This window comes from Ktedonobacteraceae bacterium, assembly GCA_035653615.1.
Lineage (GTDB): Bacteria > Chloroflexota > Ktedonobacteria > Ktedonobacterales > Ktedonobacteraceae > DASRBN01.
The window spans coordinates 1-57,671 of record DASRBN010000009.1; the positions used below are offsets into that span (position 1 = coordinate 1).

Below are 57,671 nucleotides of genomic sequence, written 5' to 3' on the forward strand. Positions count from 1 at the left end.
CAATCTCGCGATCACTTTGATCCACCGCTCTGGTTCCTGCCACATTCGGCAGACCCGGCGCCATTTCGCCTCCTGTCCTCAACAAGCGCTTGCTCTCCTCACTTCTCTCAAAGGAGGCCAGCAATCATTCACAAGCCCTGCGCAATCGGTACCGTAACCACTAGACACAGCCATGCCTTTCTGGTAATATGTAGCAAAGAGCAGAAAATGTAGAAGGATTAGCAGGGAAATTTGCAAAATCCTGGCTTTTAAACAACGCTGAAGTTATTACTGGGGTGCATCTAGATGAAGATGCGAGAAAAAAGTTTTTCTTCTTCTATTGGGTCATCAGGTTAGTAGCCTTTGAATATATATTTACTGTAAAAGGTAGTCCTATCCAGGGGAGAAGCGCTCATAAGATGGAACCGATAAAAGAAGCTGCCGGGAACATCCCACATGCAGCATCCTTTCCGGTCTACCTGACACGCTTTGTGGGGCGGGAGGACGAGCTTGCCACGCTCACCTCTTTGCTCACAAACAAACGCCTGCTGACCCTCGTAGGAGCTGGCGGAGTAGGTAAAACGCGCCTGGCGTTGCAGGTTGCGACGAAATTGAGCGGCTCCTTCGATGATGGTATGTATTTGATTGAATTAGCCCCGCTCTCTGATCCGCAACTGGCTCCACAGGCCATCGCTTCCGCCCTCAATATGCGAACTGATCGCGATAGCTCGCTGATCGCATTGCTCAAATCCGAACTGGCGGAGCGGAATGTTTTGTTGCTGCTGGACAACTGCGAGCATGTTGTAAGTGAATGCGCTACACTGGTGGAGGCCCTATTGCAAGCCTGCCCCAGGCTGCATGTCCTCGCAACAAGCCGGGAGCCGCTAAGAGTCGCTGGAGAAGTGACCTGGCGGGTAACGCCGCTGTCAATACCCGACCCCAACCAGCATCTTGCTATCGAAAAGTTGATGTGTTACGAAGCTGTACAGCTTTTCTACGAGCGGGCAATGGAGAGCAATCCGCGTTTTCTGCTCACGCCACAGAATGCCGCGCCGGTGGCGCGTATCTGCGCGCACCTGGATGGGCTGCCATTGGCGCTGGAGCTGGCAGCGGCGCTGCTGCCGATGTATTCGGTGGATCAACTGGCAGCGCGGGTGGACGAGCGTTTTAAGCTATTAAGGTATGGCAAAAGAACCGCGGAGGCGAGACACCATTCGCTGGAGGCAGCGCTGGACTGGAGCTTTGCGCTGCTTACTCCCAACGAGCAAGCCCTGTTCCTTCGCCTGGCAGTCTTTGCGGGTAGCTGGAATGTTGAGGCGATGGAGCATGTCTGCGCCTCGAATGACCTGGCACCGTCGCTGATCGTTGAAACGCTGGTCTATCTCGTGAATAAGTCGCTGATCGTAGCAGAGGAACAAGAGGGAGCGGAGAAAGATACGGTAGAAGTTCGCTACCGGCTGCTTGATACGATGCGACAGTATGCGTTGGAAAAGTTACGACAGGGTGATGATTTCCAGCAAATGATGGAGCAGCACTATGCCTGGTACCTGCATCTCGCGAAAGAGGCGAATACGCACATCTACGGTATGGAGCAGGCACAGTGGCTCCAACGCCTTGAGATGGAAACGCCTGATCTGCGAGCTGCGCTGTCACGCGCGCTGGCAGGCAGGCGGCTCGATGCAGCAGTACGCCTTGCCGACGCGCTGCGCCGTTTCTGGATCATACACAATTATTTTAGCGAAGGGCGATACTGGTTCGATGCGCTGCTGGCGGCAGATAACCAGGAAGCGAGCAGGCTCAAAGGTACGGCGGGCGAGCATCAGGGGATAGAGGACAGGCACAATGGTATGGCGGGCGACCACCGGGGTACGCCCCTACAGGCGGGGTTGAAGGCGCGGGCGCTGTTTGGGGCAGCAGAATTTGCGCGCTACCAGGGAGCATATGATCGCACATGCGCGCTGCTCATAGAGGAGATTGCGCTGCTGGAGAAGCTGGAAGATAGACCGGCACAGGCGGAAGCTCAGGTCTACCTGGGCTTGACAATGGGTTTGCAAGGCAAGTATGAGCAGGGTATGGCGCTCTGCAAGACTGGACTCAGTTTCTATCGCAGCATTGGAGAGCAGCAGGGAACAGGGATTGCCCTGGCAACCCTGGCATTTATTACCCTCGCACAAGGGGACGCTCGGGAGGCAATGGCTTTGAGCGAAGAAGCTTGCCAATTGCTGCGCGAAAGCGGAAATCATGTTCACCTGCTGTATGCATTGTTCACGCAGGCGCAGGCGGCCCTGTTTTTGAAAGCGATAAAAGAGGCTCGCGACGCCTGCCGGAAAGCACTGCGGCTGGCACAAGCTCAACGGCAATCCTACGGCATCGCCGCAAGCCTGGGACTGATCGGAGGCATGGCGGGAATAGAAGAACGCTATGCACAGGCAGCGCGATTGTTCGGCGCGGCACAGGCGTTACAAGAGCGCATCCAGGCTCCTCACCCTCCGGCGGGGCGTGCTCTGCTGGAACGTATGGTACTCTCTATTATTACCAGCTTTGGTCAGGAAAATTTTTTGCGCCACTTTGCGGAGGGAAAGTCCAGTTCACTCGAAGACATCCTGATCGAGGCAGAGGCAATACTTGAAACGCCTCCCGCCTCACGTACAGGGGGGTCGCCGGCTGCCGCAACTGAAGTGGCCGGATTGAGTCCGCGGGAGCTTGAGGTTCTTGTGCTGGTAGCGAAAGGCCTGACAGATGCTCAAGTTGCCAGATACCTGTTTCTCAGTACGCGAACAGTGAGCAAGCACTTGCAGTCCATCTATGCCAGGCTCGGCGTCAATTCACGCAGCGCTGCCACTCGTTTCGCATTTGAGCATGGCCTGGTTTAAGTAACAGTAGAGCAATTACGTAGTCTGATTACGCAATTTTTACCTTGTGTATTGCTCACGTTACCTGTATATTACTCATCAAGACATATTGGAGGAGCAGAGATGTGGGGGGGACCGGCATCACTGTAATTTTTAAGGGTGCTGGACGAAACATCCTGTCACCTCCATATAGATGTCTTGTGCGAGCAGTTTCCCTCTAAAGAAAGGGAAAGGAAAGGTTGAAGGTATGTCGTCATCCCTGACACCCGACCAGCGCAAAGCACTGGTACGGGAGTATCTTGAACATGCCTGGAATACTCAAGAAGGCGATGAAAGGGACTATGCGGCGGAGAGTAGGAAACGGCAGGATGTGACCGGGGATACGGATGCTAAGTATTCACCCGCCACCGTCTATCTCGGTGGTGAGCGGCTGTGTATACCCCTGGCCCAATTGCGCAATGTTGTTCGCGCTACCTTTCCTGATATACGCCTGACGGTCAGCGATCTCGTCGTTGATGGGGAAAAAGTGGTGGTGCGCTGGACCTTGCAGGGAACTGATCTGGGTGGATATGAGGGACACGCGCCAACCGGCAGGCCCATGCAAATGACAGGCATTACTATCATACGCATGGAACAAGAAACTATCGTAGAGGAGTGGAATGAGGTCGATATCGCAGGGATGCTGCGTCAACTTGGATTCGTTTATGTGCCTCAACCCCCCAGGATTACCATGAGACGACCAGGGCCGGCAAAAACATCTCTATCATGAAGACTCGCTCTACTCCTTATCAGCATGCTTGCAAGGGTCTTGCAAGCATTGCACAACCTTTTTAGGAGGCCCCCTTATGGCAAATCAACTGGCAAATCAAGTTGAAGAATTATTGACGGTGCAGGAGGTCGCCAGCATTCTGCGAGTAGATCAGACGACGGTACGGCGCTGGATCAAAGAGGGTACGTTGCCCTCGATCAGGCTTCCCCATCGCGGGAAACGCGAGATATACCGCGTTCGCCGGTCCACTTTGAATGAGATACTCAGCTAGCCTGGTCTGATCGCAGGTTGCGGGATACATACGAATCTAGTGGTGGCAGGCGACCACAAGGCTGGAGTGCGCTCTGCTCTCACCGGTTGCTACACAACTTCCCCCAGTAGCAATCCCACTCCTTATTTCCCGTCCCTGGAACAGGGTAGCGGTTAATCTTGCTCTACGTTCTATCCTACAAGCAAGGTGCGCAGTATCATCCTGGCATATCGAGAGATAACGTGAGTATAATGTGTGCAGTCAACATCATTTGAGATGGAGGAGCGACTGTAGAAACAGGGTAATCGCACGGGTAGCCATGGATGAGGCTTGCCAGGTACGCGACGGCCCGCGTCAACTTGCCAGGAAATAGTATCATGCTAATGGAGAGAAGTATTTCGGTCCTCGCGGGCCTCTGTGCTATATTATTGATTTTCTTTGTGTTGTGGGATGTCTTCGAAGTAATAATTCTGCCGCGCCGCGTGTCGCGGCGCCTGCGTTTGACGGTGCTGATCTATCTGATTACCTGGAAGCCCTGGTCGGCGCTAGCGCGGCGCATGCATAACGATGGCAGGCGAGAAGTATTCCTGAGCTTTTATGGGCCGCTTTCGTTGATACTGCTGCTGGTTGTATGGATGGTGGGTCTGATTGTCGGCTACGCCCTGTTGCAATGGTCGCTGGGGTCGGCGGTATCAGGAATAGGGGAAGCAAGTGGCTTCCCTACTGATCTCTATATGAGCGGCACGACATTTATTACGCTGGGACTGGGAGATGTGATACCTCGCACCGGCCTGGCGCGGCTGGTGACGGTGATAGAAGCTGCCACGGGTTTCGGCCTGCTGGCGGTGGTAATTGGCTATTTACCCGTGCTGTACCAGGCATTTTCGCGGCGCGAGGCCGATATCACGCTGCTGGACGCGCGCGCCGGTTCTCCGCCGAGCGCGATAGAGATGCTGCGCCGCTACGCGCAGGACCGGGACATCAATGCGCTCAACACGTTCTTGCGGGAGTGGGAACGCTGGGGAGCCGAACTATTGGAAAGCCACCTGTCCTATCCCTCGCTGGCCTATTTTCGCTCGCAGCACGATAACCAATCCTGGCTGGCAGCGCTCACCGTGATCCTGGACGTGTGCGCGCTTGTACTGGTAGGTATCGATGACCTGCCAACGCACCAGGCTCGCCTGACCTTCGCTATCGCGCGTCACGCGGCAGTTGATCTGAGCCAGGTCCTCAACTTGCCCCCACCCAGGTATGAGACCAGATTAACGCGCAGGTATAATCTGGCGAAAATACGCAGGCTGCTCAAAGAGGCCGGTATACCGATGCGCGAAGGTGAGGCGGCCGATGAACAATTATCTAAGATGCGGGGCATGTATGAATCGTATGTCAACACGTTATCCGACCGCCTGCTGATGCCGCTGCCGCCCTGGATTCCACCGGAGGACTCTCAAGACGACTGGCTCTCCACCGCTTAGCCTCCGCGCCATAAGCAATCGGTATGCAATAAACTAAATCTATACTCGTCTATTCTTTAGGAGATCTCTCGCATCCGTTGGGGGGGTGCTGGAAAGACCCTGTTCCTGCAGCATTTTTGAAGTGTCTTCGTAAGCTACCTCGTATTCAGTTCTCTGTATGGCCACAAATCCACGCAGGCCGCCTGTTACTTACTGCTTTTTCCAGGATGAGTTTGAACAAATAAGTCCAACTACCCCATGGGCCGATCAATCGGCCCACGACGAAGCCGTAGGGCCGATTGCTGGACTATTTTGTGAAAGTTCATGACAGAATATATAAGGAGGACGAGGCATGCAACGCCGTCTCTTTTCCCGGCTGGTAGGCGTTTTTCTTGTCGTGATGGTCGCGCAGTTGCTTCAATTGAGCATGAACATGACGATACAGGCCGCGAATGCTCAGTCAAGCAACACTGCGCTTATCCAGGCACAATTAACGCCTAGTAGTTACACATTTTACGGCTCAAATCACTCCTGGATGCTTACTGCTACCAGTGATTGGTACCAGCATCAAGGCAACTGGTGCGGTATAGCGAATATCCGTGCCATTCAGGTCTACGATTGGCTCTATTATGATGGTAAGGCCCCTGGCTGGGATAACTCACAGGAGGCCATCCACAACCGGCTCAACTCGTATAGCAGTCCCTGGGGATACGGATCGGGAGGCTACGTCTACTCGGATATCGCAGCCGACGGTGGAACTGACCCCCATTCGATTGCCTATGGGGCCTGGTACGATACGCCTCCCAGCAGCCAGAATCAACCCTACTGGTTCCACAACTGGATTTACCGCACCAGCAGCACGACCGCGACCTACGACTTCGGCACCGACTTCGGCAAGAATACCGTCTCGCATAATGACCCGATCAGTGTAACCATCGATGGCGGCTATCACTCCTTCGTCGTTGATGGAGTTTGGGCGACCAGCGATCCATCCTATCCTGGAACGACGATTGGCTCAATCGATACCTGGGACCCCTGGCTCAACCACGCCAACCAGTCGATGGATGGCACCCACCCATTTAATCAGACCGAGAACCAGGTATGGTCGCTGACGGACTGGACAACGAATCGTGTGATGTGGGGGCAGGGCTACAACACGCACAACGGCTACGATCCCGACCCTGATACGTCCAATCACTATTACGTCCCACCGTTCAATAGCTATGGCGTTCCCTATCACTGGAACACCTACTTTATCACTATTGAACAGGATCGCATCAACAACGATTACACCTCGTTTGATTATGCCATTGATCAGAATGGCCATTTAGCTCCACATAATTGATGAGCTGGATAACGCCGTTCTTTCGTTATTAGAAACTCCGGTCAATGCATGTAGCTCTGACCGGATGAGCAGAGAGAGGAAAAAATCATGGCGCGCACGAAAAGGCGGGTCGCTCGCAGGAGTACTTCTCAAAGATATCCCGTCACGAAATATAGGAGTAGGCAGATAAAAGGTGAACAATCCAGGCTGCCCGGTGGTACGATCATCGCTTTAGGCGCTGCCTTTGGGATGGTCGCACTATGCGTACTCGGTTTTGCGCTGCTGGTCACCGTTGGACGCGGAAGTAGTGTTGCCAGCGCATCAGGCGGGCCGGTTTCGCACGTGCCCGCCGGTTACGGCTCCCTGAATCACGCTAAAGGGCAGTGTGGCAACGCGGGACAGGTAGCCTGCCCCACCGAGCCTGGTTGGTTTGCCGTGCCGTCCGCTTCGCCGGCCAGTATTGCGGCAGCGATTGCCGGTAGTCCCGATTATGCAGCCATGCAGGGTCACTATGGCTATGTTGCGCTCGATACGCCGGCCCTTGTGCATGCCTACGACGCGCATACCGGTTATGACTATTACGATGACGATCACTGGGTCGTCTCTGTTCGCAATGCCGCCGGATTGCGCTGTGGCATCTTCGATTTCGTCTACGACCGGGCGCGCGGGCGGATGCGCTTCTCCTCGTATGGCGTAATAACTCCCCAGGATGTCCATACGAGGCAGGCGTTTCCCTACATCTCACCGGCGACAGCCATCACGCAATTGCAACACCAGCGCGGCCTCACTCTACTGCCAGGCACACAGCCGGAATTGATCTTTTTTCCCATCGACCCCAGCTTTCCCTACCTTACTTCGCCGGTGCATAACTGGCGAGGAGGAGGAAACTCCGCTATGAACCCCATGTGGCACATCATTGGGTCGGATGGGCATGATTACTTCGTAGGCGCTGACCTGAATGTGCATGTAGCAACGGACCTGCCAGTTGCTAAAGGGCAACCATAGAAAAAAGACCAGAAAAACATCCCCATGACACTGGCGCAGGGATGTTTTTCTGGTCTTTTTTAGTTGGGAATAGAATGAGCAGGATAACTTGTTAGAGTGATATAAATATGGTACTGTTATGCTAAGTCCTGGTATTTGTGCCAATCCGACCGGTCAGCGCTCCATTGATATTTTTAGTAAGGAGATGCGCCCATGGAAACTCCTTTGACCGCCCCAGCTACTTCGCCGCGCGTCGATACGCACCTTGGCAAGTTTTCGCAGGCAGGCACTGTTGTGCTGGCCGCTCTAGCCTTTCTTCTCAGCCAGCCAATCATTGTGTTGATCACCGCGCTTATCCTGGCGATTTCCGCGCTCGCGCCCTCGGTAAGCCCTTACCGGCTGCTCTATCGCTACGTTGTGTTGCCCCTGCACTTGTGGCGACCGCGTATCGTAGAGGATGACCCGAATCCACATCGTTTCGCGCAGGGAGTTGGCGCAATATTCCTCATCGCGTCAAGCATTTTGCTGTTCCTGACACCAGCAACTGTGGCCGGTTGGACGCTCGATCTTATCGTTTTCGCGCTGGCCGCCATCAATTTGACGGTTGGCTTCTGTGCCGGTTGCTTTGTTTACTATCACCTTGGGCGATGGGGCCTGCTACCCCGCGTGCGTTACCAGGGTGGTTTCCATTGGCGTGGAGTGTAAGCGATGTCCGATGGTATGGTGCGACTCGTTGTATTTATCCTGATCGTCGTGCTGCTGTGGATAGTTACATGGGCGGGGCGCCGCTTCGTCGAGATGCGCCGCCGGCAAGCTCTGACGGCGGCTCCATTGGACGTTATGGCAAATGGTCACAGCCCTGAAGCCAGCAGCATTTTCGGCACGAATTCAGGCGCAACACAGGTACGTATTCTGGCCTTTCAAAGCGATGACTGCCACCAGTGCCACACATTACAGGCTCCCGCCCTGCAACGGGTACTTGAGGCATGCGGCGATAGCGTATCTGTGATGGAGATCGACGCTCCTGGCACGCCAGAATTAACGCAGCGTTACCGCGTGCTGACGCTGCCAACTACTGTCGTACTTGACGCCAACGGTAACGCGCGGGCCGTCAATTATGGCTTCGCGCCCACGCAGCGCCTGTTAGAGCAGGTGCAGGCGATACTGGCGCAGTAGGTGTTTGCGGTCGCACTTTACGCTTTTGCAGGCACTGCCTGTACTGCCAGCGCATCCTCGCCTTCCGTCTGCACTTTCATGGCGGTCGAGAGCTTCAAGCCCAGGGCGCTGAGGCAGACCATACCTGAAACGGTCATCAACAGCGCCGCCCAGGGATGCGAGAAGACAAACATGGCCGTAACCTGTTCTTTTTGCAGGTGCAGCAGGCCATAGAAGACCAGCAGGCCCACGGCTTCATTGCTGCCAACCTGTCCAGGGGGTGTGGGCAGGATGTAGAACATATTGTAGACGGTATAGCCGAAAATAGCGGTGCCAAAAGAGATGTAGTAGCCAATCGTCCAGAAGGCGAGCATGGCGAAGAGGCCATCGAAGATGATCGCTACACAGGTGAGCAGCACAGCCGGAATGAAGATCTTCGGCTGGCTGGCGGCCGCGAGCAGCGAATCGACAAAGCCGGTCGCGAATCCTTCGATCTTGCTGCCGATAGCCTTAGGCAACAGACCCGTCATTTTTTGCAGCAGGTTGATGGCGGCGGCGCGTTTCCAGGCAGCAAGCGCTACGAAGAAGATCAGACAGATGAGCAGCCCACCAACGGTCGCCAGCACGAGCCACAGCTTGATATCCATTGAGATGCCCAGAAACGGTACGATTGCCATGATGAAGAGCGCGGGCAGCAAGTCCAGGGCCTTATCCATGGCCACGGTTGGCAGCGATTTGCTGATCGGAATATTGGCAGTGCGTTTGAGCATCAGACTTTTGGCGACCTCACCACCACGGATCGGCAGCAGGAAGTTCAGGAAGATACCGACAAGGAAGAGCTGGATGGCTTTGAAGGTGCTGACTTTACCAATAGGATTGAGGAAGAGCTTCCAACGCATGCCGCGAATAGAGAAGGCCATCAAGAAGGCGACGCCTGATAGCAGGGCAAACAGGATGCCGCGCGGCGTCGTCAGATGTTGTCTCAACACCTGAATAGTGGTTGGCAAATCGACGAAACGCGAGACGAGAAATAACAGGCCGCCGCCTACCAGCAGGCCAAGCGCCACTTTTACTGCCGGAGTATTAAGCAACTGCTTCCATTTCGGCATCTGCTTCTCCTCTGCTGGCGCGACCGGCGTCGCGACGGCCGCGAGTGGCAGCGTGCGCCCAAAAGGCTCGCTTCCATAGAGGTTTACCACCGGAAATGGCCCGGTTTGCTGGATTCCATGGGGCCAGTATCCCTCCTCAAGGTCTGCGACAGGCGCCTGCACCTGATTTCCATTTGCGCCTTTCTGGCGAACGCGAACCGCCGGCATCATGCCACTAAGTCGCATCAGATGCAACGTACTCTGTGTGCTTATATCGTCCTCTGGAATGCCTGGGTAACTATGTGGATGAGGCGGAACATGAGCAAGTTGCGGGGACTGAAATTGCGAATGGCTATTCTGCCTGGCAGGTGCTGAGGGACGCGCGTCGCCCTGTGCCGGCCTGGAGTAGCCACTCCCCTGGCTTTCCAGGTATGTCGGCGTATCCGGTGAAGCTACAGATTGCATAGTGACCGTAGGCTGCATGGCAATATCATTACCAGGCGCATGATTCGCGTTTATCTGCTCTTGTTTATCATGATGTCCATGCGCCATACCTACCAGCCTTGTCCTATTTGGACGCTGGCGCATTGATAGCATCGGCGGTATAGATGGCAAAGAATTTGGATCGTTTTGCATGCAAACCTCGGAAATTTTATAAAGATGGAGCCGCAGACCCCTACATATCAATCAACGCATTGACATATAAACATTAACAGCGGATGAGAAAATTTCTGCTACAAATACTTATGCTTGCGATACCACTCGGCTGTCCGCCTCATACCTTCCTCTAACTGTACCCGCGGCGAGAAGCCAAGTTCATTTCTCGCCCGGCTGGTATCATACACGCGGCTACGCGTGAGGAATTTGACGCGACTGCGCGTCAGCGGTGCTTTTTCGCCCTGCATGCCCGGCACCAGAGCAAAGATATCCGATGCCAGGTTTGCCAGCCACAGCGGGATACTGCCCCCCGGCAATTCCTTGTCCAGCGCGTGGGCAATGGCCGTCGCAAGTTCGCGAATGGTCACCGGATGATCATCGGCAAAATTATAGCTACGTCCGATGGCTTCCGGCCTTCCGGCGCAGAGCAGGAAAGCCGCCGTCATATCATCGATATAAATAGGATGCAGGAGAGCCTTTCCGCCGTCAATGACGCGAAAGAGACCCTTATTGATCGATGAGAAGAAGCCAAGCAAATGCAGGTCGCCGGGGCCATAGACAAGTCCTGGCCGGGCGACGCTGACCGGCAGCCCATCTTCCTTCCAGGCGCGCAGGGCCAGCACTTCTGCTTCTAGCTTGGTCACTTCATAGGGATTGGTAGGCGCGAACGGGGCATCTTCGGCGGCAGGCGTTTTACCCGTTTCGCCATGCACGCCCGTCGTACTACAATGTACGATGCGCCGCAACTGGCTCTGCCCCTTGCAGGCATTAAGCAGCGTGCGCGTGCCTTCGACGTGCGTGCGGTAGTACAATTCGGCGGGCGTACTGGGATGATAGAGCCGCCCAACCAGGTGGTAGATGATGTTCGTGCCATCCACAGCGCGCCGTACCTGCTCTTCATCATTGATATCACCCACAATGATATCTACCGCGTCGCCAAATTGAGCGCGTGCCTTCTGCGCATCACGCGCCAGGATGCGCACTGGTTGCTTTTGTCTCACCAGTTCCATAACCAGCGCCGAGCCTAGAAAGCCGGTAGCTCCCGTTACCAGATTCGTCATTTATGACCTCGCTCCTGAATAGCCCTTGACGCTGATGGCATTTTCTGGGCAGGCCTCGTAACAGAGCAGGCAGCGCTGGCAGGTCGCGTAGTTGACCTTCAGCGTTTTAAGGTCAATCACGTTTGGCAGCGGGCAGGCTTCGACACAGACACCGCAGCGCGTGCAGCTCTCTTCTTTGATCTTTGGGCGCGTGCCCACCAGGCCGGTACTATAGAGCGTGGTGCAAAGATGCTTGCCGCGCTCGGCAACCCAGGTGTAGGGATAGTCCAGCGGGTACATCAGCCAGAAGATGAAGCGATAGAGGCCTTTCTGCTGCGGCAGGCGAAACTTTTTAATCACGCTGACTTCTTCCCCGACAGTTGTCCAGGATGGCTTGCCCATCTGCTCCAGGGCCAGCTTGAGATGGGGAATATCGCGCGGTTTCACGCCGACGAGCTGGCAGCAGACCAGGTCAACTGCAAGGCTCTCGCGGCCCGCGACCAGCACCTGCAAATCGGCTTTATCGCCGTAGAGCGGCCCTTCGCCGTCCTGTCCCACGCTGCCATCAACGATGGTCAGGTCGGGTCGGATGCCCAGGTTCATGTCCACGATGGACTGGTCGATGCCAAAGGTGTGCATCGAGCGGCGGTCGGGACGCGGCAAGAGGCCCATAGGATTTTTCATGCCCAGCGTCATCATTGAAACAACATGCGTCTTGAGGACAGGCAGGTTGATTAAACGCGCCTCGTTCAGAATGCGCGGAATGCGGAAGGCGCGCAGCCGCTTTGCCCCCTTCGGGCGCAATTCAATCCAATCCTCTTCGCCGCCCTCCGGGTCTACACGCAGGATGCGGATGCCATTGTCCTCACAGAATTTTTCGACGCCCAGGATGGTATACGTGGCTTCGCGGTCAAATTCGGTACCGGGCGTTTCGCACAGCACCGGCTCCGCTCCGCAGGCACGTACCTCCTCAGCGACCGCTTTGAGTAAGGCAAAACTGGTGGTTGAACCCGTCTCGGCGTTACGGCCCGCCACGAAATTGGGCTTCAAAATAGCGATTTTAGCGCCGCGCATGACCGATTCCATGCCGCCTATCTGCTCAATCACGCGGTGCGCGGCAGCTTCAATGCCGTCGAATGTGCGCGTGATCGCAATCGTATCAGTATCGGGTCTTGTTGCTAGCATTGTATTGTATCCTTCTCAGGTTAATTTCCTTTGTTCAGCCCACACTTCCGATCCACCGGGCGGAGGGCTGGTGATACCAGGCAGTGTTGCCGGATTTACGCCCGAATCCACTACCGGTTGAGGATTTTTATGGATGACCTGGTAGACCTGTACCACGATTTGCAGGTTGTGGTCATCGCTACGAAAATCGGCCCGCAGGACGGAATGCTTCAACGCGGTTAAGATCAGGTCCATACCGCTACCGGGTTGCGCGCCATAGTTTTGTATATCGCTGAGCATCTCGGAATCGGCTACGATATAGTCGATCCGGTCCCAGTTTTTCTCCAGGGCCTGGACCTGTAGCTCCGGGTCGTAGGCCACGTTCCAGTACACCTCGGCATGAGGGAAAGGAGCGCCATCACCAACCCCGGTTCCTTGAGGCACACGCAGGTCCATGTAGAGGTAGCTGTTTACCACGATAAACGAGTTGTGGGGCACGTGGTCGCGCACCCAGACCATAGCCTCGTCCTGCGCCGACGTAGGATGCTGGTAGAAACGGAAGCCGGTCTCCTGGAGATCGTAAGGCAGGACGACCGCCAGCACAATCAAGAGCAGGACGACGCGCACCGGGTCAAAACGTACCACTTTGCCAACCCAGCCAAGTAGTGTGTTCAGGGCTACACCGGTATTGATGGCGGTCGTCGCTATCAGCGGAATAATATAGAATGACAGTACCTGGCCACCACGAATGAGGAGCAGCCAGAAGCAAATCGACAGCAAGGCCAGCATCAGGTGTTTGCGATTCCACCAGCCATAGATGAGATTAAACGCCGGAATAGCAATGCTGATCGCAATAAAGAATGGATCGTTATCGAGCCAGGTAATCCAGCTTGCGATGAAGCTGCCGCCTTCCTGACTGCGCTCGGCCTGCCCGATCAAGGTATCCAGGATGCTCAAGTGCGGTTGATTATCCCAGGGCAAATGCCAGGCGTAAGGGAATAATTCATTTTTCAATACGGCCAGCAACACAAAGGTCGAGCAGAGCGCGATAATCGCGTAGATGAAGGAGACAAGGCTAAATTTGCGCTGGAATTTCGTTGTGTACAACCAGGCCGCGTAAATCATACCCGGCAACGCTATCAGGAACACCTCTTTCGAGAGGAAGCAGAGGCCGAATGCGATGCCCGCCAGCACAATATACAACAGGCGGCTGCGACTGATTACCAGGAAGTAGATCGAGAGCAGCATCCAGAACGTCGCGATGTTATCCAGGAATATTTGCCGCTGGTAGGTGATGCTCAAAGGCGAGAAGGAGAAGATGACCAGCGCCAGCACTCCGGCTACGCGGCTGCCGGTCATGCGTCTCACTATCAGGTAGACGAGCAGCGCTGAGGCAACGGCGTAGAGCAGCATGAGAACACGGCCACTGTTGAGCGCGTTGCCAAAGGTGAAGAAGCCGCCCGTAAGTTGTATCCAACCCGCGATTTGTATCCAGCCCACCGGCGGGTGACCATAGCCATAGGGATAAGGTGAAAGCGCCCCCTGCGTAATGGCCCAGGCATTCGAAATATAAGTGCCTTCATCCAGTTCGTAGCGCGGGAAATTGAACATATTGTACGCGTGCGCCACAGATGTTGCGGCCAGGGCGACGAAAACGATGATTGCCTCTAACCACGCGGGCAAGGGAGTAGAACTCTTTTGTGGCTTGTTCTCCAGCGTGACGTTGGGCATCATGCGCGTTTCGCTTACCGCAACCTGCTGTTCCTGCTGCGGCATCACTTTTGGCGTGATCGCGGTATAGCCGGTCGGTTTGCGCAAGGGATGTACCTTTTGACCGGTCCTGTTGACAGTTCGCACAATGAAGTTAGGCGCGCGATAGATGATGATGTTGCCATTTGGAATTCCCGGCTGCGGCTGCACGGCAGGGATGGAAGCGGCCTGCGTTTGCAATCCGGCACCACTGGGAGGATTGGGCAATGGAGTATGGGAAGGGCCGGAAACGGCTCCAACCATGGCTGGCTGCCGCGCCTGCCTCGCGCTGCCGCCGGGTCCATTTGGAGACCATGCCTGAGGTGCAGGGCCATTTGTTGCGGGCGCATTGCCTGGAGGAGGCGGTAATTGGGGTCCCGGATGATTGCTTTGCGGATTATAACCGCTGGCAAGGGGCGCAGGCGTTCCTGGTTGGGAGGGCGAAAGCGGCGTCACCGGCGCTGCGTTTATGGCTCCCCCCTGCGCTCCAGGAGCAGGCACCTGACCACCCAGGTTCCAGGGCGGAGTCTGTGGCACACTTCCGGGCCGAACCGATTGCGGCAGCCTCATTGGAGAGCCGGTTGGATTTCCAGGATTTTGGCCTGGAGGGGCCGATAAATCGGCATTGGGCGCGATGAATTGGCCCCTACGGTCTTCATCTTGAGGTTCTGGTATCGAATTGCGAGAAATTGTCATAGTTTTAGATTTCTACCCTCTTACCGCATCCGGTTGCCGCCGGATGCGAAAGAATTGAAACTGGATGGCCCTGGTTGTATGGGAGTTCCTGTACGATGCTGCCCGACATGAGCAGTTTTCTCCCAGTTTGAAGCCCCCCGCATTGCACGATAGACCGCTCGCAAGGCTCCAACACTCAAGACATATTGATATGGGAAAAAGAAAATCATCAAAATGAAAGCCTCGCGCCATCTCCATTTCCGCTGGTGTGCTTTCAGAAACTCATGCAGGCCTGCCAGGTCGATGAAGATCGCCAGCATAAAGCAGTAGAGCGGCAGGAACGTGAAAAAGGTGAGCCAGAGCGGGAATTTGACAAGAAAGATCATGATGATTGCGATTGGCAGCATCACGGCAAAGAATGCCTGCATCTCTGGCAAAATGAGTACATAGAAAGCCAGCAGGCGCTGGGATAATTTCCTCATCTTGAGCCATTCGCCCTTGAGCAAGATCTGAATGAAGCCCTGATTCCAGCGCGTGCGCTGTTTGATAAACTGGCCGATGGAATTTGGCGTCTCTTCCCGCGTGACAAACTCATCCTCATAGATGATTCGGATGCGCGCATGCGCAAGACTGAGGCGAATGCCCAGGTCAGCATCTTCGGTCAGGCAATACTCATCCCAGCCGCCAAGCTGCTCCATGAGTTCGCGCCGCACGAAGACGGTATTGCCGCCGAGCGGCGTCATGCCGATGCGCGCAAAGAAATGCATCGACGATTTGAACCAGAAGAAGTATTCCAGCACGTTCATGAAACAGAACCAGCGCGTGTTGTGATTCATTAACTGCACGCCGCTCTGGATGGCGTCCACATCTTCATCGAGCATGGCCGTATTGATGATATTGAGAATATCGGGGTGTGGCTCATCCTCGGCATCGAAGATGGTCACAACATCTCCACGCGCCACCTGCAAGCCCAGGTTCAGGCTGTGCGGCTTGCTGATCGGCGTATCATTGAAAATGAGCAATTGAACGTTCGGGTCGCCCAACTCGTCGATCTTGGCCTGAGCGACGGCAATCGTGCCCGGATCATCGTCGCGGCAGATTGCAATAATTTGCATCAGTTCTTTTGGATAATTGAGATCATAGACTTTTTGTATGGTTTCACGAAACACGGCTTCTTCATGCCTGGCCGGTAAGAGAATAGAGAAAGAAAGGCACGGATCGCGGTAAACGGTGGGAGCGCGGTTCAGGAATGCATTCTCCGGCGCTTCCCAGATAAAGAGGCGCAGGCGTATATTGAAAACAGCCTGGATCGACATGATCAGGATGATAAGCATATAAAGTATTAGAAAGACGAGACCAAGAACGTTGAAAAACACAACCGCTCCTTATTTGTTTCCTCTGGATCGCTAATGAACTTAACAAATTCACCCGACCATCCTGGGGCCGATGAATCGGCGGTGCCCACGATAAATCGGGGCCTACGGGCATCTCCCTTCATCGACCTCTACGAGCATCCCCTTTCATCGGGTGGAAGATGCACAGTTACCGGCAAAAAATCGAAATACCCTTCATCAACTCCTATGGGCATCTCCCTTCATCGACCCCTACTCTCCGTCACCTTCGCTAGCAAGGCACGTTATATGCCAGGGGGTCGCCCTTATTGCCACAAGTAACGTGCTGCAAAGGACTGATGGTAGACTGGTCGATAGTTGGCACATCAAAGTACCAGGCATCTGCGCCGCCACCGTGATGTAGCGTGACCAGGACCATACTGTTGCCCGCGATGCTGATCTGCAGGCTTTGCCATGGACTGGCGCCGAAAACCGTACTGGCTGGTTCCACGGTCGCAAGTTCATTGTTGGCCGATTTATTAACGAACAGGAGGCTGACCGCCGAGTGGTCGTCATCCTGCGTGGCATAGACACTGATCGGCTCTCGCTGCACCCCCAATGGGATCAGGTTGTTCTGGAGATGCGTGAACATTTGCATGACGCGGTACATCGCCGTCTGTGAGTAGTTAGTGCTGCTGAACAGCGGATACGGTGTATCGACGCCTTCGGCAGAGAAGTACGCGGCATATTCCACCTGCTGGTTCATCATCTCGCCCAGCGTGTCGGCCCACCAGAGCGCGGCCTGCCCGCGCGAGGGACTCGCACCGGCTGATGAGGTAGTGTTGATCTCCGTCACGGCTATAGGCACATCACGCCCCAGGTCTTGCCGGATGAGCTGGCGCAAGGGCGGCAGCAGATAGTTCCATTCCTCAGTGCTGCTTAGAAGCAGTGAGGGGGATGGAGGCTGACTTGCATTGCCGAATGGATAGAAATGGAAGGAGACGCCGTCGAGCAAGGTCACATTATTTTTCTGTTCGTACTGGCCGACCCCTTTCAGGAAATCATCCATCCACAGGTAGCCCTGGGAATCTTTTGGCCCCATGCCGACACCATTGAACTGGCTGATCTCAGGTCCGAAGACCTTGATATTCGGATTGTTCTTATGCATCTGAATCGAATAGGCAATAAATGCATCGACATATTCGGCGACGGTGTAAGGCTTATTCGTATCAGGATTGATGAGCCGATCCGGCTCGTTGCCTACAGACCAGAATTTCACGGGATGTCTGGGCTGCTGCGAGTACCTGGCATCGGGTCCAGCACAGAATGTGCTTTTGGGATTGCTCATATAATCCACCCAGCGGCCTGCCAGGTTGGCGCGCTGCTGCAGGCTCGCCGGTTGACCGCTGGCATCGATGGGACTGGAAAGACGCGCCTGGATCATGCCATCGGCGCCCGTCTGGTAGAGCAACTGGCTGAAGTCATACAACTGCTGGCACGAAAGAATGTGATTCTGGCCTGTCTCATTCTCGCCCCAGCTACCGCCAGGGAAGCGTAAGAGTTCGACATCGGCATTTTTTAGCCCGCTTACAATCGACGGCCCATAGGACATGAAACCGGTAAAATTATTATTCTTCGAGTCCACTGAGAGCGTGCCCTGTTCTGGAAAGACATTGGCGCCAAAGAGATAGGGGCTGATCGGCTCGCTCTGGCGCAGATCAATCAGCGCCTGCTGCTGGCTGCCAAGTTGTAACAGTAGCTGGTCGTTGCTGTCGCTGGCAACCGCGGCTACACGGACACCGGCGAAAATCACCATGACGAGCAGGATCAGGCTGGTGATGATGATGACGCGGCGACGGCCTCTCCCTTTTGGGTTGCGCTGCGGTGGAGCATCCAGCGAAAGGTCTTTCCAACCGCCAGATGTTATGGCTTGCGAACCACCTGGTCGCCCCGAAATCATCGCTCCCCCTCTATTTACGCCGTTGCCTGAATTATTGACCGACATTATTCCCTGCTCCCTGCGTCACGGCATATCCTCATGATGCCTGATACGCTCTCTGTTCAAGTGTGTATCGATATATCTATCTTTTGGAACGCGCGAATATACGTAACTGCACAATATTGTCCTGTCCATAGGACAATTGTCACCTGTTACGCATTCTTTACTATCGGCTGATCATCTTTTTTCGTGATGGTAATTCCTCACAAAGCCGCCTGCACTGACCCACCTATGGGCAAGCAGCGACTCTGCTGCGGGAAAAAAAGATCATAAAACGCCCCCTAATGCCAGGATATAGGGTAACAAAGGAGGGATTTTTCTGGAAGGCACAATGGTATCTGTTTGGGGAGACGATGGTATCAAGCAAACTATTGACTTAAACACCTATATAAGGTACTGTACAAATGTACAAGTCTGTTTGCTTGCAAAAACGAAGAATTCCTAATAGATAGCACAAAAGCAGGAATGACCAGGAGGAGGTCAAATGCAAGAATCGAGACGCAAGCTGCCATCTCCGGCGCGAGCCGCGAATAGCCGGCCATACATTACTTCGGCGGTTGGTATGGAGGATACGGTTGGGCGCATGCGTGCCAGGCGCAGTTCTTTATTTACCCGCACCGTCATCTGGGTCACGGGCGTGATCTGCCTGGCCTTCCTGCTCGGCTCGCTGGCGCAGGCGTGGACCAACAGCCAGCTGGCGCAAAAGGTACAGCAAGCGCAGCAGCAGACGCAGCAACTACAGGCCTACCACGACCACCTGGCGCAGCTACAACAACACTATGCCAATTCCTTTGTCATCGAAAAGGAGGCCCGCGAGCAGTTCGGCTATGTGCGCGCAGGCGAGCATCCCGTTGTTATTATCAGCGCCCCTGATCAGCAACCACAGCGCTCCTCTCATCCCGCGAACCCGCCGGCGTCGCAAAATTTCTGGCAGGCATGGTGGAACATCTTCTTCGGGCAATGAAGGCTGGAACAAGTTTTACTGGGACGTTCCGGTCTTCGATGAACTCCGCAAATCCTTGGGATTGTACCAGCAATGGCTGCATTTCGTGCGAATGGCCTGTACATGACCATTGCCGGATTCCTTTTCCTGCGCGCCATTAGAGGCTTCAACCACTTCTGCCGGCATTTCCTCTTTCGTAATGGGCTGCGCGTAGAGCGGGTGGCCCTCGGAGGTCAGGCAGCGCCCGGTTGCGAGCTCAAATTGCCAGCCATGCATCGTGCAGGTCAGGATGCCATCTTCGATTCTGGCGAAGCGGGTGAGATCGGCCTTCAGGTGGGGACAGCGCTTCTGGATGCGATAGCCGTGGCTCTCCCATAGCTGGTGGACGGCAGTCTTCTCGGCGTAGTAGCCCTCGGCATATTGCAGGCGTTCCGGTGAAAGGCACTTGAAAAAATTGTAGATGTACTCGTTATAGGGTCCTTTGCGCTGAGCCTCGAAGCGGCAGGAAAGGAAAATCTGATTGATCCAGTCCTCTTCGTGATGCACGATGCAGTATTCGATCATTGCCGGATCGATGTGGAAGCGGTAATCCCATTCCTCGCCGTCCCAGGCATAGACGCGGCGCGAGTGAAAGTCAAGCACGATCTGCTGCACATCGCAGTCGATCAACACGCGCCCATTGACGCCGACGCAGGTCAGGTCGGCCTGCTCCAGAAGGGGCTCAAACCAGTCATGCAGTGAAGAGAGGATATCGACCTGCCCGCGCGGCCAGGATGCCTTGAGCGCGTCGATCAAGGGCTGCTTACGAGCTTTGTAGGCTTCCAGGTAGGCGCGCTTATCCGTAAAAATGGCCTGCACCTGCTCTTCGGGTATGGGGTGTGCCACCTCGCAAGACTGCTTCGTAAGTGTGGCTACGCTGCCAGGAATCATCAGGCGGCCATTGTCCAGCCCGTTTGCTTGCAGGTATTCGATGAATACCGCCTGGTCTGGAAAGGTATTCGTGGGGTCGCGGTCGAAATCGTTGAAGTTGAACAAGGGATCATCCAGAAAGCAGGGCGGACCGGCGGACGGAACCACGAAGGTGGCGTTGAGCTCGCGGATATAGCGCAGGGCACGCGCCATCTCATTTTCGCGCTTCTTGCGTCCTAACGCCTGCATCATCTTTTCTGGGAACTGGTAGACCATGGGATACCAGATCGCGCCCGAAAACTGCAAGAAATGGGCGTCATATGGGCCAAAACTGTTCAGCACGTCGATATCCATGGGACGCGAATCGTTCTGGTTGAAGATGCGCGTCTCGCCATCATCCACCATCAGACCGGAATCGCCAATTGGCCCATCGATGGGCGCCACCATTGCCATAATCATGAAGCGCAGCCCATCGACCTCGACGGCCTGGGCATTCTTTGTATAGATAAATTTGGTAAAGCCGAGATCACGCAAGCGGCGCTCAAGCAAATTCAACGGATAGTCGGGTAGCAGGACGGTCGCCTCTTTCCAGACATGCTCGCTCAGGAACTGTGGATCGAAGTGGTCATGATGCAGGTGCGAGACATACAGGTACGTCGGGCGACTGATTTTCTCCAGGTCCACATCCTCGTTGCTGGGGAAAGGGAACCAGGAGGCGAAATAGGCTGGATTGAACCAGGGGTCGCAGAGAATACTTCCATGGCGGGTTTCAATAAACAGGCCAGCCTGGCCGAGGAACGTAATCTCCACTAAGCATCTCCTTTATTTAAATGAGAACGAGAGAGCGAGCAACATAGGGTGAGAGGGCGCCCTCCAGTTAATTTACTCATACTCATATTTTATCACGCTAATCCCCCTGGTGCATTTGCCCTTGACATAATCGGGTTTGATCACTATACCCTCTCAACAGAGAGGCGGCAGGAACCGGACCTTTTCCCGACTTCCCGCCGGGGCTTGAAACCAGGGACGACAAAGCAAGGCTCATCACCATCTTGTAATTAGAACGAAGCAGCCTCTTTCTTTGTTACTCACATTCTCATCACATGCCAATGGGCACATTCTGGTCATATGCCAGGGCACCCCTTGTGGTCGCACTGGAAGTCTTCAGAGGGTTTTTTGATCAGCTTCTCTGTCTCTGCCACAACCAGACGCCTGCCGCCGCGGCCCCTGCCACGGCGAAACGGCGCATATTGGTGCGCCCCTGGCCCTGCCAACCGCCGCTTTCCTCTGAGCCTTCCTGCATTGGCTCGAAAAGATTGCCTGGCGTAGGCGATGCGGAGACACCTTGCTGGAAATCTGTCTTATCGACCTGGCGGGCGAGTTCCTGTACGGCTATTTCATCCGCGACATTGGTGGGAATGGCCAGCGCTTCCTGACCGCTGATCTGCTTGCATTTAGCCGCTACCTCTCGCAGTAGCGCTTCCCGGCGCGCCGCGACTACTACATTAGCACCTCGACGAGCAAATTCTAAGGCAGTAGCACGCCCAATTCCACTTGATGCACCCGTAATGACAACAACGGTATGCTCTATTCTCCTTGCCATACACGGCCTCCGGTTTCCAGATACGCAATCGTTCCAATTTTGACAGTAGAGATGAGAAGTTGAGAAAGCTAACGGCCTTTCGCAAGCTTAATGTGATTACGCAAAGCGGCGGGAGAAAGTGACAGGTATGAATTTCATGTAATGGGCGAGGGCAATTAATGCGACGAGGGCACAGGCCGATCAATCGGCGGTGTGTACGATATGCCTGTCCCCAGACAGGACTGCCCGGCCCCTACGGCTTCGCCGGACAATGCATCCCCCACGGCGAAGCCGTAGGCCCCGATTTATCGCGGGCAGCGCCGATTTATCGGCCCAACGGGAATAATTTGTTAAAACCCATTATTGGCTCGCTAGCTTCTTCGTTCTATGAATTCAAAAACTCCATCGCGGCTCGCGCCAGCACCTCTACACCAACGGACATGGCATCCTCGTCGATATTGAAGCGGGGATGGTGATGTGGGTATTTCGCGCCTTTCTCCTCATTGTGAACGCCAACGATGAAGTAGCAGCCGGGAACGGCGTTGAGGAAGTAGGCCATGTCATCGCTAAACGGCAACATGACCTCTTCACTTTCACCCACATTCTTCTCGCCTACTGCCGCGAGAGCCGCCTTGCGCACCACCGCGGTCATAGCAGGGTCGTTGATACAGGGCGGACAGCCGTCGAAAACCTCAACAGCGCAGGTGCCACCCATGGCGAGCGCGATACCGGAGGCCACTTCTCCGATGCGGCGTATCAATTTTTCGCGATGTTCGGGCGTATAAGCGCGCATGGTACCCTGCATTTCCGCAGTTTCTGGAATAATGTTGAAGGCGGTGCCGGCGGAAATTTTGCCGATAGTAATAACCGCCGGGCTGAACGGGGATGTTTCGCGGCTGATCAGCGTTTGCAGGGCCGTGATGATCTGGGCAGAGATGACGATTGGATCGACGGTCGTATCCGGCATGGCGGCGTGCCCGCCCTTGCCCTGCACGCTCAAAACGAACTTATCCGCGCTGGCAAAAACGGGGCCAGAGCGCACACCCACACGCCCCAGGGGATAGTTGCTGATGAGATGCAGGCCGATCACGCCATCCACGCCCTGCATGGCGCCCTCCTTCACCATCGGCTCCGCCCCACCGATGACCTCTTCGGCAGGTTGAAACACGAATTTGACATTGCCGGGAAGGTCCGCGCGGCGCTTCGTTAAAATATCGGCCACCGCCAGCAGCATCGAGGTATGCCCATCGTGCCCGCAGGCATGCATCTTGCCGTCAATGGTGGAGCGATACTCGATCTCGTTCAATTCATATATGGGGAGCGCGTCCATATCGGCGCGAATGGCGATGGTTTTTGCTCCTGGCCCGCTCGCACTCCCGCGCAGCAGCCCGACGACGCCTGTTTTAGCAACACCCGTTTGCACCTCCAATCCCAGGACGCGCAAGCGCTGCGCCACAATGCCGGAGGTGCGCACCTCCTCAAAGGCGAGTTCTGGATGTTCGTGCAGGTCGCGACGCATCGCCACCATATCGGGAACGAGCTCATCGATTTCGGATTTCAACTGATCGGTCTGGGACATGAAGCCTCCTGGTTACTAGCAACGCAGCAATTCTGGCAAAAAATATAATACCTCGTGGAGGGCGACCAAAAAGGTATGCCCTCCACCGGGAGCCGGACGTACTCACTTCGACAGAAAGTGCCAGGGAGAGATGATTTCTCCTGGCTTTATTGTAACATGTTCAGGGCTTCACACAATCCATCCGCCGGTCAGCCACTGTAAAACTATAAAACCTAGCAGTGGCAGGCAGATGGTCAGGTAATAGAGATTGAAGTTGCGCCTCTTTCCAATCGCGGCCGCAACGATGAAGGCAGGGAAGATTTCCAGCATGAAGCGTGACAATGAAGACAGCGCGGCAGATCCCCCTTCAGGCGCGAGAATGACGAAGAGATAGAGGGCACAGGCGTAGAAAACATAACTCCATTGCTCCCTCGCAAATTTCCATGGACCCCAGAAAGATAACACCAGCATGAGCAAAATAAAGAGAATCGCGCTAAGGTCCATTAATGTATGAATGGCAGTAAAGCTCAGGATAGGGTAGATGCGGATATTGCGATATGCCACCTGGAAAACCATCCAGGGAAAGGTGAGCTGGCGATCCCAGACCTTTTGCGCATGCATAAAGGCAAGAGCATCATGAAACTTCAGGTATCCATACAGGCAGAAGATAAGGATTCCGCCGATAATTCCTACACCGCTCAAGACGCTAAAGTCAATCCTGCGCCACTGAAAATCGCGCTGCCGCATATATTCGTAAGCAAAAGGGATAAATAAGCAGATGGCAATCGAGCGGGTCAAACTGGCGAAAAGTGCCGCCAGTCCTGCCAGCCACCAGCGCCCTTTACGCATGTAGTAGAAGCTCAGTATTGAAAAGAATATGAATAAAGACTCGTTGTAGGCGGCTGCAAAAAAAAGGGCGGTGGGAAAGATGGCCAGGTAAAGGACACTGCGCCAGGCCCGGTCAGCGCCAAAGTCCTCTACGACCAGGCGATAAAATATCATGAACATGCCGAGTGTTGCCAGATTTGAAATAATCAGTCCGGCGATGAAAGGATCGTGTACTACCAGCGCCAGGATATGCTCCAATAATGGGAAGAGCGGGAAAAAGACCATACGATACGAGGCATCATACCCATAGATGGCGATATGCGTAAATTGCGAGGTATCCCAACGATTCCAGGAAACCAGCAGCGTCTTCAACGGGAGCGAGTTGCTTGAGAAATTGGCCAGACTGAAGAGGGCAGCCAGGTAGGTCAACGCTAAGAATACGATATGGGTGGCAATATAAATCGGGGCAATCTGCTTTAATGCTTCCCACCAGCTTATAGAACCTTCAGGCCGGATGACCTCTACCTGCTCCCCAGGTTGATCGATTCGCGGAGAGGAAAGTGAACTTTCCTCCTTATCTGAAAGAGATGATTGCATAGTTACACCTCAAAAGATAGTAAAATGGAAGAATGAACCGGCGTATCCGTCTGGAATGCTAACAGAGAGCCTGAAATTTGTCAAATGATAATGACACTGGTGATTCCCCATAAGTAGGTTGGGTAATGGAAGCCCGAGCGGCTGCACGACTGCTGGCCAGAGATGCTTCGTGGCACTCAGCATGACATGCCGGGCCATGTCATGCTGAGTGCCACGAAGCATCTCTGGCACACTTCTGGGAATCCGCAAAGTAGAGTGTCCCTACCTGTGGTTTCCCCGCTGTTGTATAATACTACCAATCCCAAACCCAACCCATGCTAGAGATAAATCAGATGTCGGAACAATTTGATACACTTGCAATGGATGCTGAAAACCACAACGGCAGCGCCTCACGAAATACCCTACGCTACATCATCCTGGGATTGCTGGGCGCGCATCCTATGAGCGGCTACGATATCAAGCAGGCCTTTGATCGCGCCCTGGCCAGCTATTGGAATGCCGGCAACAGTCAAATCTATACGACGTTAAAAGGCTTGAGCGATGCGGGACTCGTCGAATCAGAAATCATCGTGCAAACGACGCGCCCCAACCGCAAGGTCTATCGTCTCACCCCGGCCGGGCAGGAAGAGCTGGAGCGCTGGCTCCAGGAAGAGGTCCCGGAGCGCTTCACCAAAGATGAATTCCTCACCAAACTCTTCTTCTGTGGCGAAATCTCTGACGAAATCGCGCTCAATCACTTGCTGGAACACCGCGCCAGCTTGCTCAAACAGCTCGAACACATGGAATGGGCACGCCAGCAATATGCCGCGCGCCCAACACGCCGCCCGCGCCTGCTCGAATACCAGATGCTCGTGCGCGAGTATAAAGAGGCAACCTTGCGCGCCGGCCTGGAAGTGACCGAACGCGCGATTGAGAAGCTGAAAGCGCGTTCAGGCTAGTCTGGTTGCCAGTTGTATTTCCTATATATTCCCAGCGTCTGCTGGTCTCCCGGAACATAGCTAACCATCGAATAGCTATTGATGCCCGTGAAAACGGTCGTCGCGGTGCGCAGTGTTACGCGGCCAAGCTCGGTGTGCTGTATCTGGAACACGAACGATGGGTCGGGGCGTCCTTCGGGATACGTTGCTGCGGCGATGCGACGAAACTCCGGCAAGGCGCGTAGTCGTTTCCATAGCGCTTTATATTCGGGCAGGTGGGTGATGGTGCGCGTATTATATTGAAAGTCGCTCACCAGGCGGCGGGCCAGGTGTTCCCAGCCTTGAAACAGGCGGCGGCGATGCGTGTCAAAGACGAGTTCCAGCAGGTGCAATTTCTCACCGCGCATCACCTCTTCTACCTCTTGCTGCACCTCGAACAGCATAATCGCCGCATCGTTCCAGGAATGCAGGAACCACAGCCGGTCAAGCGAGTGCGCGGGGTACGAGGTATTGCGCACCAGTAACTGCGCCAGTTCGCCGAAATCCAGCAAGGCGCTCTCCGGCTGCGAATCCTCAACAAACTGACCGGTCAAGCGAGTGTAGGCATCATAGAGATAGCGCCGCTCCTCGCCTTTCAACTCCAGGGCGCGCGCGATATTGAGCGCGACATGCGGCGATGGATGGGTACGCATGCCCGCTTCCAGGTGATAGATGTAGGTGCGCGAGAGGCGCGTGGCCTGCGCCAGTTGCCCTTGCGACATGCCGCGCTGCTGCCGGTACCACGCCAGCAATTGCGCAAACTCGGATTGGTTAGTGACGGTCATTTTTTATCCCTGGGAGCAAACTTTGTTAGCTACGCATCTATTATGCACCAGAATTTGTTAGCTGGCAACATGTTATTCTCAGAGATGGACGGATATAATTAAGAAAAAGGGCGGTTCTTGTCGTTTTTCTACTTTTTTACTTGCGTAAATGGGTTATGTATAGCTCAGAGAGGAGCTATTGAAGCGATGTCCGATCAATCTTCTGTAGCACATGGTTCCCAGGCGGAGCAAAATGCCGCCGGCAATCCCGCACGTCCCTGGTTACGTCATTATGAGCAAGGCGTTCCTGCCGAACTCGATATTCCTGATCGCCCATTGACCTGGCTGCTAGATCAGACGGTCAGCCATTATCCAGGCCATACTGCTTTTATCTACTATGGTACAAAGATCAGCTACGCCCAGTTTTCCTCGCTGGCGAATCGTTTTGCCACCGGCTTGCAGCGCCTGGGCGTAAAGAAAGGCGACCGTGTGGCGATTGCGCTTCCCAATATCCCGCAGTATGCCATTGCATTCTATGGAGCCTTGCGCGCCGGCGCGGTCGTTGTGCCCACTAATCCGTTGTATACTGAGCGCGAGATGCAGCATCAACTGGCGGATTCGGGGGCGCGAGCCATCGTAATGCTCGATATGTTCTATCCAGTCGTGCGAGCCATTCGCGCGAATACTCCCCTTGAGCATATCATCATCACCAGCCCGGCCGATTTTCTACCACCTGTCTTGCGCAGGCTCTATCCCCTCACGCAGCGCAAAGCGAAACATCCAGAACCCCGCCTGACCGAGAAAGAACTGCAAAGCGATAAGATGTTGCTCGCGATGAGCAGCATGCTCGCGCCACGTGCCAAAAGTGGTATCGAAGTCTTCAACCTGCCCGTGCCATCTTCCGGCGATGATCTTGCCGTTCTGCAATATACCGGTGGCACGACGGGACTCTCCAAGGGCGCCATGCTGACGCACCGCAACCTGCTGGCAAATGCGCTGCAGACGCGCAGCTGGGAACCCAATGCGCAAGATGCCCATGAAATCACGCTGTGTGTTGCTCCATTCTTCCATTCATATGGCCTGACCGTTGGCATGAACCTTTCGATTCGTGCCGCAGCCACCATGGTGCTGCTGCCAACATTCAAGGCAAAAGAGGTCGTCAAAACCATTCGCCGCTATCGTGCCACACAACTGCCCGGTATCCCGACTATGTATATCGCGATTATGCGCGAAGTCGGCAAAAATGCCGAGCAACTGCGTTCGATCAAATACTGTATCAGCGGCGCGTCCGCCCTGCCTGCTAAGGTGCGTAAAGATTTCGAGGCGATGACCGGCGGCAAGCTGGTTGAGGGCTATGGATTGAGCGAGGCCGCTCCGGTCACGCACTGCAATCCGCTCAATGGCGACATTCGTGAGGGCAGCGTGGGCCTTCCTTTGCCGGGCGTAGATGCCGCCATTATGAATCCTGAGACGGGCGAACTCCTGCCGGTGGGCGCAGAGGGCGAGATCGTGGTGAAAGGCCCGAACATCATGAAAGGCTACTGGAACCGCGAAGAGGAAACGACCGCCATTTTCAAGAATGGCTGGATGCGCACCGGTGACATCGGCAAGATGGACGAAGAGGGCTACTTCTACATTCTGGATCGCGCCAAAGACCTGATTATCGCCAGTGGCTTCAATGTCTACCCACGCGAGGTCGAGGAAGTGCTGTTCATGCATCCCGCAGTGCAGGAAGCGGCAGTTATTGGCGTTCCCGATTCCTATCGTGGCGAAACGGTAGCGGCTTTCGTCGTACTGAAGCCCGGATTCGAGCCATCCGATGCCACGAAACAGGATATCCTGGCATTCTGCAAGAAAGAACTGGCGGCATACAAAGTACCGAAAATCCTGGAATTTCGCGATAGCTTGCCAAAAACCCTGGTCGGCAAAGTATTGCGAAGAGAATTACGCGGAACCATCAACCCGTAGGGGCCGATTGATCGGCCCTGCCGGGTACAAGATTTATTCGCATTACAACCCATAATCTGGCCCCTACAAATCAATCAAACAGGAGAAGATCACCACATGTCAACAACCATGAAACCAACCGAGGCGGGGACCGCCTTTCTGACCTCGCCGGTAAGCGAGAGCGCGGACAGAATCTTTACGCTGGAGCAGCGCGACGAGGAGCAGCGCTGGATAGAAGAATCCGCCGCGACCTTCGTAGCGCGCGAAGTGATGCCAAGGATCGAGGCCATTGACCACCAGGAACCGGGCCTGATGCCCAGTCTGCTGAAGAAGGCGGGTGAGCAGGGCCTGCTGAGCATCGATGTGCCCGAAGCCTATGGTGGTGTAGAACTCGGACTGCTGGCCAGCGCGCTGGTCGGCTCGCAACTGCGCGAAGGTTCGTTCAGCACAGCCATCGGCGCGCATACGACCATCGGCACACTGCCCATCGTCTTCTATGGCACAGAGGAACAGAAGCAGCGGTATTTGCCGAAACTGGCTACGGGAGAATGGATTGCCGCCTATGCGCTAACCGAGCCGGGTGTCGGTTCCGACGCCATGCACCTCTCCACGCGGGCGGAGCTTTCCGAGGACGGTAAATATTACATCCTCAACGGCACCAAACAGTGGATCTCCAACGCCGGTTTCGCCGACGTGATGATTGCGTTCGCGCGCATCGGCAATGAGCGCCCCTCGGCTTTCATCGTCGAGACGAGCTGGCCGGGCGTCTCTACCGGGGCCGAAGAGCGTAAGATGGGCATCAAAGGCTCATCCACGCGCCAGGTCTACTTTGAGAACGCGAAGGTACCGGTAGAAAACCTGCTAGGCGAGATTCACAAGGGCTACAAGATCGCCTTCAACATCCTCAACATCGGGCGTTTGAAACTGGGAGCCGGGGCCATCGGCGGTGCGCGCGCCGCATTAGGTCTGGCCGCGGCTTATACGACCGAGCGCAAGGCCTTCGGCAAGTTCATCTCGGAATTTGGCATGATTAAGGAGAAGCTGGCGCGCGTGGCGGCACAGACCTACGCGGGCGAGAGCGAAGTCTTCCGCACGGCAGCCAACATCGAAAACGCACGCCGCAGCGCCGGTGACAGCACCGAGGCAGCCTTCAAAGCTATCGAAGAATATGCAATCGAGGCCTCGATTGCCAAGGTACATGGCAGCGAAGTGCTGGCTTTCGCCGTCGACGAGGGCGTGCAGATCTTCGGTGGCTACGGCTTCATGCAGGAATATCCCATCGAGAAGGCCTACCGTGACGCCCGTATCCAGCGCATCTACGAAGGCACCAACGAGATCAACCGCCTGGTGGCCGCCGGAACATTGTTCCGCCGCGTGCTGGCCGGCAAAATTCCCCTGATGGCGCTCTATCCAGCTATTGAGGCGCGCATTACATCGGGCCAGCCGCTCAATAGCGCAGGCGAGGATATTCCTGCCGAACTGCGCGATGCCGTCAACGCTCTCGAACGCGCCAAGGACGCCACCATTTACCTGGGCATGAAGGTTGCCATGAAGTACATGCAGGCGCTCGAGCAGGAAGAAGAGTTCATCGAATACCTGGCGAATCTGTTGATCGACCTGTATGCCACCGATAGCGCCCTGGCTCGCGCTACGCAGGCCGTGCGCCGCGGCGATGCCAACAGCGACACCCATGTGAAGCTGGCACAACTCGCCACCTGGCTGGCTTTCACGCGCATCCGCACCAACCTCGACCAGGTCATCATGACGAACCTGGATGAAGAGCAGGCGCAGCAAGAACTGACGCGCGTGCGAGCCTACGTTGGCGACTACGTGCTCAATGGTGTGAAATTGCAGCGCGAAATCGCGGACCTGGTAGTACAGAAGCAGGGGTATCCCTTATAGGCGACGGGGCGTGAGGGGCCGATTGATCGGACTGCGCCTGTTGCCGGACTCGTTTGTGAAAACTCATGACCGGCTTTCTGGGCATCGTGTGAATCCATCATCAACCCTTGTCTGTATAAAAACGGAGTGAAAACACATGCAAGTCGGAGACACTACCGCGTGGGAACGCACCTTCACCGAAGACGATGTCCTCCAGTTTGGCCGCTTGACCGGCGACCAGGGCATCCATCACGTGGAACGCGATGAGCAGGGAAGGCTGCTGGTGCAGGGACTGTTAACGGCCTCGCTGCCCACAAAATTAGGCGGCGATATGAACTACATTGCGCGCGAGATGAGCTTCGAGTTCCTGCGCCCCGTATTCACAGGTGATACAATTCGCTGTGAAGTGGTCATATCGCATCTCGAAAAGGTAGAGAGCCGCGTCAATATGGTAGCTGACGGCATATGTCGCAATCAGCACGGCAAAGAGGTGCTGAGGTTTCACACGCGGGGTATTATTCGCGGCAGCTGAATGGTTTTAATGTAAAGGACAGGGTGATCGTCATGGTCGTCAGCGTTTGTCCGGCAGATATCGTCGCCGCCCCGGTTGAGGTTGCCTGGGAATTGCTCAACCAGCCTGCTCACTATGGCGAATGGGTTGATGCCCGTGTTGAACGTGTGGAACCCGAAGGGCCGGCTACCCCCGGCCAGCGCATTTATATGACCAGTCCCGCTTTTGGCAAACGCTGGAATGTGAATGCTGAGGTCAAAGCGATTAACCCGGCCAGGCACCAGGTACAGATCGATGTAATGCTTCCCCTGGGACTTATCGATCATGCCACCATCACCTGCACAGCCATCGATGCCACATCGTGCCGCGTGCAATTTGGCTGAGACTTCACCCTCCCGCCAGGATGGTTGGGCTGGTTGATCGAAAAATTCGGAGCGCGTCCGCTCCACAAAGGCGTCGCAGACTCATTAGCACGCCTGAAACGCGCCGCAGAAGCAGCATACAAGCAGAAGCAAATTGTAAACCGGACATCATAGTAAGGGCGTACCCTTGCGGTCGCCCTCCAGCTCGATTATTGGGCCAGGTCAACCCCGACAATTCAAAGGAGAAACAAACCTATGGCAGAAGCAGTTATTGTCAGCGCGGTACGCACACCAATCGGACGCGCAAACAAGGGCGCACTCAAGGATGTGCGCGCGGATGATCTTGCAGCCATCGCCGTCAGGGGCGCGCTTGAGCGCGTTCCAAAGCTTGATCGTTCATTGATAGAAGACGTGATTATTGGCTGCGCCTTTCCAGAGGGCGAGCAGGGCATGAACGTGGCACGCCTGGTAGGGGCGCTGGCCGGCCTGCCGGAGACGGCCGCGGGTGTCACAGTCAACCGTTTCTGTGCCTCCAGCCTGCAGGCGTTCAACATGGCCGCGCAGAATATTATGCTCGGCTATGGCGATGCCTACGTCGCGGGCGGCATTGAAAGCATGTCGCGCGTGCCTATGGGCGGATTCAATCCCAGCTTCAATCCGCGCCTGGTCAAGCCGCGCGACGGTGAAGAGGAAAAGATGCCCTATCCTCCCTGCGAACTGGAATATGGCTATTCCAGCTACATTCCGATGGGCATAACAGCTGAAAATCTGGCGCGCGAGTACCACATCAGCCGCGAGGCTCAGGATGCATTCGCGCTGCGCAGCCATCGTCGAGCCATTGCGGCCACCGATAACGGTATCTTCAAACGCGAGATCGTCCCTGTACGCTTGCCCGATGGCAGGCTGATGGAGATCGACGAGGGGCCGCGCCGCGACACTTCGCTTGAGAAGCTGGCCAGCCTCGAACCCGCCTTCATCAAGGGTGGCACAGTTACCGCCGGCAATTCCAGCCCGCTCAACGATGGCGCCTCCGCGGTTATATTGATGTCGGCTGAGAAGGCGCGAGAGCTGGGCATCCAGCCGCTGGCGCGCGTGATTACAATGGCCGTTGCCGGTGTGCGACCGGATATCATGGGCATCGGCCCCGTTCCGGCGATGAAGAAGGCGTTGCAGCGCGCTGGCATGCAATTGAGCGATATCGATATCATCGAACTCAACGAGGCGTTCGCAGCGCAGTCGCTGGCCGTGGTGCAGGCGATGGGCATCGACGAGGAGAAGTTGAACCCCCATGGCGGCGCGATTGCGCTTGGTCACCCCCTGGGATGCTCCGGCGCGCGCCTGATCGCCACGCTGGTCAATGATTTGCAGACCGAGGATAAGACGACCGGGCTGGCCACGCTCTGCGTTGGCGGTGGTCAGGGCGTAGCGACCATCATTGAAAGGATAGCGTAGCCATGCCATACCAGATTCGCAGGGCGGCAGTGCTGGGCGCGGGCGTGATGGGGGCAGCGATTGCCGCTCATCTCGCCAACGTTGGCATCCCCAGCCTGCTGCTCGATATCGTGCCACGTGACGCCGGCAAAGATCGCGACAAAATAGCCCGCCTGGGTCTGGAGAGAGCCATCAACGCGCGGCCTGCCGCATTTTACAGCAAGAAAGCCGCCAGGCTCGTTACGGTTGGCAATATCGAAGACGATCTCGAGGAACTCGCCGACGTGGATTGGATCATCGAAGCCGTTGTAGAGCGCCTGGATATCAAACACAACCTCTACGTCCAGATCGAACAGGTGCTGGCTCCCGGCACCATTATCTCTTCCAATACATCCGGCCTGCCCGCTCACCTGCTGACCGAAGGGCGCAGCGAGGACTTCCGGCGCAATTTCCTGATTACGCACTTTTTCAATCCCGTGCGCTACATGCGCCTGCTGGAGCTGGTTCCCGATGTCGATACGTCCCCGGAATTGATGAAATTCATGCAGCGTTTCGGCACCGAAGTACTCGGCAAAGGCGTCGTGATCTGCAAAGATACGCCCAATTTCATCGCCAACCGCATCGGTATTTACGGCTTCATGTCCGTGCTGAAGCGCGCTTTGAACGAGGGCTATTCCGTGGGCGAGATCGATACTATTCTGGGGCCGGCGATGGGACGCCCGAAATCCGCCGTCTTCCGCACCGCCGACCTGTCGGGATTGGATACGACCGTTCACGTCGCCGACAACCTCTATCAGAACGCGCCCAATGATGATCAGCGCGATATCTTCTTGATGCCGGAAGTAGTGCGCGAAATGGTGCGGCGTGGGTGGCTCGGCGAGAAGAGCGGCCAGGGCTTCTACAAGCGTGTCAAGAATCCGGGCGGCGAATCGACGATCCTGGAATTGAACCTGAACACGTTGGAGTATGAGCCACAGCAGAAGGTGCGTTATCCATCCATCGGTGACGCCCGCAACATCGAAGACCCGGCAAAGCGCATGCTGGCCGTACTGAATGGCGATGACCGCGCCGCGCAACTGGCCCGTGAGACGACTGCCGACGCGCTGGTCTATGCTGCCAATCGCGCCCAGGAGATTGCCAATAGTATCGTCGCCATTGACGAGGCCATGCGTTGGGGCTTCAATTTCGACCTGGGCAGCTTCGAGGTCTGGGATGCGCTCCTGCATCACCCGGAGACGCTGGAGAAGGTCATGCAGGCTGGCGGTTATACAGAACTGCCCGCGCTCGTGCGCCGCGTCCAGACCGAGGGCCAGGGCACATTCTATATAGGCGCGCCTGGAAATCGCCAGTACTTCGATTTCTCCGGTACGTACAAGCCCGTTCCCACGCCGCAGGGTGCTATCTCGCTTGCCGCTGCCAGAGCCACGAATAAGGTGCTGCGCGATAATGGGTCAGCGTCGCTGATCGATCTGGGCGATAGCATCGCCTGCATCGAGTTCCACACGAAAATGAACACCATCGACGAGGGCATCATCGATATGCTGCGCTACGCGGTCGAGGAGGGTCAGAAGCAGTTCCGCGCCCTGGTGATCAACAACGATGCCCCCGACTTCTCGGCAGGCGCCAATGTCTTGCTGGTACTGATGGGAGCGCGGCAAGGCGAGTGGAAGATGCTGGAGGGCGCGATTAATGGTCTCCAACAGGCCCACCAGATGCTCAAATATAGTCCCATTCCGGTCGTGGCCGCGCCAACGGGACGCGCCCTGGGCGGCGGAGCCGAGATTGTGATGCATGCCAACCATGTCCGTGCCTGCGCCGAGACCTATATCGGCCTGGTTGAGGTCGGCGTGGGGCTGGTGCCGGCAGGCGGCGGCTGCAAGGAAATGCTGCTGCGCCATGGGGCAAGCCTGGCCGACCAGCTTGCCAAAAAGACTGGCGGGCCGTTCACGCCCTCGCGCCGCGCCTTCGAGATCATCTCCCTGGCCACCGTCTCTACCAGCGCGGCGGAGGCGCAGGAGCTGCGTTTCTTGCGCAAGAGTGATGCCATCACGGTCAACCGCGACCTGCTGCTGCGCGATGCCAAAGCGGACGCGCTGCGATTGGCGGAAGCGCGCGAAGAGGGCAAGTGGCAGCCACCGGAAGCTCCCATGCTGCTTTTGCCAGGACCGGGAGCGCGCCTGGTCTTAGAGCAGCAGATCGAAAATCTGCTTATCACAGGCAAGATCAGCGAACACGACGCGGTTATCGGCAATCACCTGGCGCGCGTCCTGACGGGAGGCGATTGCTCGCCGGTTACGCCTGTCACGGAACAATATATGCTTGACCTGGAGCGTGAGGCGTTCCTGAGCCTGGCCGGAATGGAAAAGACCCAGGAACGCATGCAGGCCATTTTGATGACCGGCAAGCCGCTCAGAAATTAATGGTAACGAAAATGATCGCAGGCGATTGAGGTCTATGCGCTTGCGATCATTTTCGTTACCATCTCAATCACCATTTTTTCTCCTCAAGTGCCTGAAAAATACCCTGAAGGATCAATCTGGATGTGAAAACTGAAAGATTCCCAAAAAAAGCCAGCAAAACACTAGACAAACAGATATATTTTCATGCATACTATATGTGTGTATAGCTTAGGGGGTTTGTCGTAACAAGTTATATACATTGTAATACATTTCGCAACGTTCTTGATTACTGAGGACAGCTCGCAACCACCAGAAACGAATAGGGAGGGAAGCTATGAACAGAGCCAACGAGCATGGAAGCGAAGTGGCACGCCTGCTCAATCAGATTAGCGCGGAGTATGAAGCAGCCCAACGGGGTCTTTCAGGCCTCGCCTACGGAATGTCGCAGCACGAGTTTATCACAGCGCGCATGGAGAACATGGGGCAACTTCATAATCAGCTGCGATCTATCGTAGGTGATGATGCCATCGCACTCGTCGCTGAGGCGCTGAACACTCTTCCATAATATTTTCTGCGATCCCTTCAGATTCGCTACAAAAACGCCGTTCTCGAATCTTTCGATCTGAGAGCGGCGTTTTTGCGTACTGTCAGGAGGTGGAGTGTTTGTTTGTTATATGGCCATGGCCTCGAGCGGCTGCGCCTGCATGTCAAAGTAGCGCAGGGAAGCGCTCCTGGATTGTTGCCAGACGCCTGTTACCACAAATTCAGTCTCTTCGCTGGTGAATGTATTTGAATCGAGGATACAGCGTTTCTCGTCAAAGAAACATTCTAGCCACCTGTTACGATCTTCTTCAGCGAGCAGCGGGCCCCCCTCTGATACGAACCACTCGGCGATGCCCTGGAGGTAGAAGCGGAAATCTGGTGAAAGTGGGAAGCGGCGCACAATGCGATAGCGTCTCTCCTGCACATTTTCATAGCCGGCGGCCCGCAGGTAGCCTGCGAGCTTTGAACCAACCCAGCTATCCTCGAAGGTATAGCCCTGTGCTACGCGCAACTGCTCCCACCGCTCGCGCGCTCGCAAGACGCGAGCCTGCAAGCCTGCATCGATATTAGAGAAGCGCATCGTGCCGAAATCGATATCCTTGACGGCAAGCCGGCCACCGGGAGCAAGGCAGCGCCCCATGGCAGCAAACGTTGAAACGGGATCGGGCAGGTACTGGCTGACATTGGCGCTGAATATCAACTGCAAACTTCCAGGCTCAAGCGGCAATTGCTCCAACGTACCTCGCTTGAGGCGTAATTGCGAGGCGTACCATTTATCCTGGCTGCGGCGATGAGCAGTGACCAGAGCCTCGATGGAAATATCGACGCCGGTAATGAGACCCTCGGGGCCGACAGCCTGTGCCAGCATCGGTGTCCAGAGGCCAGGCCCACAACCGGCATCTACCACATGGCTACCCCGTTCGATATGCAGGTCGCGAACCATACGCGTACGTTCGGGCGCTTTGCTACGATGATGAATCTCGAGCCACTCAATAGAGTTGAGAGGCAAACCACACTCATTCTCGTAGATGAGTTTGTTTACTGCCATTCTACTCCCTCGTCCTTCGTGCTTAGGTAGCAACAAAGGTATTTTTTAGTATGTTGGTAGTATAACATATGCATACATCAAGTACAACATGTGCGCACAAATGTGGTACTTTCTTCATGACAATGTATAGTAATATGTGAGAAATTGTAATAGCGAGCGCAGGGATAACAGCATCCCGATCGCATTTGCAATTGGCTTGCATCCGCTTGCCTGAATCGATATACTCTATGCAAACAAAATGTGAGATACTGTCCCAGGGGCGAGAATGCCTCTGTATAAGGGAGCTTTAAGCCAATGCAATCTTTTAATCAGCAGCCCGAAGAAGAATATAAGCAGGAAACAGGAGAGGAATTGAAAAGCAATGATGAGATGGAATCCCCTCCCCTTTACGAATTTCAAGCGGATGCCGCCTCATATGAACCATTAGAAGTCCCTTACTCTTCCCTGGAGACACAGGCTCCGACAGGTGAGCCGGAGAAACAACAGCATTCCGAGGAGGATATTCGGAACGGCCTGGTCTATCCGCCGCCGCCTTCTTACTATCAAAACATGCAAATTCCCCTGGACAGGCCTCCTTTGCCTCAAGCGCCTTTCGTCAATGGTCCCGCGCCGTTCGTGCCTGGCAGCTATGGCCCTCAACAATTTGGACCGCCCATCGCTATGCCGGTGCAGGGTACGCAGGTAACGCAAGCGCCACCATTCCCTGGCATGCTACCTCCAGCGCAGCCTCCCGTAAAGCAGTCGCGCAAGTGGCTCTGGATTCTGCTCTCGATATTCGCCGTTGTTTTTCTCGTTTCGTGCGGACTCTGTAGCTGGGCTTTTTATAACCTCTTCAACACTACCTTCCAGCAGGTATCGGGGGCTATGAATGTCGCGCAAGACTATTACAAAGATCTACAAAATCAGGATTACGTCGACGCCTATAATTACTTGCAGGTTAACAACCTGACGCTGGCCGATTTTACACAACAGGCGCAGGCCAGTGATACACAGAATGGTGCGATCCAGTCCTTCACCGTCGAGCAGCCGTCTTTTGCCAATAATCCCAGCACCGGGCCGGACCTCTCGCAATGGAGAGCAACTGTCGATGTGACGCGCGCGCATGCTTCCTACCCGGTCTTGCTCACAATTCAGCAATTCGGCAACGCGTGGAAGATCACCTACTTCGATAAGATTTAGTTGCCATCCCTCTGACATAAAAAAGCAAGACGACCACGATGTTGTGAGCCTCGCGGTCGTCTTGCCAACGATCATAAACTCTGCTGTAAATCAGAGATCAAATTATTTTATATTAGGATAGAGATAATGGCATATCATTCAAGCAGGAAAAAGTGGGCGCATCATCCTGCTGCACGGCGGCTTATCCTATGGCAACAGGCGTCTGCAGTGAATGCATAGGAGTCTCACGGCCAACGCAGGCCCGCAGGTCTTCGCGGTAGAAGCGCCAGGTGCTGCCTACTTTATGGCCAGTAAGTTGTCCGGACCACATCAGACGATAGAGAGTAGAGCGGCTCACGCGGAGGTAGCTCATCGCCTCTTTGAACGTTAGAAGAACATCATCCTGGATCATTTGCGTAACCATGTGTTGTGTTTCCCCCTCTGATGCAAGATCAGAAAACCAGACTAGAGCGTACTGAAAAAAAAGGGATGAATAATTGTATCGACTGATACAAATGTTTGTCTCATCGCATATTATAGTAACCAATGCTGACACGCTTTTGTGTTGAGGATTAGTTATGATCTGGTTAAATTTAGCTCTTCCTCGGTTAGGTATTCATCACTAGTGATCAATACAGCAGAAATAGCCCATATGATGAAAAATGATCAGAAAAATGATCCGTGGTGATCTTCTTTGATTTCTTTCCTACCATCCATTGGTAAGCAGCGTCTCCAGCGCCCTGGTTTCGCACGACACGGGGAAAATCGTCATGCCGGTAACTTCTCGTAGCCGCTCGATGGCGTGCATGTTGGAGGGGTGGGCCATAGCCACGGTCAGGCGGTTGTGATCGCGGCCAACGGGGGCGCAGCGAAGTTCTAGCGCGAGCTCATAGGGGATCAGCTGTTTCAGGCGTTGCGGCAGGCGGCTCGGCAACTGCATGAATGGGATGCCGTTCGCGCGCGCATGGTTTGCCGGAGTATGTTCGTCATCCTCAAACTGGCGGTTGTATGGCAGTTCCTCTACGACGCCGGACGGTTTAACACCGCGCAATTGCGCCGTTACGGAGGGCCGCAACCTCAACCGGCGAGCAATCAGATCAGCATGATAAAGGAACTCTTCTAATGAAGCTCCTGGCTTAGGATATGATCCCATGCCCATCAGAATATCGGTCTCGCGTTTCAACTGCGGAATAAAGGTTTCCGGCTGCAGGAGATTGATGCTGTGATAGATGCGCTCTAGAATCGAGTGCGCGCCTTCCGCGTCCACATCGGGGAAAATGATAGCGATGCCGGTGCCATCGTGGATCAGCACCTGGTCGCTATAGCGGATACAGCGGCGGACGTTCAGTAATACCTGCTCAAGAAAGCTGGCGGGCGCGTGGAAGCGATGCCGCCTGTGCAACACAGCTGATTTTGGGGCAATATGCAGGTGTTCGAGCTGCGCGATATGCAGCAGGAACAGGCTGAGGGGAGCAATGCGCGGGAAAAAATCTTGCAGTGCAGAACGAATACCGGCATTTAATTCCGCGGTGACCGGAACGACCTGCAAACTCTCTTCCAGGTCTTCTTGCTCGCTCCAGGCTACCGGATGCAACGCAGAGAGAGGCATGCAGCTGCAACGCTCAGCCGCGGGCGTATCGATATAGATGAGCGACCGGGTAGATACCCCGGTTTCTTCCTGTCTCATAGGTTATTGCCACACCCCTGAAATGTCTTGAGTTAGAGATTGTGGGCAGTATAGCGCATGATAGCCGGGGTAATGATGTAGAGTGCGTTGCGTTATGGTTAAGAATAGACAGAAGCGGTTAAGAAGAGAGGAGAAACAAAATAGGCAGGTACAGGGCTAGAGCGTGGCCTTGTGCGATTGGCGTGATAAGAGGCCACGCCCTGGTCCTGTAAGAAATAGGCCCGTTTTTGGTATATAAGTCGCAATAATCACTATCGAGGCATGACCCCGGGCAGCTTACGACTCGATAGTAATGGGTGCCGTAAAAGTATAGCCAACGCCTGGCACCGTCATGATATATTGCGGATTGTTCGGATCAGGCTCAACTTTCTGACGGAGATGGCGGATATGGGTCTTCACCAGGCCGGAGTCGCCGGCCTCATCGTAGCCCCAGACACGCTCGATAATCATATCGGTCGTCAAGACCTGTCCTGTATGGGTAATCAGCAGGTGAAGCAGGCGGCTCTCGGTGGGAGTCAATCTCACTTTGACGCCGTCGCGCGTCACCTCGTGACGCATTGCATCCAATGTAACCGGTCCAACGGTGATCGCCGATGAACCCGAAGAGCCTTTCGCGCTCGAAGAACGCCGCATAACGGCCTTGATGCGAGCAAGTAATTGCCGTGGACTGAACGGTTTGCGCAGATAATCGTCGGCCCCCATCTCCAACCCACGTATCTCATCATCTTCACGATCATGCGCGGTAAGAATTAAGACCATCGAATTGGTTTCGCTGCGCATCTGGCGACAGACCTCGAAGCCATCCAGCTTGGGCATCTGTACATCAAGAATGACAAGGTCTGGCAATGTCTCACGCCAGCGTTTGATGGCCTGTTCGCCATCAAACGCCCGAACGACATCGTATCCATGACCCTTGAGCCAATAGCTCAGCATATCAACCATGTCGCGGTCGTCATCCGCCACCATGATTTTCACTCGAAATCCTCCTACAGACCTGTATACAATTCCAGTAGTCCAGGGTACATACCTACCTTTTCTAAAAGACAGGCCCTATATTGATAAAGTTGCTCTCACTGCTACTAACGCGATGCATACAGGGCAGTAACATCATGGTACAATTTGGTCTATGAACAGTCATGCGGTCATAGATGGAAGCATCTCTTGACGTTGCCAAACTGAACAACATACACTACTGACTATAAACGTACTATCGGCCATATCTCGTCCATACAATAGGGATGAGTACTAATAGATAAGGAGCATTTCGTGATACCACGTGAGGAACTCTTAGCCCTGGCTCGCGAGACAGCCCGGCGCGCCCATTGCCGCTACTCGCATTTTCGTGTCGGCGCCGCCATAGTCGCGGGTGGAAAGACATACGTAGGCGTCAACGTCGAAATTTCCAGCTACGGCCTGACCCTCTGCGCCGAACGCGCGGCCCTGGCGGCAGCTATCACAGACGGGGCCGGTCCAATTACCCAGGTGGCAGTTGCCTGCATCGACGCCCCGCAAGAGGCTCCCTTGAATGAGCGCACACCCTGCGGCGCCTGTCGCCAGTGGCTGGCCGACCTCGCTCCCAACGCCGTCATCTATATTGATGGGTCAGCACAGGATTTCACGGTCAGAGATCTGATGCCTTATGCCTTTGGGCTACCAGAATAAGCGGAAAGTTAAAAGAGCTCTTTCTCCTTCTCTTCCTACGGCAAAAGCGCGAAAGTAGTGACATAATGCCCTGTTAGCCGAAAAGCTGGCAGGGCATTTATTTTGCCTCGCTAACCCCTTGACAAATTATCCCTCGCTTGTGTACGCTATGATTCCCAGAATATTTTTCCCGGGCAATGAAGCGCCTGATAGTGCAAAGATGCAGCATATTCACATAAAGGAGCCTTTGTGCTTGCCCTGGCTGCCACAACCTACCAAATCGTCTTGAACGAACGCGTCAAACTGATATCCGCCTCGTATTGCGCCTGTTTCCATTCCAGACACCCTGATCTTCGTCCCGTATCTGCCGTGATGTAGCGTAACCAATCCTTTTAAGTCCTGTATCACCACCATCAACGTACATCCTTGAAAAGGAGCACAAGGTATGCCGACACCGACACGTTTTACAATCGGCATTGAGGAAGAGTTTCAAATTGTAGATCAGCGCACGGGCCAGTTATCCCCTCAAATCTATACTATCCTCAACAAAGGTACTCCCATGTTAGGGGAGAAAATCAAACCAGAAATGCTGCAATCGACGATTGAAGTGACCTCCGATGTCTTACCTGATATCGCTACCGCTCGTACCGCAATGCAACAATTGCGCGCGCAGGTGGCGCAACTGGCACACGAGGAAGGGCTCGCGCTTGTCAGCGCCGGAACCCATCCTTCCGCTTTATGGGTCAATGAAAAGCGCTCGCTTTCTGAGCGTTACGAGGAGATAGAGGAGGAGTACCAGGATGTAGCGCGAGCGGTTTCTATCTTTGGCCTGCATGTGCATATCGGCATCGATGATGCCGACATGGCCATATCGCTCGTAAATCAACTACGCACCTGGATGCCACATTTGCTGGCCCTTTCGGCTAACTCGCCTTTCTGGTGCGGGCGCTTCACGGGCATCAAATCATATCGCTCAGTAGTATGGAAGTCTTTCCCGCGCAGTGGCATCTCTGACACGTTCTCTTCATGGAGCGACTTCGACCGTTACGTGCAACACCTGGTCAGGATGGGAAGTATAGACAATGGCAAGAAAATCTGGTGGGATGTTCGCCCCCATGTTTTCTTCAACACGATTGAGTTCCGCGTATGCGATATGCCGGCCACGTTTGAAGATATGATCGCGCTCGTCGCTCTTTGCCAGGCGCTGGTTGCCCGCCTCAGCTGGCTTTACAGGCATAATATGGCGACGCATGTGCTGCCGCGCCATTTCATTGAGGAGAACAAGTGGCGCGCCATGCGTTACGGGCTGGATGCCGGGGTGATTGATTTTGTACAGGGACGCCGCCTGAATATGCGCGAGGCCATCTCCGAATTGCTGGATTTCGTTGGCGAGGTCGCAGGTGACCTGGGCAGCAACCGCGAGATGGAATACCTGCGCAACCTGCTCGCGGACCCCCGCGGTACCGGTGCCGAGCGCCAGATCGAGGTCTACCAGCAAACGGGCAGCCTCTCAGCCGTAATCGAACTCTTGATGCGCCAGACAATGGAGGGAATCATGGAGGCGGATAACATCATGCGGTGAAAGCCCACAAGTCCCATAGAATTGCCCATCATGATACAACATGATATAATCCCATCGGCATATATCCTCGTTTGACAAGAGTGCCAGGGTGAAATCGACGTGCATATGGGCAGAAAAGTTATCGTGCTGATTCTCGCAATGATTGTCTTGATCGGGCTTTCCGCGGCATATATTGTGGGAGGTATACAGGCGTATTCCCGCTATCTGGTGGATAACCAGGAACATTGCGGAGGGCAGGCGCCTGTGCATATCTGCGTGCAGGCGCCCTCGTCCATATTCAGCGCTTTTTACCCATCTTATGTTTCTAGCAATGTTCCTCTCATCAGTGTCAAGTATAGCAGCGGTAGCCCGATCACTTTGATCATAAGCGCCAGCATACTTAACTTTAGCCAGCAAGAGACTGCTACTGTTAATGCCAGCGCCAACTCACAAACGGTGAGCTTCATCCCCCCATTGCTCAATAGCAACGTGCTGCGCCAGCTCACCAACAATATGAACACGTCGCTTCAGGTACGTGTCATGGATACGCACAATACGCTCTATTATGTCGATGATAGCCCGCTGCTGCTCCATTCGCGCTGGTTGATGGAGTGGGTAGCGGCGAACCGCCTGAAGATCGCGGCGTGGGTAACGCCGGATGACCCGGCCGTAGCCCAACTGGTGAAAAAGGCCATCTCTCATTTACAGGCACAGCCTCCTCCGGCTCCTACGACTATGGCCGGGTACGATTCCGCCGGTACCAGGGCGATTAAAGACCAGGTAGACGCAATCTTCGATGCCATGCGGCTCGATTACCACATTCGTTATGTGCAGGCAAGCGTTCCCTATGGCGGCCCGGGCGATACGAATGTAGCGCTGCAAGATATTCACTTGCCGTTCGAGGTTTTGCAGCAGCGGAGTGGCATGTGCGTTGAACTGACCGCGCTGCTGGCGTCCGCGGTCGAACACATCGGCCTGCATGCCGAGATTGTCGTTGTCCCCGGCCATGCATTCCTGGGGGTTGCCGTCAAATCCGATGATTCGCAATTTGAATACTGGGATGCTGTGGAAGTGAATAATAATGTCGCGGGCGATTCTGCCAATATTTTCGCGGATCACGAGTATAAGCAGCAGCACATCATCGATACTATTTTGATCAGCGATGCGCGCGATCAGGGCATCGGCCCGATGATTTAAATGAAATAATATAACGAAAGAGGATTGCAGCTACGAGCGGTATAGATTTTCCGACATGGTTTAGTTATGGCTGTTACGGTGGATTGGCGTTGTGCATGTTCGCCATCGCCATAAATGCCCTCTATACGACGGTGCGCAAGCGCGGCACCACGCGGCAACTCGCGGGTGCTATCGTCGCCTGCGTGCTTTCTGCTTTGTTGCTCATTCCCGCGATTGTCTGGTTTAATACGCGCTTTGACTCCGAGCAAGGTGCGCTTGCTGTGACGGAAATTAGCGGAGCGCTGGTATATACTACGGTGTGGGGCTGGCTGGTACCGCTGAGCTCCACGATTGCCTATTGCCTTTTTGCGCTGCCGCGCGATTCCTATACAGCGGCACGCATTCCCAGCCAGCAGAAACGCACCACACGCGCCAATACGACCGCCGGCGCGGTCGTGCCGCCTAAACGCCAGCCCGGCATGCCCGTGCCTTTTGTCTATGGCGAGGGTACGCCGTGGGGATGGCTTGAGCATCGCGCAGGACGCTTCCAGGGCCAGAAACTGGCATTGACACGCGCTATTGTCTCCATGGGGCGCGAAGTGGATAACGATATCTGGATTGACGATGATACGGCCTCGCGCTACCATGCTGAATTAGCCTGGAGCGAAGGTCAGGCCTATCTTACCGACAACAACAGCCTGAATGGTGTGCTCCTCAATGGCAGGCGCATTCGCGGCACGCTGATCGTGAAGAGCGGAGATATGCTGGAGATCGGCTCGTACCGCTTCCTGTTCGAGCTTGCCGAACCTCCCGGCACGCTGGCCGAGCAAGATGATCCGCTGCTGTATCATATCCCGCACTCCTCCTTTGACCCGGAGAATAATTTCGAGGAGCAGCGCGAGTCACCTGCGCGTCCAGGTAGAGCTTTGGAGCCGCCGAAAAGCGCCGGCGAGTTTGCTCCCCCTATAAAACCGTTAGAGCAAGAAACGCGGCAGGAGATGGGGCAGGAAAGCTTTGAAGCCCTGCAAGAGACGCTGGCCCTTGAGCCGCCACCAGCAGGTTCATCCGATCAGCCACGGGCCGGCAGCCGGGATAGTTTGCTCGTGATTTGTAATGGCGAATTGGAGGGCAAGAGCTTTCTGCTGGATCGTCCGGTGATAACGATTGGACGTGGCTCCGAAAGCGATATCATTATTCATGATGCCTCCATATCGCGCCGGCACGCGCAATTTTTACAGCAGGCCGATGGCGACTACGTGCAGGACCTGGCCAGCCGTAACGGCACGAAGGTGAATGGCGAACTGCTCTATGCTCCACGCAAGTTAGAAAAGGGGGATCGCATCTGCCTGGGAACGATCTGCCTGGAGTATACTTTTGTGCCGGAAGCGCACACGACGCCGCTGCCTCCCTTGCCTGCGCCTCCTCTTTCTCGCCCGATAAGCGGCCCTACGCCTTTGCGATTACCCAGCAAACCCAAATGATGCGAGCAATTCATTCAACCCGAATTGACCTTATAGCTTGCCTGGCCAGAATCTGCCTGCCGTGGCCGGGATAGAGGTAGTGAACTTTCAGGTCGCGTAATACCTGCAAGGTTTGTTCCTGTTGCCAGCGATTGCGGCCCGCGCGTAGCAGCATTGAAGCGCGCTCCTGAGGATTGAAACCTGCCCCGCTTCGTTCTGTAGCAATGATGGTATCCCCGCTCAGAAGCTCATAGCTGAAAGGATTGTACAGGCACAGGCTCTCGGGTGTCAAACCTGGACTGGCGATGACGCGCCAATCAAGATGATTGGGCAGGCCGGCGACATCTTCCAACCAGATATCAACCAGCTGAACCTGCCGCGCGTAAGACGCGGTGGATAGCTCAAGGGCATGGGTCATTGAAACGCGCTCTGCTTCATTGAGGGCATGAGGCGGGTAAATAAACGTTCTATTGCTCTCTTGCCACGGTTCTACCAGCTTGCGAGCCAGGATGGAAGCTGCTACGGGCGCGGAGCAGGCCTGGCGTAAGGATGTGATACCGCCTGTATGGTCAGGATGGAGAGAGGTAAGGACGATGAGGTCGATATCGGTGGCGGCGCGATGTAAGAAGTGTTGGAGATAGTCCAGTAGCAGGCGCGCGTTCAACACTGAACAGGGGTCAACCACTACGATACGCTCATCATGAATAAGATAGGTATTCACCATTGAAAAGCGATCAGTGATGGTATGCACCCTGCGTGGTTGCTGGGCAATGGGTGGAAATTGTTGTTTATCCTCTATGGCTGTTTCCAAGGCGATGCTCCTGGAATATCCCAAAAATCCTCTATCTTTTTTGACAGGTATATGTTACAATGGATACGTGGTTCAGTACAAGGTAAGTAGTCTCCCGGCCCCGGTTTCGCTCCGCCACCCGGTTTCTAGGAATTGGCTGCCGAGTAACCACCTTGAGATATTTCTTCTGTAGCGGCTATACAAAGCATATCTCCTGCGCGTTTTCCATTTTTTCTGCATTGTCTTTGGTGGAGCGAACAAATATCTAAAGAAGGGGAAAGTTTACCCATGATGTCCAATGAAGGATACGAGGATCGTATCCTCACCTGCCGCGACTGCGGCGAGGATTTCGCCTTTACTGCTGGCGAACAGGAATTTTACGCCAGCAAGGGCCTTACCAATGCCCCCGCTCGTTGTCCCTCCTGTCGTGCCGCCAGGCGTAATGGTCAGTCTGCGATGCCGCGTTCTTCTTCGCGCAGCAGCGAACACTATGAGACAACCTGCGCCACCTGCGGGCGACCAACGTCTGTGCCATTCGTCCCACGCGAAGATCGTCCCGTCTATTGTAGTGATTGCTTCCAGGCGCAACGCGCCTCCCGCGGCTCTTACCGCGATGACTCACGCAGTTATAGCGGTAGTGGCAGTAGTTACGGCGGTGGTCGTGGCCGTGATCGACGTGACCGCCGCGATAATCGCTGGTAGGGATGCCTGGCAACCCCATCAATAGGGCGACCGCAAGGATGCGCGCCTACCCTGGACGGGACCATCCGTTCGTCCAGGGTAGGCGCGCATCCTTGCGGTCGCCCTATTTTTCCCTTTTCGCTCAACCCCCCAGTTATGTTATACTACCAACAGATTAATTTTTCGGGCGATTGCGATGGTTGCCCCTATCTCGCGAACCATCGGCCTACCTACCGGTCTCATTAATAGTAGGGTCGCCTGGCTTTCCTGGAGGTTCAGATCGGATGTCACATATGTATTCAGAGCAATGGCCTTCCTATGTCTATGTGGTGCCTCAAGTCTACACACGAGCAAAGGTACGCTTGATCGGCCTCGGCAACTATGCTCCCGCGGGTATTATCACCAACGATTTTTTTGCCTACATCTCCACTCGCCTGGGCGATCCTCGCAGCGCTGAAGACCTGGAACGTGTTACGGGACTGAGCACGCGGCATGTGCGCTCCAGCACGCTTGAACTCTGTCGCCGCATGGCGGGCAAAGATGCTCCCGGCCTGATTGATGGCCCCGACCCGGCCAAAGATGAATCGCTGGTGGATATGGCGTTGATCGCGGCACAAAGGGCGCTCGCCAGCGCGGGACGCGATGCCTCGGAGATCGATACGGTGATCGGCGCGTCCTCTTCGGACAACGATGCGTTTCCGACCATAGCCAGCCTGGTACAGATGCGCCTGGGACTGGGGCCTATTCGCTCGACGATGCTGAAGGGGGCCTGTGCCTGCCAGACGGAGGCGTTCCAGATGTGCGCGGAGGTGCTGGCGGCGAGTTCGGCCCGGCTGGTGCTGATGGTAACGGCGGAGGGATTGCTGCCCAATATCATGCACGTGCTGGACTGGAAGACAAGCTCGCTGTTCGGTGAGGGCGCGTCAGCGTTTCTGCTGGAGCGCGGGGACGAGGATACCTATGTGATTAACGGTTCGGACGCGAAGCAAGGCCCGTCGCTGTATTATCAAACGCCGCTGCGCAAGGATGTGATCGAGATGGCCGAGGTGGATTTGAAGATACAGCAACTGTATGAGGCGGGCAATGGCAAGGAACTGAACAAGGTGCTGTCGCAATACCTGGTCGGCTATACGAAAATGAATGGGAAAGAGGTATACCGCGAGGCGCCGCGCGCGATGGCGGAGTGCGTAGACGCGCTCTGCCGCCATGCCGGACTGGATTATGAGGAACTGGCGCATATTGTGCCGCACCAGGCGAATTCGCGCATCACGCGGCGCATGGGGGAACTCTTGATTAATGACTACGGCTGGCCCCCTTCGACGATGGAGAAACTGGTCGACAATTTCCGCTACTACGGCAACCTGTCAAACGCGAGCATTGCGACGGCCCTGGTGGAGCTGCTGCGGCAAGGACGGCTGCACGAGGGGGACTGGATGGCGCTTCCTGCCGTTGGCGGCGGCATGAACTATGGCTGCTGGCTGCTGCGCTACCACGATCTGGAAAACCCCGACGCGGTATTGAATCCATAATCTTTTCATTCCGTTCGTAGGGCGACTATCGGATCGAGGCGCGCCGCGCGCCTGGCGGGATAGTAGCCGAAGATGATGCCGACAATGGCAGCGAAGCCGAAGGCCAGCAACACTGCTAATGGCGATAGCACGAATGAGTTTTGCGTGAAGATGGCGTAGGCCAGCGCTCCACCGATACCCAGTGCTATGCCCACGATTCCTCCCAGCGCGCTGAGCATGATGGCTTCGATCAGAAACTGCGTCAGGACATCGCGGGGGCGGGCGCCGATTGCCATACGGATGCCAATCTCACGCGTGCGTTCGGTGACCGAGACAAGCATGATGTTCATGATGCCGATTCCGCCCACGATAAGGGAGATCGAGGCCACGCCCACCAGCAAAACGGTGAGCGTCTGACTTGTTCCCTCCACGGTAGAGAGTATCGCAGACTGGTTCTGGATGGTAAAGTCGTCGTTCTGCGGGTTAGTGATGTGGTGGCGCTGCTCCAAAAGCTGTTCTACGGCAGCCTGTACATTGTTGACCTGCGCTGTGCCGGTAGCCGTGACATCGATGGAATTGACGTACTGGATATGTGAAAGACGCTGCTGGGCCGTGCTTAAGGGGACGTAGGCGACATCATCGGCATTGCCGAAGCCACCTGCCGCTCCTTTCGAGGCGAGCACGCCGACGACCGTAAACGGCACGTTGCCAATACGAATTTGCTGTCCCAGCGGGTCGACGCCCAGCGGCGTAAAGAGGTTTGTGACGGCGGTTTGACCAATCACGGCGACGGCAGCGGCATTCTGCTCATCGGCGGAGGTGAAGAAATTGCCCTCCTGCACCTGCCAGCTGCCAATCTGCTGGTAGTCGGGATAGACGCCTTGCACAGCTGTTGCCCAGTTCTGGTCGCGGAAGACGACCTGCCCATTGACATTAATGACGGGGCTGACGGCTGCAACATTGGGCACCTGAGAGGCGATGGCATCGGCGTCAGCCTGGGTCAGCGTCTGCAAAGTGCCCCCGCCCTGGCGCACACCGCCGCTGCTGGCACTGCCGGGCCGGATGATGATCTCCGTTGGATTGAGGCCGGAGAGGCGCTGGTTTATAGACGCTGCGCTGGCTTCGCCGATAGAGATCATGACGATGACGGCGCCTACGCCGATAATAATACCCAGCGATGTGAGCAGAGAACGCGTCTTGTTTGAACGCAGAGATTGCAAGGCGCTGATGCAACTCTGATAGATGCCGGATAATCCGCGCAGGCGCCGGTTGCGCCTGCGCGCGGCAGGCTTTTTGGGTGGCGCAGGAGAAGGATCAGCTACGGCTGGTACAGCGATACGAGATTCTGGCATCTTCAGAGCCTCCTTTCACTTGCCTGTTGCGAAAGTAGTTCCTGCGCTTTGAGGGGGGTAACATTGACCGTATCTTCGATCACCTTTCCATCGCGGAAGTGAATCTGCCGCCGGCAATAACTGGCGATGGTGGGATCGTGGGTGACGAGGACAATGGTAATACCCCGTTCATTGAGCTTTTGCAGGATCATCATTACTTCGAGACCTGTACGGCTATCGAGGTTGCCGGTGGGTTCGTCGGCCAGGATAATGGAGGGCCGCGTAACCAGCGCGCGGGCGATGGCCACGCGCTGCTGCTGCCCACCGGAAAGTTCCGCCGGGCGATGATTGGCTCTCGCGCTCAGGCCTACGACCGCCAATGCCTGCCGCGCCCGTTCGCGACGCTCCAGCGCCGGCGCCCCGCTGTAGACGAGCGGGAGTTCGACGTTGGCAAGGGCTGTCATGCGCGGCAAGAGGTTGAAGCCCTGAAAGATGAAGCCGATTTTTTGATTGCGAATGGCCGCTAATTCGTTCACGCTCATCTGGCTGGCGGGCACGCCATCCAGGATGTAGGTACCGGCAGTGGGGCGATCCAGGCACCCCAGCAGGTTCATTAAGGTTGACTTGCCGGAGCCTGAGGGACCCATGACGGCGACAAACTCGCCGCGAGCTATGTCTATATCGACGTTACGCAGGGCGGGTACGACGTTCTTCCCCAGGTAATAATTCTTGCTGAGCTTGCGCACCTGGATGATGAGCGGCCTTGCGGCAGTGGGATGTCGCGGCGCGGGCACTCCGGTCACACGCGCGTTCCTACCATTCTCCGCGAATTGCTGCAATTCCACCGGGCTTACCCTCCATTTCCAGTTCCGCCGCCACCTGCGCCTCCGCGACCACCACCTCCACCAAATCCCCCGCCACCAAATCCGCCGAAGCCTCCACTTCTGATTCCACCGCTTGTTCCGCTACTCGTCGTGGTAGTGCCACCCGTTTGACTGATGACGACCTTGTCGCCAGGATTGAGGCCGGAGAGAATTTCGGTATATTGCCCGTTGCTGAGGCCGGTAGTTACGAGTACGGGAACTAATTTGCCGTTCTTCAACTCTACGACGATACCGCGACTGCCCCCTGCACTGGCGGAGCCAGAAGAGGAAGCGCCCGCGACCAGGGCACGAATTTGAGCGGCGGTAAGTTCGCCGTTTTGTATGGCGGTGGTTGAGAAGGAAAGAGCTGCCGCCGGCACGAGCAGCGTTCCGATGCGCTCAGCGGTGGTAATATCGACGGTTGCGGTCATACCAGGGTAGATATGAGCGTTATTGAGGCTCTGATTATCAACTGCGAGCGTGACCGGGTAGGTGACGACGCTGGAAGTCGTCTGCCCTTGAATGTCGATGCTGGCGACACTGGCGCGAAAGGTCTGTGATGGATAAGCCGCGACGGTAAAGACGGCCGGCTGGCCAACCTGCACGCCTGCGATATCGGCCTCGTTAACCTGCACGGTGATACTGAGACTGCTCATATCCAGCAAGACGATGAAGGCCGATGAACTGCTGGAACTGCTGGAACTACCCGATCCGCCACTGCCCGCCTGTTCGCCGACCATGCCGTTGATGGCGGCAATGATACCGGCATGGGGAGCGGTGAGCGTGGCGGCCTGCAAGTTATCCTGCGCTGTTTTCAATGCTGCCTCGGCGTTGCTCACCTGGTTCTCTGCCGAAGTGACCTGGTTGGCCGCGGAAGATTCGGCGGCATAAGCTGAATACCTGGCCTGCTGGTATTGATCCTCCGCCAGCTGCTGGCAATTGGCAGGAGGGTTTTTCTCTGTCGTGCAGGTATTGAGAGCGTTCTGCTCATTGTCGTAGGCGATGGCAAGGGCTATTGATTGCTGGGCATCGGTATTGCCCTCACTTGTCTCCGCCGAACTCAGCGACGCCTCCGCTGCATTGAGAGAAGCCTGGGCCTGGCTGACGGCATCCTGCAACGAAGTGCTGCTGAGTTGCGCAAGTTTTTGCCCCTGTTTCACCTGCTCGCCGACATGGACATAGATGGCCTGTATCTGGCCGGATGCCGTGAAATTCATATTATAGATGGCGCTGGGCTGCACCTGGCCGGCGCCCGAGACGGTCTGGGCGATATTGCCGATAGTCGCTGCGGCCTGTGTGTACTGCACTGCCGGAGGGCGAGTAAATTGCAGATAGGCAAATACGCCGCTCCCTGCCAGCAAGATAATCAGGATGATGACCAGTGGTATGAGCCAGACCCGTCGACGGCGCGTTGCGGGGCCGGGCTTGAGCGGAATCTCGAAATCTTCGGTATCATCATCGATAAGCGGCGCGAAATTTATAGGTATTTCGGATGTATTCACCTCGGTATCGACTGTTTTTGGTTCTAGTGTAGACATGTCCTCGGTATCGGGCATATTCATTCCCTCCTCATAAAACGGTTCCGGCAACGATGGGGGTGATCCCTGCGATAAATCTGGTTCCTACCCCGGCGCATAGAACGTTTACAAATTGCCCGCTACTGTGTTTGCGTCGAAGCGGGCAATTTCAACAGAATAGTCACGGTACGCGCCGCAATCTCGCCATTGCTGCCCGGCGAGCCGCTTACCGTAACCGCCGCGCCGGTTTTTAAGGCCGCCGGAGTGACAGTGGTCGTCTCCAGGACCTGCGTCTGGGGAGTGATTGTGACGCTGAAGGTGCCCCCGGATGTGTCGGTGATGACCAGGGTAGAAGACGTTACCTGGCTGACGGTGCCGATCAGCCCACGAAAGTTTGTTGTCGCGGTTCCGGTTCCCGGGCCAGGAGTTCCGGTCTGCCCGCGGCTGAAGCAAGGATTATTGGCTCGCCCGGCCCCAGGAGTGCCCCTGGCCCCAGGAAACCTGCCATTACCAAAACCACCAGCGCCGCCGATGCCGGTACCACTAGTTACGGTTATTCTTGTAGCAGTGTAGGTACTGCCAGAGCTGGCAACGGCAACGGTTACGAACGTGCCTTCCTTCAGGGAGGTAACCGGGACAGTATCTTCACGCGTGAAACGCGTTGTAGTTGAGTAGGTGACGGTTACATTGCCGCTCCTCGTCGTGGCGACGACAAACGACGAGCCTTGAATGCTGCTGATCGTGCCGGTTGCCGTCTTAAAGTTGCCACGAGCTTGCGCGCAGGCTGTAGCAGTAGCAGCTGCGGATGTAGTGGAAGTATTGGAGGAGCCGGTGCTAGAAGACGAGTTACTGCCACAACCGGCGAGCAGGAATAGCGCCAGGGGTAGAAATACGCAGCCGACCAGCATTTTTCCAGGTGAGATTCTCCCCCATATTCGCGGTACATTCATAGAGCACGATCCTTTCTCGCATCATCTGTTCGTTTGCCAGGAACCCCAGACGAGGACAGGCACAAGGCGCTGTCCCTACCGGTATGCGCAAGCATTATTTCCTGGCAGCACTTGCCGGCTATAGTGTAGCAAAGCCCATATAAAGCCAGTGTTAAGTGCCGGAGCGCTTTTAAGACGATGTAGAAGTAATCAGATTCTGGGCGAGTGGCAGCAGGATGGTAAAGGTGCTGCCAACATCGGGAGTGCTTTCTACCTGGATACGGCCGCCATGATGCTGCACAATGGCCGAGACAATCGAGAGACCAAGGCCAGCTCCCCCTTTGTGACGAGAACGCGAGGAATCGGCGCGGTAAAAGCGGTCGAAAATGCGGGACTGCTTGTCGAAAGGAATGCCGATGCCTGTATCGGCGACGACGACGACGGCCCAACGATCCTTACGGTTGAAAGAGATGGTGACCTTGCCACCGGGACGGTTGTAATAAATCGCATTCTCGATCAGATTGCTGAAGGCGCGTGCCAGCAGCGGGCCATTGCCGCGCACGACGCCCTCGCCATCACTCTCAAGTTGTAGCTCTATCTGCCGCATGCTGGCGATGTACTCCAGGTCGCAGACGACCTCTTCCAACAATGAGGCCAATGTTATTAGCTCGCCGGTAGATTGTTGTTCCGCGGTTGCCAGGATGAGCAGATCGGCGACGAGGCATTCGAGACGGGTTAATGCGCGTTCCTGCGTCGCGATCATGGCGCGGAAATCTTCCAGGTTGGCCTGGGGATCGCCGGCGACCACTTCGAGGTTGGTGCGCAGGGAGGCAAGGGGAGTACGCAGTTCGTGGGCGACATCGGCGACAAAACGCTTCTGTAGCTCAAACGTGCTTTGCAAGCGTGCTAACATGGCATCAAAGGTGTCGGCCAACTCCTTGACCTCGTCGGATGGGCCATCCAGCGCCAGGCGGGTATTGAGCGTGTTTGCCTCAATGCGCCTGGCGGCGGCGCTAACTTTTCTCACCGGGCGCAAAGCCATGCCCGCGAGCCAGTAGGCGCCAATACCTCCTAGCACAGTGATGGCAGCCAGGCCGATCAGGGAGATGTTGCGCAATTCAAGCAAGAGGGCAAATTCGAGTGGATTGGCTGCTCTCCGGTAGATGTCACCGGCAGCAGGCCTGGTGAAAGAACCCGCGGGTAGCGGGCCGCTTTGCTGCGTCCTGGTAGGCGTAAGGATATGGTAGCGAATAATATTGGGGAAGCGCTCGAGGGCCGTGGTGTTTATGAAGAGCAGCAGGGCAAAGCTGAGAACGAATACCAGCGTGGCAGAGCCAAGCGCCAGTCGTATTCGTAAAGGAAGGCGTCGCTTTTTCCACAGGCGGAAAGGGTTGAGCTGCCGCATTCTCATAATGATGCCTCCACGAGTTGCTGCGTACCGGGGGAAGCAGGCGAGCCAACGCGATAGCCCTGACCGACAATGGTTTCGATGTAACGCGGGGTTTCGGCGATATCTTCGAGCTTGCGGCGCAACGAATTGATATGGACGCGCACGGTATTTGTAAGCGGGTTGGCCTGCATATCCCAGACATGCTCCAACAACATCTCCTGGCTGACGATTTCACCCTGGTGGCGCAGCAGGTATTCAAGAATGCCGAACTCCTTGGAGGTCAGTTCCAATCGCCGATTGCCCTGCCAGACGACGCGCGTTGTAGGGTCCAGCTTCAGGTCTTGATATTGCAACAAAGGAGAGCGCACACGCCTATCGCGGCGCAGCAAGGCGCGCACGCGCGCGGTGAGTTCGCCGAAATGGAAAGGCTTGACGAGGTAATCGTCGGCGCCGAGATCGAGGCCGGTGATACGTTCATCGGGTTGATCGCGGGCGGTGAGGATAAGAATGAGCAGGGAAGACCTGGCGGCCCGCAGGCAGCGGCAGACTTCGAGGCCATCCATTTCGGGCAGGTTGAGGTCGAGAATAGCGAGATCGTAGTCGTTGACCATGGCAAACTCAAGCCCCTGCATACCATCGAAGGCCAGGTCTACGGCGTACCCCTGCTGGCGCAGACCTCTAGCCAATGCATGGGCCAGGTCGGCTTCATCGTCAACGACTAGCAATCTCATAGATTCCCTCGCTTTTTGATCTCGGCCAAAGTATAGCAAGCGGTTTTCAGGAAATTTACAGGGATTTGTAAAAAGATTGTAAAGTGAGGGACAAAGGGCCGATCATGCATTTTACCAAAGCATTCCAGCAAGGGATAAAGGGCCGATCATGCATTTTACCAAAGTATTCCAACAAGGGATAAAGGGCCGATTGATCGGCCCGGTGTTGGTAATTTATTTCTTTTTGAGGATGGGGAGGGCGAAAACCCTGTCGGCGACCAGCGCGCCATTGAAATTATAAGGCTTGAGGCCCTTGATGGCGCTGGTGTCGATGCTGATCTGGATGGTTGGGATATAGCCGCCCTGCTTCTGCACGAGCAACTGGTATGGAGACTGACCAGGAGTATGCTTGACGACATGCGGAACATACCACGAGAGGGTGATGTACGAGATGCAGTTTTTGGGCGTGACGGTTAAACCACCCCACATGGCCCTTCCAGGCATATCGCTGGTAAGCTCCGTAGGAGCGCCAACGCCGTCGATAGGCCAGCTGGTGAAGCCCTTGCCGGGAACATAGGCGTTCTGACCAAGCGCGTAATCGCCATCGGGACAATAACGCTCGTTGCCGGGAAACATGGTGAGATACTGCTGGCAACCAGGCGGCACTCCACCATTGCCGTTGCCATTACCTTTTCCGGTACCGCCGTTGCCACCACCGGGCGTCCCACCAGTACCACCACCAGGAGTGCCGCCCGTACCTCCGGGAGAGCCGGGTCCGCAGAGTGGTTTGCCGGTATCAAAGCCGTCGCCATACAGCAACTGCGCGTCTTGCGGCGCGTAGACGCGGATATAGTCGGCATACGTATCGTAGCCGTAGACGGGACCGGTTTGCTGGTAGTTGAGGGTGATGGTAAGAGTATGCGTCGCTCCACCCTGCGCGTCGAGTACGACGTTGTCTTGCTCGGTGGTATGGACGTACTGGCTGGCCTTGCTGATGCTGATATTTGCCTGCACGACCATGAAGCCATCCTGCCGGGTAAAGGTAGACATGCCGCCGGCATAGCCATGGGCGACAAGCCATGCCTCGGCCTGCGGATCTGAGAAGTAGATTTCGAGGTCGTGGGATTGAATGTCCTTCACGGCCTTCTGCATAACGGTCATGAGTTGTTTGATGGAGAGGTGGCGCACTTTGTCGAGCAGGATTTTGCCGAGCAGGGATGTGAAGGCCTTGCGGGTAGCGGCATTGTTGGTGCCGGTTTTCTCTCGCTGCAACTGGATGGCCTGCTGGTTTTGCTGGTAATAGTGCAGCTTGTCCTCGAGATTCTGGGCGGTAATCGTCTCATGGTATTCCGGGACCTGGATAGGGCCGGTCACCTCGAGCACATGCGAGATGAGAGTGGGCGTGAACGAGATATCGCCATCTACGGGGCCACCGCCTTCCTCCTGGAAAACCTGCATGGCCAGTTTCGCGGAGGTGGGATAGTCGCCGGAGAGATTGGCATCGCGCAGGCCCCAGTTGCCGAAGTTCATCCAGCTGCGATATTGCGGTGGGGCGGGTCTACCCAGTTCGGTGCCGTTGCCCGCGTAGTCGAGTTCGGTGACATCTTGCAGCGTGAAAGGCGCCATGCGGCCATTGGAGATGGTGAGGATGCCATATTGGCCGGTAAAGCCTCCGCTGGGGCGCAGTTCGGCGTTATCCATGGTCTGGACCAGGAAGCGGCGTGGATGGCCTATGCCGAGCAGCCATGAGACGATGCCCGTAACTCCCTGCGCCTGGGTAATGAGGCTTTGCGCCTTCGGCATCAGGGCAAGGACAGAAGTAAGCTCTGTTTTCTGCTTATCGCTGATGGGCAGGTCCTGTATGGAGACCTGGCTCATTTGAGTCTGTATGTCATTGATGTAATACTGGGCATGCACAAGAGCGCCCTCGGCATCAGAGACATCGGCTGCTGTGATGAGCGGTGCATTGGAACCACTTGAGAGCGGCGAGCCGTGCAGGATATTGGCTCCGAGCAGGGCCACGCCCAGCAACTCGTTGCCCATATGAGAGACATCGAGACCGACCTGCACGAGATGACGAGCCATGCCGAGCTGGTTACTGTATTGAGGCGCAACGTCATCGACGAGAGAGGCGATATCGGAACGATTGACCAGTTGCTGCAATTCAAGAAAGTCGCTCCCGGCCTGTGTGAGATCTTTCTGGGCCTGGTGCAATTTAGCGGCATTGAGCGCGGCTGTGGGATCGCTTTTTGAGATGGGAAGAAGGTCCTTGACGGCAAGAAGGTTGTTCACGCCATCCAGAGCAACACCGCGAATATGCGCGTAGGTACTGTACGCGGCAAGTCCTGTGCCCACGGGTATCAAGAGAACCATCAGCATGGCAGCCGCGACGGCCCCACTGAGGATGGCGGCTTGCCGTCGTCGCACGCGCTGGAGTCGTTCGCTGCGCATCCTTCGTTTGCGTATCCTGCGATCCTTATGGACCATGCGAACAGGGGCGCGATAGAGCGAGGTTGGGCGATAGGGTTGAAGCGCCATCC

47 protein-coding genes (1 of these 47 running past the window's edge) are annotated in these 57,671 nt (G+C 55.5%); 24 read left to right on the forward strand and 23 right to left on the reverse strand.

The features are described from left to right. Positions 1–398: 398 nt before the first annotated feature. The 8 genes from VFA09_05510 to VFA09_05545 all read left to right on the forward strand — a co-directional run bounded on the left by VFA09_05510 (position 399) and on the right by VFA09_05545 (position 8,788). Positions 399–2,852 (forward strand): LuxR C-terminal-related transcriptional regulator, encoded by a 2,454-nt coding sequence (locus VFA09_05510; GenBank protein ID HZU66713.1) that lies wholly within the window; start codon positions 399–401, stop codon positions 2,850–2,852. Positions 2,853–3,078: 226 nt separating this feature from the next. Beyond that, the gene (locus tag VFA09_05515) at positions 3,079–3,600 is read left to right on the forward strand and encodes an ester cyclase (protein ID HZU66714.1); all 522 of its coding nucleotides are present in this window, start codon (positions 3,079–3,081) and stop codon (positions 3,598–3,600) included. A 76-nt stretch (positions 3,601–3,676) separates the two neighbouring features. Further along, positions 3,677–3,871: a helix-turn-helix domain-containing protein gene (locus VFA09_05520; protein HZU66715.1), complete on the forward strand. Its 195-nt coding sequence runs from the start codon at positions 3,677–3,679 to the stop codon at positions 3,869–3,871. Positions 3,872–4,227: 356 nt separating this feature from the next. Further along, positions 4,228–5,325, forward strand: coding sequence for a potassium channel family protein (locus VFA09_05525; GenBank protein HZU66716.1), 1,098 nt, complete (start codon positions 4,228–4,230; stop codon positions 5,323–5,325). 331 nt (positions 5,326–5,656) lie between these two features. Further along, positions 5,657–6,649 (forward strand): hypothetical protein, encoded by a 993-nt coding sequence (locus VFA09_05530; protein HZU66717.1) that lies wholly within the window; start codon positions 5,657–5,659, stop codon positions 6,647–6,649. A gap of 87 nt (positions 6,650–6,736) precedes the next feature. Continuing rightward, positions 6,737–7,633 carry a hypothetical protein gene (locus tag VFA09_05535; protein ID HZU66718.1) on the forward strand — a complete coding sequence of 299 codons (897 nt, stop codon included), beginning with the start codon at positions 6,737–6,739 and terminating at the stop codon, positions 7,631–7,633. Positions 7,634–7,825: 192 nt separating this feature from the next. Continuing rightward, complete coding sequence (locus tag VFA09_05540) at positions 7,826–8,317, forward strand: DUF4395 domain-containing protein (GenBank protein ID HZU66719.1); 492 nt, start codon at positions 7,826–7,828, stop codon at positions 8,315–8,317. A 3-nt stretch (positions 8,318–8,320) separates the two neighbouring features. Continuing rightward, the gene (locus VFA09_05545; GenBank protein ID HZU66720.1) at positions 8,321–8,788 is read left to right on the forward strand and encodes a thioredoxin family protein; all 468 of its coding nucleotides are present in this window, start codon (positions 8,321–8,323) and stop codon (positions 8,786–8,788) included. A gap of 17 nt (positions 8,789–8,805) precedes the next feature. Here the strand turns inward: VFA09_05545 and VFA09_05550 are convergent, their stop codons facing one another. The 6 genes from VFA09_05550 to VFA09_05575 all read right to left on the reverse strand — a co-directional run bounded on the left by VFA09_05550 (position 8,806) and on the right by VFA09_05575 (position 18,476). Continuing rightward, on the reverse strand, positions 8,806–10,407 hold the full coding sequence (locus VFA09_05550) for a lysylphosphatidylglycerol synthase transmembrane domain-containing protein (GenBank protein HZU66721.1): 1,602 nt from the start codon (positions 10,405–10,407) through the stop codon (positions 8,806–8,808). Positions 10,408–10,589: 182 nt separating this feature from the next. Further along, a complete protein-coding gene (locus VFA09_05555) occupies positions 10,590–11,573 on the reverse strand; it encodes an NAD-dependent epimerase/dehydratase family protein (protein HZU66722.1) in 984 nt (327 codons plus the stop codon). Further along, positions 11,574–12,737 carry a DUF362 domain-containing protein gene (locus tag VFA09_05560; GenBank protein ID HZU66723.1) on the reverse strand — a complete coding sequence of 388 codons (1,164 nt, stop codon included), beginning with the start codon at positions 12,735–12,737 and terminating at the stop codon, positions 11,574–11,576. 15 nt (positions 12,738–12,752) lie between these two features. Beyond that, positions 12,753–15,161, reverse strand: a complete 2,409-nt coding sequence (locus VFA09_05565; GenBank protein HZU66724.1) for a phospholipid carrier-dependent glycosyltransferase — start codon at positions 15,159–15,161, stop codon at positions 12,753–12,755. A 20-nt stretch (positions 15,162–15,181) separates the two neighbouring features. Further along, positions 15,182–16,516 (reverse strand): glycosyltransferase, encoded by a 1,335-nt coding sequence (locus VFA09_05570; protein HZU66725.1) that lies wholly within the window; start codon positions 16,514–16,516, stop codon positions 15,182–15,184. Positions 16,517–16,763: 247 nt separating this feature from the next. Further along, entirely contained in the window at positions 16,764–18,476 is a 1,713-nt protein-coding gene (locus tag VFA09_05575; GenBank protein HZU66726.1) for a glycoside hydrolase family 44 protein, read from the reverse strand. A gap of 478 nt (positions 18,477–18,954) precedes the next feature. On the opposite strand from VFA09_05575, the gene VFA09_05580 reads away from it, so the two are divergent. Then, complete coding sequence (locus VFA09_05580; protein ID HZU66727.1) at positions 18,955–19,434, forward strand: septum formation initiator family protein; 480 nt, start codon at positions 18,955–18,957, stop codon at positions 19,432–19,434. 15 nt (positions 19,435–19,449) lie between these two features. On the opposite strand, the gene VFA09_05585 is transcribed toward VFA09_05580, so the two are convergent. The 4 genes from VFA09_05585 to VFA09_05600 form a co-directional block, all read right to left on the reverse strand. Then, positions 19,450–21,132 (reverse strand): Rieske 2Fe-2S domain-containing protein, encoded by a 1,683-nt coding sequence (locus tag VFA09_05585; GenBank protein ID HZU66728.1) that lies wholly within the window; start codon positions 21,130–21,132, stop codon positions 19,450–19,452. Between the two features lie 370 nt (positions 21,133–21,502). Next, positions 21,503–21,925, reverse strand: a complete 423-nt coding sequence (locus VFA09_05590; GenBank protein ID HZU66729.1) for an SDR family NAD(P)-dependent oxidoreductase — start codon at positions 21,923–21,925, stop codon at positions 21,503–21,505. A 364-nt stretch (positions 21,926–22,289) separates the two neighbouring features. Then, positions 22,290–23,483, reverse strand: a complete 1,194-nt coding sequence (locus VFA09_05595; protein ID HZU66730.1) for an amidohydrolase — start codon at positions 23,481–23,483, stop codon at positions 22,290–22,292. Between the two features lie 168 nt (positions 23,484–23,651). Beyond that, positions 23,652–24,887: a glycosyltransferase family 39 protein gene (locus VFA09_05600; GenBank protein ID HZU66731.1), complete on the reverse strand. Its 1,236-nt coding sequence runs from the start codon at positions 24,885–24,887 to the stop codon at positions 23,652–23,654. 332 nt (positions 24,888–25,219) lie between these two features. Here VFA09_05600 and VFA09_05605 point away from each other — a divergent pair, with 332 nt between their 5' ends. Further along, complete coding sequence (locus VFA09_05605) at positions 25,220–25,825, forward strand: PadR family transcriptional regulator (GenBank protein ID HZU66732.1); 606 nt, start codon at positions 25,220–25,222, stop codon at positions 25,823–25,825. Here VFA09_05605 and VFA09_05610 read toward each other — a convergent pair. Further along, complete coding sequence (locus VFA09_05610; protein HZU66733.1) at positions 25,822–26,628, reverse strand: helix-turn-helix domain-containing protein; 807 nt, start codon at positions 26,626–26,628, stop codon at positions 25,822–25,824. The two genes, VFA09_05605 and VFA09_05610, sit on opposite strands and share 4 nt — an antisense overlap. Before the next feature lie 186 nt (positions 26,629–26,814). Between VFA09_05610 and VFA09_05615 the strand changes: the two genes are divergently transcribed. The 7 genes from VFA09_05615 (at position 26,815) to VFA09_05645 (ending at position 35,703) form a co-directional block, all read left to right on the forward strand. Then, entirely contained in the window at positions 26,815–28,575 is a 1,761-nt protein-coding gene (locus tag VFA09_05615) for a long-chain fatty acid--CoA ligase (protein HZU66734.1), read from the forward strand. Between the two features lie 96 nt (positions 28,576–28,671). Then, entirely contained in the window at positions 28,672–30,456 is a 1,785-nt protein-coding gene (locus VFA09_05620; GenBank protein HZU66735.1) for an acyl-CoA dehydrogenase family protein, read from the forward strand. Positions 30,457–30,592: 136 nt separating this feature from the next. Further along, complete coding sequence (locus tag VFA09_05625) at positions 30,593–30,967, forward strand: MaoC/PaaZ C-terminal domain-containing protein (protein ID HZU66736.1); 375 nt, start codon at positions 30,593–30,595, stop codon at positions 30,965–30,967. Positions 30,968–30,999: 32 nt separating this feature from the next. Beyond that, on the forward strand, positions 31,000–31,329 hold the full coding sequence (locus VFA09_05630; protein ID HZU66737.1) for an SRPBCC family protein: 330 nt from the start codon (positions 31,000–31,002) through the stop codon (positions 31,327–31,329). Positions 31,330–31,563: 234 nt separating this feature from the next. Then, the gene (locus tag VFA09_05635) at positions 31,564–32,760 is read left to right on the forward strand and encodes a thiolase family protein (GenBank protein ID HZU66738.1); all 1,197 of its coding nucleotides are present in this window, start codon (positions 31,564–31,566) and stop codon (positions 32,758–32,760) included. 2 nt (positions 32,761–32,762) lie between these two features. Further along, positions 32,763–35,159, forward strand: a complete 2,397-nt coding sequence (locus tag VFA09_05640; GenBank protein HZU66739.1) for a 3-hydroxyacyl-CoA dehydrogenase/enoyl-CoA hydratase family protein — start codon at positions 32,763–32,765, stop codon at positions 35,157–35,159. A gap of 313 nt (positions 35,160–35,472) precedes the next feature. Next, a complete protein-coding gene (locus VFA09_05645; GenBank protein HZU66740.1) occupies positions 35,473–35,703 on the forward strand; it encodes a hypothetical protein in 231 nt (76 codons plus the stop codon). Positions 35,704–35,808: 105 nt separating this feature from the next. On the opposite strand, the gene VFA09_05650 is transcribed toward VFA09_05645, so the two are convergent. Then, the gene (locus VFA09_05650) at positions 35,809–36,729 is read right to left on the reverse strand and encodes a methyltransferase domain-containing protein (GenBank protein ID HZU66741.1); all 921 of its coding nucleotides are present in this window, start codon (positions 36,727–36,729) and stop codon (positions 35,809–35,811) included. 294 nt (positions 36,730–37,023) lie between these two features. Between VFA09_05650 and VFA09_05655 the strand changes: the two genes are divergently transcribed. Beyond that, positions 37,024–37,908, forward strand: a complete 885-nt coding sequence (locus tag VFA09_05655) for a hypothetical protein (GenBank protein ID HZU66742.1) — start codon at positions 37,024–37,026, stop codon at positions 37,906–37,908. Positions 37,909–38,089: 181 nt separating this feature from the next. On the opposite strand, the gene VFA09_05660 is transcribed toward VFA09_05655, so the two are convergent. The 3 genes from VFA09_05660 to VFA09_05670 form a co-directional block, all read right to left on the reverse strand. Continuing rightward, a complete protein-coding gene (locus tag VFA09_05660; protein HZU66743.1) occupies positions 38,090–38,311 on the reverse strand; it encodes a helix-turn-helix domain-containing protein in 222 nt (73 codons plus the stop codon). Between the two features lie 282 nt (positions 38,312–38,593). Beyond that, positions 38,594–39,574 (reverse strand): diguanylate cyclase, encoded by a 981-nt coding sequence (locus VFA09_05665; GenBank protein ID HZU66744.1) that lies wholly within the window; start codon positions 39,572–39,574, stop codon positions 38,594–38,596. Between the two features lie 276 nt (positions 39,575–39,850). Further along, a complete protein-coding gene (locus VFA09_05670; GenBank protein ID HZU66745.1) occupies positions 39,851–40,540 on the reverse strand; it encodes a response regulator transcription factor in 690 nt (229 codons plus the stop codon). A 300-nt stretch (positions 40,541–40,840) separates the two neighbouring features. Between VFA09_05670 and VFA09_05675 the strand changes: the two genes are divergently transcribed. The 4 genes from VFA09_05675 (at position 40,841) to VFA09_05690 (ending at position 45,433) form a co-directional block, all read left to right on the forward strand. Continuing rightward, positions 40,841–41,236: a cytidine deaminase gene (locus VFA09_05675; protein HZU66746.1), complete on the forward strand. Its 396-nt coding sequence runs from the start codon at positions 40,841–40,843 to the stop codon at positions 41,234–41,236. A gap of 424 nt (positions 41,237–41,660) precedes the next feature. Continuing rightward, the gene (locus tag VFA09_05680) at positions 41,661–42,797 is read left to right on the forward strand and encodes a carboxylate-amine ligase (protein ID HZU66747.1); all 1,137 of its coding nucleotides are present in this window, start codon (positions 41,661–41,663) and stop codon (positions 42,795–42,797) included. A 105-nt stretch (positions 42,798–42,902) separates the two neighbouring features. Next, positions 42,903–43,973 (forward strand): hypothetical protein, encoded by a 1,071-nt coding sequence (locus VFA09_05685; protein HZU66748.1) that lies wholly within the window; start codon positions 42,903–42,905, stop codon positions 43,971–43,973. A 95-nt stretch (positions 43,974–44,068) separates the two neighbouring features. Next, on the forward strand, positions 44,069–45,433 hold the full coding sequence (locus tag VFA09_05690; GenBank protein HZU66749.1) for an FHA domain-containing protein: 1,365 nt from the start codon (positions 44,069–44,071) through the stop codon (positions 45,431–45,433). A gap of 10 nt (positions 45,434–45,443) precedes the next feature. Here the strand turns inward: VFA09_05690 and VFA09_05695 are convergent, their stop codons facing one another. Further along, positions 45,444–46,223, reverse strand: coding sequence for an MBL fold metallo-hydrolase (locus tag VFA09_05695; protein ID HZU66750.1), 780 nt, complete (start codon positions 46,221–46,223; stop codon positions 45,444–45,446). Positions 46,224–46,490: 267 nt separating this feature from the next. On the opposite strand from VFA09_05695, the gene VFA09_05700 reads away from it, so the two are divergent. Further along, positions 46,491–46,904 carry a zinc-ribbon domain containing protein gene (locus VFA09_05700; GenBank protein HZU66751.1) on the forward strand — a complete coding sequence of 138 codons (414 nt, stop codon included), beginning with the start codon at positions 46,491–46,493 and terminating at the stop codon, positions 46,902–46,904. 263 nt (positions 46,905–47,167) lie between these two features. Then, positions 47,168–48,412: a 3-oxoacyl-[acyl-carrier-protein] synthase III C-terminal domain-containing protein gene (locus tag VFA09_05705; protein HZU66752.1), complete on the forward strand. Its 1,245-nt coding sequence runs from the start codon at positions 47,168–47,170 to the stop codon at positions 48,410–48,412. A gap of 5 nt (positions 48,413–48,417) precedes the next feature. Here VFA09_05705 and VFA09_05710 read toward each other — a convergent pair whose 3' ends face one another. The 7 genes from VFA09_05710 to VFA09_05740 form a co-directional block, all read right to left on the reverse strand. Beyond that, positions 48,418–49,743, reverse strand: a complete 1,326-nt coding sequence (locus VFA09_05710; GenBank protein ID HZU66753.1) for an ABC transporter permease — start codon at positions 49,741–49,743, stop codon at positions 48,418–48,420. Positions 49,744–49,745: 2 nt separating this feature from the next. Beyond that, positions 49,746–50,567, reverse strand: a complete 822-nt coding sequence (locus VFA09_05715; GenBank protein HZU66754.1) for an ABC transporter ATP-binding protein — start codon at positions 50,565–50,567, stop codon at positions 49,746–49,748. 5 nt (positions 50,568–50,572) lie between these two features. After that, positions 50,573–52,141: an efflux RND transporter periplasmic adaptor subunit gene (locus tag VFA09_05720; GenBank protein ID HZU66755.1), complete on the reverse strand. Its 1,569-nt coding sequence runs from the start codon at positions 52,139–52,141 to the stop codon at positions 50,573–50,575. 101 nt (positions 52,142–52,242) lie between these two features. Next, positions 52,243–53,052, reverse strand: a complete 810-nt coding sequence (locus VFA09_05725; GenBank protein HZU66756.1) for a DUF5666 domain-containing protein — start codon at positions 53,050–53,052, stop codon at positions 52,243–52,245. 169 nt (positions 53,053–53,221) lie between these two features. Next, entirely contained in the window at positions 53,222–54,442 is a 1,221-nt protein-coding gene (locus tag VFA09_05730; GenBank protein ID HZU66757.1) for an ATP-binding protein, read from the reverse strand. After that, positions 54,439–55,152: a response regulator transcription factor gene (locus VFA09_05735; protein HZU66758.1), complete on the reverse strand. Its 714-nt coding sequence runs from the start codon at positions 55,150–55,152 to the stop codon at positions 54,439–54,441. The genes VFA09_05730 and VFA09_05735 overlap by 4 nt, the downstream gene beginning before the upstream one ends. A gap of 213 nt (positions 55,153–55,365) precedes the next feature. Continuing rightward, positions 55,366–57,671, reverse strand: the 3' portion of a protein-coding gene (locus VFA09_05740; GenBank protein HZU66759.1) for a DUF4012 domain-containing protein. Its footprint extends 883 nt past the window's final position; only the last 2,306 of its 3,189 coding nucleotides appear in the window; its start codon lies off the right edge, out of view — the gene reads right to left on this strand; the stop codon is at positions 55,366–55,368.

Bases quoted from the DNA above. Each gene is read 5' to 3' on its own strand.
- VFA09_05735 (HZU66758.1), bottom strand. From the start codon at position 55,152: ATGAGATTGCTAGTCGTTGACGATGAAGCCGACCTGGCCCATGCATTG.
- VFA09_05725 (HZU66756.1), bottom strand. From the start codon at position 53,052: ATGAATGTACCGCGAATATGGGGGAGAATCTCACCTGGAAAAATGCTG.
- VFA09_05610 (HZU66733.1), bottom strand. From the start codon at position 26,628: ATGACCGTCACTAACCAATCCGAGTTTGCGCAATTGCTGGCGTGGTAC.
- VFA09_05700 (HZU66751.1), top strand. From the start codon at position 46,491: ATGATGTCCAATGAAGGATACGAGGATCGTATCCTCACCTGCCGCGAC.
- VFA09_05560 (HZU66723.1), bottom strand. From the start codon at position 12,737: ATGCTAGCAACAAGACCCGATACTGATACGATTGCGATCACGCGCACA.
- VFA09_05655 (HZU66742.1), top strand. From the start codon at position 37,024: ATGCAATCTTTTAATCAGCAGCCCGAAGAAGAATATAAGCAGGAAACA.
- VFA09_05565 (HZU66724.1), bottom strand. From the start codon at position 15,161: ATGACAATTTCTCGCAATTCGATACCAGAACCTCAAGATGAAGACCGT.
- VFA09_05525 (HZU66716.1), top strand. From the start codon at position 4,228: ATGCTAATGGAGAGAAGTATTTCGGTCCTCGCGGGCCTCTGTGCTATA.
- VFA09_05705 (HZU66752.1), top strand. From the start codon at position 47,168: ATGTCACATATGTATTCAGAGCAATGGCCTTCCTATGTCTATGTGGTG.
- VFA09_05590 (HZU66729.1), bottom strand. From the start codon at position 21,925: ATGGCAAGGAGAATAGAGCATACCGTTGTTGTCATTACGGGTGCATCA.
- VFA09_05535 (HZU66718.1), top strand. From the start codon at position 6,737: ATGGCGCGCACGAAAAGGCGGGTCGCTCGCAGGAGTACTTCTCAAAGA.
- VFA09_05685 (HZU66748.1), top strand. From the start codon at position 42,903: ATGGGCAGAAAAGTTATCGTGCTGATTCTCGCAATGATTGTCTTGATC.
- VFA09_05635 (HZU66738.1), top strand. From the start codon at position 31,564: ATGGCAGAAGCAGTTATTGTCAGCGCGGTACGCACACCAATCGGACGC.
- VFA09_05625 (HZU66736.1), top strand. From the start codon at position 30,593: ATGCAAGTCGGAGACACTACCGCGTGGGAACGCACCTTCACCGAAGAC.
- VFA09_05600 (HZU66731.1), bottom strand. From the start codon at position 24,887: ATGCAATCATCTCTTTCAGATAAGGAGGAAAGTTCACTTTCCTCTCCG.
- VFA09_05650 (HZU66741.1), bottom strand. From the start codon at position 36,729: ATGGCAGTAAACAAACTCATCTACGAGAATGAGTGTGGTTTGCCTCTC.
- VFA09_05545 (HZU66720.1), top strand. From the start codon at position 8,321: ATGTCCGATGGTATGGTGCGACTCGTTGTATTTATCCTGATCGTCGTG.
- VFA09_05720 (HZU66755.1), bottom strand. From the start codon at position 52,141: ATGCCCGATACCGAGGACATGTCTACACTAGAACCAAAAACAGTCGAT.
- VFA09_05680 (HZU66747.1), top strand. From the start codon at position 41,661: ATGCCGACACCGACACGTTTTACAATCGGCATTGAGGAAGAGTTTCAA.
- VFA09_05530 (HZU66717.1), top strand. From the start codon at position 5,657: ATGCAACGCCGTCTCTTTTCCCGGCTGGTAGGCGTTTTTCTTGTCGTG.
- VFA09_05575 (HZU66726.1), bottom strand. From the start codon at position 18,476: ATGTCGGTCAATAATTCAGGCAACGGCGTAAATAGAGGGGGAGCGATG.
- VFA09_05515 (HZU66714.1), top strand. From the start codon at position 3,079: ATGTCGTCATCCCTGACACCCGACCAGCGCAAAGCACTGGTACGGGAG.
- VFA09_05665 (HZU66744.1), bottom strand. From the start codon at position 39,574: ATGAGACAGGAAGAAACCGGGGTATCTACCCGGTCGCTCATCTATATC.
- VFA09_05670 (HZU66745.1), bottom strand. From the start codon at position 40,540: ATGGTGGCGGATGACGACCGCGACATGGTTGATATGCTGAGCTATTGG.
- VFA09_05540 (HZU66719.1), top strand. From the start codon at position 7,826: ATGGAAACTCCTTTGACCGCCCCAGCTACTTCGCCGCGCGTCGATACG.
- VFA09_05640 (HZU66739.1), top strand. From the start codon at position 32,763: ATGCCATACCAGATTCGCAGGGCGGCAGTGCTGGGCGCGGGCGTGATG.
- VFA09_05690 (HZU66749.1), top strand. From the start codon at position 44,069: ATGTTCGCCATCGCCATAAATGCCCTCTATACGACGGTGCGCAAGCGC.
- VFA09_05660 (HZU66743.1), bottom strand. From the start codon at position 38,311: ATGGTTACGCAAATGATCCAGGATGATGTTCTTCTAACGTTCAAAGAG.
- VFA09_05615 (HZU66734.1), top strand. From the start codon at position 26,815: ATGTCCGATCAATCTTCTGTAGCACATGGTTCCCAGGCGGAGCAAAAT.
- VFA09_05710 (HZU66753.1), bottom strand. From the start codon at position 49,743: ATGCCAGAATCTCGTATCGCTGTACCAGCCGTAGCTGATCCTTCTCCT.
- VFA09_05520 (HZU66715.1), top strand. From the start codon at position 3,677: ATGGCAAATCAACTGGCAAATCAAGTTGAAGAATTATTGACGGTGCAG.
- VFA09_05595 (HZU66730.1), bottom strand. From the start codon at position 23,483: ATGTCCCAGACCGATCAGTTGAAATCCGAAATCGATGAGCTCGTTCCC.
- VFA09_05580 (HZU66727.1), top strand. From the start codon at position 18,955: ATGCAAGAATCGAGACGCAAGCTGCCATCTCCGGCGCGAGCCGCGAAT.
- VFA09_05510 (HZU66713.1), top strand. From the start codon at position 399: ATGGAACCGATAAAAGAAGCTGCCGGGAACATCCCACATGCAGCATCC.
- VFA09_05630 (HZU66737.1), top strand. From the start codon at position 31,000: ATGGTCGTCAGCGTTTGTCCGGCAGATATCGTCGCCGCCCCGGTTGAG.
- VFA09_05645 (HZU66740.1), top strand. From the start codon at position 35,473: ATGAACAGAGCCAACGAGCATGGAAGCGAAGTGGCACGCCTGCTCAAT.
- VFA09_05605 (HZU66732.1), top strand. From the start codon at position 25,220: ATGTCGGAACAATTTGATACACTTGCAATGGATGCTGAAAACCACAAC.
- VFA09_05730 (HZU66757.1), bottom strand. From the start codon at position 54,442: ATGAGAATGCGGCAGCTCAACCCTTTCCGCCTGTGGAAAAAGCGACGC.
- VFA09_05555 (HZU66722.1), bottom strand. From the start codon at position 11,573: ATGACGAATCTGGTAACGGGAGCTACCGGCTTTCTAGGCTCGGCGCTG.
- VFA09_05550 (HZU66721.1), bottom strand. From the start codon at position 10,407: ATGGCGCATGGACATCATGATAAACAAGAGCAGATAAACGCGAATCAT.
- VFA09_05620 (HZU66735.1), top strand. From the start codon at position 28,672: ATGTCAACAACCATGAAACCAACCGAGGCGGGGACCGCCTTTCTGACC.